General features: G+C 57.5%; 60 protein-coding genes (2 of these 60 running past the window's edge). 40 read left to right on the top strand and 20 right to left on the bottom strand.

Annotated elements, in window-relative coordinates; all coding sequences use genetic code 11:
• The 4 genes in view from CKA81_RS12725 to CKA81_RS12710 are tightly spaced (at most 2 nt apart) and all read right to left on the bottom strand, a layout consistent with a single transcriptional unit that may run on beyond the window.
• Window positions 1-491: the 5' portion of a branched-chain amino acid ABC transporter permease gene (locus CKA81_RS12725; protein ID WP_128355600.1), read on the bottom strand. The gene continues 382 nt to the left of window position 1, outside the view; 491 of the gene's 873 nt are visible here — the first part of the coding sequence; it begins with the start codon at window positions 489-491; the stop codon falls past the left edge of the window.
• Window positions 488-1354, bottom strand: a complete 867-nt coding sequence (locus tag CKA81_RS12720) for a CoA-transferase subunit beta (protein ID WP_128355599.1) — start codon at window positions 1352-1354, stop codon at window positions 488-490. Before CKA81_RS12720 ends, CKA81_RS12725 begins: the two co-directional genes overlap by 4 nt.
• Entirely contained in the window at window positions 1354-2163 is an 810-nt protein-coding gene (locus tag CKA81_RS12715; protein ID WP_128355598.1) for a CoA transferase subunit A, read from the bottom strand. The genes CKA81_RS12720 and CKA81_RS12715 overlap by 1 nt, the downstream gene beginning before the upstream one ends.
• Window positions 2164-2165: 2 nt before the next feature.
• A complete protein-coding gene (locus tag CKA81_RS12710) occupies window positions 2166-3332 on the bottom strand; it encodes an ABC transporter substrate-binding protein (RefSeq protein ID WP_128355597.1) in 1167 nt (388 codons plus the stop codon).
• A gap of 199 nt (window positions 3333-3531) precedes the next feature.
• On the opposite strand from CKA81_RS12710, the gene CKA81_RS12705 reads away from it, so the two are divergent.
• The 13 genes from CKA81_RS12705 to CKA81_RS12640 all read left to right on the top strand — a co-directional run bounded on the left by CKA81_RS12705 (window position 3532) and on the right by CKA81_RS12640 (window position 17051).
• Entirely contained in the window at window positions 3532-4254 is a 723-nt protein-coding gene (locus CKA81_RS12705) for a TetR/AcrR family transcriptional regulator (RefSeq protein ID WP_128355596.1), read from the top strand.
• Window positions 4255-4548: 294 nt separating this feature from the next.
• On the top strand, window positions 4549-5925 hold the full coding sequence (locus CKA81_RS12700; RefSeq protein WP_199287543.1) for an amidase: 1377 nt from the start codon (window positions 4549-4551) through the stop codon (window positions 5923-5925).
• A gap of 31 nt (window positions 5926-5956) precedes the next feature.
• Entirely contained in the window at window positions 5957-6838 is an 882-nt protein-coding gene (locus tag CKA81_RS12695) for a polysaccharide deacetylase family protein (protein ID WP_128355594.1), read from the top strand.
• Between the two features lie 347 nt (window positions 6839-7185).
• Window positions 7186-8244, top strand: coding sequence for a CobW family GTP-binding protein (locus tag CKA81_RS12685; RefSeq protein WP_128355593.1), 1059 nt, complete (start codon window positions 7186-7188; stop codon window positions 8242-8244).
• Between the two features lie 203 nt (window positions 8245-8447).
• A complete protein-coding gene (locus CKA81_RS12680; protein ID WP_128355592.1) occupies window positions 8448-9461 on the top strand; it encodes a TRAP transporter substrate-binding protein in 1014 nt (337 codons plus the stop codon).
• Window positions 9461-9970, top strand: a complete 510-nt coding sequence (locus tag CKA81_RS12675; protein ID WP_128355591.1) for a TRAP transporter small permease — start codon at window positions 9461-9463, stop codon at window positions 9968-9970. Before CKA81_RS12680 ends, CKA81_RS12675 begins: the two co-directional genes overlap by 1 nt.
• Window positions 9967-11247 (top strand): TRAP transporter large permease, encoded by a 1281-nt coding sequence (locus CKA81_RS12670; protein WP_228255715.1) that lies wholly within the window; start codon window positions 9967-9969, stop codon window positions 11245-11247. The genes CKA81_RS12675 and CKA81_RS12670 overlap by 4 nt, the downstream gene beginning before the upstream one ends.
• Before the next feature lie 2 nt (window positions 11248-11249).
• On the top strand, window positions 11250-12008 hold the full coding sequence (locus CKA81_RS12665) for an SDR family NAD(P)-dependent oxidoreductase (RefSeq protein ID WP_228255856.1): 759 nt from the start codon (window positions 11250-11252) through the stop codon (window positions 12006-12008).
• Window positions 12009-12125: 117 nt separating this feature from the next.
• A complete protein-coding gene (locus CKA81_RS12660; RefSeq protein ID WP_237183387.1) occupies window positions 12126-13247 on the top strand; it encodes an aspartate racemase/maleate isomerase family protein in 1122 nt (373 codons plus the stop codon).
• A gap of 63 nt (window positions 13248-13310) precedes the next feature.
• On the top strand, window positions 13311-13817 hold the full coding sequence (locus CKA81_RS12655; RefSeq protein WP_164878395.1) for a TRAP transporter small permease: 507 nt from the start codon (window positions 13311-13313) through the stop codon (window positions 13815-13817).
• The gene (locus CKA81_RS12650) at window positions 13814-15085 is read left to right on the top strand and encodes a TRAP transporter large permease (RefSeq protein ID WP_128355587.1); all 1272 of its coding nucleotides are present in this window, start codon (window positions 13814-13816) and stop codon (window positions 15083-15085) included. The genes CKA81_RS12655 and CKA81_RS12650 overlap by 4 nt, the downstream gene beginning before the upstream one ends.
• Before the next feature lie 19 nt (window positions 15086-15104).
• Window positions 15105-16118 (top strand): DctP family TRAP transporter solute-binding subunit, encoded by a 1014-nt coding sequence (locus CKA81_RS12645; RefSeq protein WP_128355586.1) that lies wholly within the window; start codon window positions 15105-15107, stop codon window positions 16116-16118.
• Between the two features lie 3 nt (window positions 16119-16121).
• A complete protein-coding gene (locus tag CKA81_RS12640) occupies window positions 16122-17051 on the top strand; it encodes an NAD-dependent epimerase/dehydratase family protein (RefSeq protein WP_128355585.1) in 930 nt (309 codons plus the stop codon).
• On the opposite strand, the gene CKA81_RS12635 is transcribed toward CKA81_RS12640, so the two are convergent.
• On the bottom strand, window positions 17048-17941 hold the full coding sequence (locus CKA81_RS12635; RefSeq protein ID WP_128355584.1) for a LysR substrate-binding domain-containing protein: 894 nt from the start codon (window positions 17939-17941) through the stop codon (window positions 17048-17050). The genes CKA81_RS12640 and CKA81_RS12635 overlap by 4 nt on opposite strands.
• Before the next feature lie 98 nt (window positions 17942-18039).
• On the opposite strand from CKA81_RS12635, the gene CKA81_RS12630 reads away from it, so the two are divergent.
• Window positions 18040-19119 (top strand): tartrate dehydrogenase, encoded by a 1080-nt coding sequence (locus CKA81_RS12630; RefSeq protein ID WP_199287542.1) that lies wholly within the window; start codon window positions 18040-18042, stop codon window positions 19117-19119.
• 15 nt (window positions 19120-19134) lie between these two features.
• Here CKA81_RS12630 and lhgO read toward each other — a convergent pair whose 3' ends face one another.
• Genes lhgO through CKA81_RS12615 form a run of 3 tightly spaced genes read right to left on the bottom strand, consistent with a single transcriptional unit; the run spans window position 19135 to window position 21696 of the window.
• Window positions 19135-20319 (bottom strand): L-2-hydroxyglutarate oxidase, encoded by a 1185-nt coding sequence (gene lhgO / locus CKA81_RS12625; RefSeq protein WP_128355582.1) that lies wholly within the window; start codon window positions 20317-20319, stop codon window positions 19135-19137.
• Between the two features lie 28 nt (window positions 20320-20347).
• The gene (locus CKA81_RS12620; protein WP_164878394.1) at window positions 20348-20989 is read right to left on the bottom strand and encodes a GntR family transcriptional regulator; all 642 of its coding nucleotides are present in this window, start codon (window positions 20987-20989) and stop codon (window positions 20348-20350) included.
• Window positions 20990-21003: 14 nt separating this feature from the next.
• Window positions 21004-21696, bottom strand: coding sequence for an MBL fold metallo-hydrolase (locus CKA81_RS12615; RefSeq protein ID WP_128355580.1), 693 nt, complete (start codon window positions 21694-21696; stop codon window positions 21004-21006).
• A 179-nt stretch (window positions 21697-21875) separates the two neighbouring features.
• On the opposite strand from CKA81_RS12615, the gene CKA81_RS12610 reads away from it, so the two are divergent.
• The 3 genes from CKA81_RS12610 (at window position 21876) to CKA81_RS12600 (ending at window position 24758) form a co-directional block, all read left to right on the top strand.
• Window positions 21876-22844: a TRAP transporter substrate-binding protein gene (locus CKA81_RS12610; protein ID WP_128355579.1), complete on the top strand. Its 969-nt coding sequence runs from the start codon at window positions 21876-21878 to the stop codon at window positions 22842-22844.
• A gap of 61 nt (window positions 22845-22905) precedes the next feature.
• A complete protein-coding gene (locus tag CKA81_RS12605; RefSeq protein ID WP_128355578.1) occupies window positions 22906-23457 on the top strand; it encodes a TRAP transporter small permease in 552 nt (183 codons plus the stop codon).
• Window positions 23457-24758, top strand: a complete 1302-nt coding sequence (locus CKA81_RS12600; RefSeq protein ID WP_128355577.1) for a TRAP transporter large permease — start codon at window positions 23457-23459, stop codon at window positions 24756-24758. The genes CKA81_RS12605 and CKA81_RS12600 overlap by 1 nt, the downstream gene beginning before the upstream one ends.
• On the opposite strand, the gene CKA81_RS12595 is transcribed toward CKA81_RS12600, so the two are convergent.
• Entirely contained in the window at window positions 24755-25726 is a 972-nt protein-coding gene (locus CKA81_RS12595; protein WP_128355576.1) for a zinc-binding dehydrogenase, read from the bottom strand. The genes CKA81_RS12600 and CKA81_RS12595 overlap by 4 nt on opposite strands.
• Before the next feature lie 210 nt (window positions 25727-25936).
• On the opposite strand from CKA81_RS12595, the gene CKA81_RS12590 reads away from it, so the two are divergent.
• The 8 genes from CKA81_RS12590 (at window position 25937) to CKA81_RS12555 (ending at window position 34059) form a co-directional block, all read left to right on the top strand.
• A complete protein-coding gene (locus CKA81_RS12590; protein WP_128355575.1) occupies window positions 25937-27127 on the top strand; it encodes an acyl-CoA dehydrogenase family protein in 1191 nt (396 codons plus the stop codon).
• A complete protein-coding gene (locus CKA81_RS12585; RefSeq protein WP_128355574.1) occupies window positions 27124-28632 on the top strand; it encodes a class I adenylate-forming enzyme family protein in 1509 nt (502 codons plus the stop codon). The genes CKA81_RS12590 and CKA81_RS12585 overlap by 4 nt, the downstream gene beginning before the upstream one ends.
• A gap of 27 nt (window positions 28633-28659) precedes the next feature.
• Window positions 28660-29673, top strand: coding sequence for a TRAP transporter substrate-binding protein DctP (gene dctP, locus CKA81_RS12580; protein WP_128355573.1), 1014 nt, complete (start codon window positions 28660-28662; stop codon window positions 29671-29673).
• Window positions 29674-29736: 63 nt separating this feature from the next.
• Window positions 29737-30306, top strand: a complete 570-nt coding sequence (locus tag CKA81_RS12575; RefSeq protein WP_128355572.1) for a TRAP transporter small permease subunit — start codon at window positions 29737-29739, stop codon at window positions 30304-30306.
• Complete coding sequence (locus CKA81_RS12570) at window positions 30303-31616, top strand: TRAP transporter large permease (RefSeq protein ID WP_128355571.1); 1314 nt, start codon at window positions 30303-30305, stop codon at window positions 31614-31616. Before CKA81_RS12575 ends, CKA81_RS12570 begins: the two co-directional genes overlap by 4 nt.
• A gap of 51 nt (window positions 31617-31667) precedes the next feature.
• Window positions 31668-32453, top strand: a complete 786-nt coding sequence (locus tag CKA81_RS12565) for a phytanoyl-CoA dioxygenase family protein (RefSeq protein ID WP_128355570.1) — start codon at window positions 31668-31670, stop codon at window positions 32451-32453.
• A complete protein-coding gene (locus tag CKA81_RS12560) occupies window positions 32450-33550 on the top strand; it encodes a zinc-binding dehydrogenase (RefSeq protein ID WP_128355569.1) in 1101 nt (366 codons plus the stop codon). The genes CKA81_RS12565 and CKA81_RS12560 overlap by 4 nt, the downstream gene beginning before the upstream one ends.
• Before the next feature lie 44 nt (window positions 33551-33594).
• On the top strand, window positions 33595-34059 hold the full coding sequence (locus CKA81_RS12555) for a MaoC family dehydratase (RefSeq protein ID WP_128355568.1): 465 nt from the start codon (window positions 33595-33597) through the stop codon (window positions 34057-34059).
• A gap of 21 nt (window positions 34060-34080) precedes the next feature.
• Here CKA81_RS12555 and CKA81_RS12550 read toward each other — a convergent pair whose 3' ends face one another.
• The 6 genes from CKA81_RS12550 to CKA81_RS12525 form a co-directional block, all read right to left on the bottom strand.
• Complete coding sequence (locus CKA81_RS12550; RefSeq protein ID WP_237183386.1) at window positions 34081-34773, bottom strand: IclR family transcriptional regulator; 693 nt, start codon at window positions 34771-34773, stop codon at window positions 34081-34083.
• Between the two features lie 148 nt (window positions 34774-34921).
• On the bottom strand, window positions 34922-35290 hold the full coding sequence (locus CKA81_RS12545; protein WP_128355567.1) for a 5-carboxymethyl-2-hydroxymuconate Delta-isomerase: 369 nt from the start codon (window positions 35288-35290) through the stop codon (window positions 34922-34924).
• A 12-nt stretch (window positions 35291-35302) separates the two neighbouring features.
• Window positions 35303-36025, bottom strand: coding sequence for an RraA family protein (locus CKA81_RS12540; RefSeq protein ID WP_128355566.1), 723 nt, complete (start codon window positions 36023-36025; stop codon window positions 35303-35305).
• A 27-nt stretch (window positions 36026-36052) separates the two neighbouring features.
• Entirely contained in the window at window positions 36053-37084 is a 1032-nt protein-coding gene (locus CKA81_RS12535) for a Bug family tripartite tricarboxylate transporter substrate binding protein (protein WP_128355565.1), read from the bottom strand.
• Window positions 37059-37439, bottom strand: coding sequence for an NIPSNAP family protein (locus CKA81_RS12530; protein WP_128355564.1), 381 nt, complete (start codon window positions 37437-37439; stop codon window positions 37059-37061). Before CKA81_RS12530 ends, CKA81_RS12535 begins: the two co-directional genes overlap by 26 nt.
• Before the next feature lie 2 nt (window positions 37440-37441).
• Window positions 37442-38401, bottom strand: coding sequence for a dipeptidase (locus CKA81_RS12525; RefSeq protein WP_128355563.1), 960 nt, complete (start codon window positions 38399-38401; stop codon window positions 37442-37444).
• Between the two features lie 152 nt (window positions 38402-38553).
• Between CKA81_RS12525 and CKA81_RS12520 the strand changes: the two genes are divergently transcribed.
• Both CKA81_RS12520 and CKA81_RS12515 read left to right on the top strand, forming a co-directional pair.
• Window positions 38554-39333 carry an IclR family transcriptional regulator gene (locus CKA81_RS12520; protein WP_128355562.1) on the top strand — a complete coding sequence of 260 codons (780 nt, stop codon included), beginning with the start codon at window positions 38554-38556 and terminating at the stop codon, window positions 39331-39333.
• 60 nt (window positions 39334-39393) lie between these two features.
• Window positions 39394-40167, top strand: a complete 774-nt coding sequence (locus CKA81_RS12515; RefSeq protein ID WP_164878393.1) for a glycosyltransferase family 25 protein — start codon at window positions 39394-39396, stop codon at window positions 40165-40167.
• Between the two features lie 48 nt (window positions 40168-40215).
• On the opposite strand, the gene CKA81_RS12510 is transcribed toward CKA81_RS12515, so the two are convergent.
• Window positions 40216-42357, bottom strand: a complete 2142-nt coding sequence (locus tag CKA81_RS12510) for an autotransporter outer membrane beta-barrel domain-containing protein (protein WP_128355560.1) — start codon at window positions 42355-42357, stop codon at window positions 40216-40218.
• A gap of 165 nt (window positions 42358-42522) precedes the next feature.
• Here CKA81_RS12510 and CKA81_RS12505 point away from each other — a divergent pair, with 165 nt between their 5' ends.
• Complete coding sequence (locus CKA81_RS12505; protein ID WP_128355559.1) at window positions 42523-43044, top strand: gamma carbonic anhydrase family protein; 522 nt, start codon at window positions 42523-42525, stop codon at window positions 43042-43044.
• A gap of 8 nt (window positions 43045-43052) precedes the next feature.
• Here the strand turns inward: CKA81_RS12505 and CKA81_RS12500 are convergent, their stop codons facing one another.
• Window positions 43053-43265 carry a hypothetical protein gene (locus tag CKA81_RS12500; protein WP_128355558.1) on the bottom strand — a complete coding sequence of 71 codons (213 nt, stop codon included), beginning with the start codon at window positions 43263-43265 and terminating at the stop codon, window positions 43053-43055.
• 6 nt (window positions 43266-43271) lie between these two features.
• On the opposite strand from CKA81_RS12500, the gene CKA81_RS12495 reads away from it, so the two are divergent.
• The 4 genes from CKA81_RS12495 (at window position 43272) to CKA81_RS12480 (ending at window position 47866) form a co-directional block, all read left to right on the top strand.
• On the top strand, window positions 43272-44222 hold the full coding sequence (locus CKA81_RS12495) for a DMT family transporter (RefSeq protein ID WP_128355557.1): 951 nt from the start codon (window positions 43272-43274) through the stop codon (window positions 44220-44222).
• 7 nt (window positions 44223-44229) lie between these two features.
• Complete coding sequence (gene waaC / locus CKA81_RS12490) at window positions 44230-45219, top strand: lipopolysaccharide heptosyltransferase I (protein WP_128355556.1); 990 nt, start codon at window positions 44230-44232, stop codon at window positions 45217-45219.
• On the top strand, window positions 45216-46538 hold the full coding sequence (locus tag CKA81_RS12485) for a 3-deoxy-D-manno-octulosonic acid transferase (protein WP_128355555.1): 1323 nt from the start codon (window positions 45216-45218) through the stop codon (window positions 46536-46538). Before waaC ends, CKA81_RS12485 begins: the two co-directional genes overlap by 4 nt.
• 119 nt (window positions 46539-46657) lie before the next feature.
• Window positions 46658-47866 (top strand): RNA-guided endonuclease InsQ/TnpB family protein, encoded by a 1209-nt coding sequence (locus CKA81_RS12480; protein ID WP_128355554.1) that lies wholly within the window; start codon window positions 46658-46660, stop codon window positions 47864-47866.
• 67 nt (window positions 47867-47933) lie between these two features.
• Here the strand turns inward: CKA81_RS12480 and galU are convergent, their stop codons facing one another.
• On the bottom strand, window positions 47934-48764 hold the full coding sequence (gene galU, locus CKA81_RS12475) for a UTP--glucose-1-phosphate uridylyltransferase GalU (protein ID WP_128355553.1): 831 nt from the start codon (window positions 48762-48764) through the stop codon (window positions 47934-47936).
• A 149-nt stretch (window positions 48765-48913) separates the two neighbouring features.
• On the opposite strand from galU, the gene CKA81_RS17100 reads away from it, so the two are divergent.
• Window positions 48914-49087 (top strand): hypothetical protein, encoded by a 174-nt coding sequence (locus tag CKA81_RS17100; RefSeq protein ID WP_164878392.1) that lies wholly within the window; start codon window positions 48914-48916, stop codon window positions 49085-49087.
• Between the two features lie 13 nt (window positions 49088-49100).
• On the opposite strand, the gene CKA81_RS12470 is transcribed toward CKA81_RS17100, so the two are convergent.
• The gene (locus CKA81_RS12470) at window positions 49101-49940 is read right to left on the bottom strand and encodes a type III pantothenate kinase (protein ID WP_128355552.1); all 840 of its coding nucleotides are present in this window, start codon (window positions 49938-49940) and stop codon (window positions 49101-49103) included.
• The gene (locus CKA81_RS12465; protein ID WP_128355551.1) at window positions 49937-50812 is read right to left on the bottom strand and encodes a biotin--[acetyl-CoA-carboxylase] ligase; all 876 of its coding nucleotides are present in this window, start codon (window positions 50810-50812) and stop codon (window positions 49937-49939) included. The genes CKA81_RS12470 and CKA81_RS12465 overlap by 4 nt, the downstream gene beginning before the upstream one ends.
• Window positions 50813-50887: 75 nt before the next feature.
• On the opposite strand from CKA81_RS12465, the gene CKA81_RS12460 reads away from it, so the two are divergent.
• From CKA81_RS12460 to lipA, 7 genes are all read left to right on the top strand, one after another.
• The gene (locus CKA81_RS12460; RefSeq protein WP_128355550.1) at window positions 50888-51532 is read left to right on the top strand and encodes an alpha/beta hydrolase; all 645 of its coding nucleotides are present in this window, start codon (window positions 50888-50890) and stop codon (window positions 51530-51532) included.
• A gap of 70 nt (window positions 51533-51602) precedes the next feature.
• A complete protein-coding gene (locus CKA81_RS12455; protein WP_128355549.1) occupies window positions 51603-52859 on the top strand; it encodes a D-alanyl-D-alanine carboxypeptidase family protein in 1257 nt (418 codons plus the stop codon).
• A 37-nt stretch (window positions 52860-52896) separates the two neighbouring features.
• Entirely contained in the window at window positions 52897-53760 is an 864-nt protein-coding gene (locus CKA81_RS12450; protein ID WP_128355548.1) for a D-amino acid aminotransferase, read from the top strand.
• Between the two features lie 15 nt (window positions 53761-53775).
• A complete protein-coding gene (locus CKA81_RS12445) occupies window positions 53776-54051 on the top strand; it encodes a DUF493 family protein (RefSeq protein ID WP_128355547.1) in 276 nt (91 codons plus the stop codon).
• Window positions 54052-54054: 3 nt separating this feature from the next.
• The gene (gene lipB / locus CKA81_RS12440) at window positions 54055-54732 is read left to right on the top strand and encodes a lipoyl(octanoyl) transferase LipB (protein WP_128355546.1); all 678 of its coding nucleotides are present in this window, start codon (window positions 54055-54057) and stop codon (window positions 54730-54732) included.
• A complete protein-coding gene (locus CKA81_RS12435) occupies window positions 54729-55514 on the top strand; it encodes an enoyl-CoA hydratase (protein WP_128355545.1) in 786 nt (261 codons plus the stop codon). Before lipB ends, CKA81_RS12435 begins: the two co-directional genes overlap by 4 nt.
• Window positions 55515-55579: 65 nt before the next feature.
• Window positions 55580-55705, top strand: partial view of a lipoyl synthase gene (gene lipA / locus CKA81_RS12430; protein WP_128355544.1) — the start only. 867 nt of this gene lie beyond the right edge of the window; only the first 126 of its 993 coding nucleotides appear in the window; its start codon is at window positions 55580-55582; its stop codon lies off the right edge, out of view.

Raw genomic sequence — 55705 nt, 5'->3', positions numbered from 1 at the left:
CCGGCCCGCGTATGTCGCAAGATGAGGGTGAAGCAAATGATCATGGCCACCGATACAACGATCGTCAGTGCCGTGTCGGGCGATACGTTCACGCCAAACATTTTCAGCATAGGCAAATCAGACACCGGGCTGGGCATGATGTGGGTCTGATTACCCCAGATCATGCCTGCAACGCTGTGCAATGCCATATTGAGGCCCAGTGTCGCGATAACAGCATTCATCACGGGCTTGCCCAATAGCGGGCGTATGACGGCCTGTTGGACGACGACGCCCTGAGCCGCGGCAAAGGCGATGGTCAGGGGCAATACGAACCACCAACTCATGCCGTAAGTCGTAAGCAGGCTATAGGCCACGAAGGTCGAGAACATCGCCATTTCGCCTTGGGCGAAGTTCGGGATATCTGTGGCTTGCAATACCAGAACGATCGCGATGCCTATCAGTGCATAGAGGCTACCGGAAGCCAGCCCGCCAAGAATCAGTTCTGCAATCATGGTGTATCTCCGGCTTTATGGCGCAGTAGCTGGCGGAGACGATCACGGCGGGCGCCGCTGTTAAGCGCTTCAAGGTACCGCAGGCCGTCTGGGTCGACCAGTTCGTTAAGTAAAGCAAGCTCGTCCTTTGAGGGAGGCGGGTTGGTCTGCAGGCTGGCTGCCCAATCCAGTGCGAAACCCGTGTTGCTTTCGATCTCCTCGCGCGTGACGTCGGGATGCATATGGGTGACTTGAAGTCTTCCACTCGGGCCGCTGGCCATGATGCATAGGTTGGACAGTACGACGACGTGTTCGGGCCGGCCCGCCTTGTCGCCGGGGTGGCCGGCGCCGCTACAAAAGTCGAGCTTTTCAACAAACACCTGTTTTGTATGGCGGGGCGTGTAGTAGTAGAAGCGCTTGGCTGCTGTTGAAGCGTCGGGGATGCCCGCTGCGCCGGGCAGACGCACCACTGGACGCGCGTAGTCGCCGATGCAGACATTGTTCGACGCGCCCATGGGATCGATCTGCGCCGGACGCATGAACTCCGTCCAGCGGGGGGAGCCGCCCAGGAAGATGGTCGGCATGAGCATCAGGTTGATCTGGACATAGTCCAGCCATACAGAAGCGTTCGGTATCGTCGCGAACTCGTCATGGCCGAGAGTCAAGGTGCGCGTGCCTGGCATCAGCGTATTGCCGTTTGGACACAAACTGGTGCACTGGGGCGCATGTGTGTGCTTGGCGAGCATATAAGCAGCGGTCGGCAGGAATGTTCCGATTCCTTCGGCCAGGAAGTCGCCGTCTTGAATCAGGCGAGCCATGGCGATCACCATTTGGTCGATCTGCTGGGCATGCCGCGGGCTGAAGTTAGTTTCGGTCCAGGCCATTATTGATACGCCTCCGTCGCCACTGTTAACCACTGTTGCCAGGCTTCCGGGCTTTTGCATGAGTCGGCGTAGTCGAGAATTCCAGATAAGTCGAGTTTGTTTGTGGGGAAACAAGAGGTTGGCAAACTGCCATCCTTTGCGGGCACAACATGACTTACAAACATCCCCGGGATTTGTATTCCGCCCCTCATTGCCATGAGTTCCTCCGTATCGACTATTTGCTCAGCCGTGACGATAGTAAGTTTGGCGACGGTCGGAAGGTAAGGGTCCAGCGCTAACTGGCCTTGCATATTGCAGTTCCCGGCACTGTCCGCGGCCGTAACATGGATGATCGCCACATCAAGAGCCAGTGATGGAACGGCGATCAAGTCTTCAGCGGTGATCGGGCACTTGAACCGCTTGAGATCCGGCCGTACCTGCAGCATGTCGGTGCGCGCAAGCGATCCGAGCATAGGAAGAAACGGCACCCTCATCGAGGCCGCCTGAAGCGCATAGCTGAGGGTGTACTCCGTTTCTTCGACCAGGGTTATCGAACCGTTATGCGCTGCCTGGGTGTAATGGGGCGCGAAGCCGACAATTTCCAGGCCGGTGTAACAGCTACGCAGCGTGCTTACGCAACCCGCCCCGATCAAGAGGTCGGTTTCGATGCCGCCGGTAAAGGTGACGACCTCCAGATCCCGTTTTGGCCGCGCTGCCAACGCCAAGGCGGCTGCGACGGGGCGTCTATAGAGCGTCATTCCGCCCAGTGCAACACGGTCACCGTCCTGTACCAGGGCGATAGCCGTCTGCATATCGGTTCGCTTATCCATTTTTAGTCAGCCTTGACCCAGTCCGTGACGATTACCCATTTGCCATCCTTGGCTTCCATGAAGGCAACGGATTGGCTTCCGGCATGCTGCTCCGGCGTAAAGGTGATCGGGCCCATCAAGCCTGTGTTCAGGTTGTTGATCTTGTTCAGTTGCTCGACGATCTTGTCGGACGTAACCTCGCCCTCGATATTCTTGAGTGCTTCGGCAAAGACCCGACCGGCGTTATAACCGTGCATGCTGTACGTGGTCGGTGTGGTCCGGGACATGTACTGTTTCTGATGAGCGAGAAACTCGGCTACCTCGGGCTTTTGAGAGTCCAGCGGCTCCATCACAGCAACCGCAATCGCGCCTTCAACCAGGTTCTTGCCGGCCAGCGCAAAGGTCTGGGGATCGCCCAATGCGCTATGGCCACTGAATTGCGGCGCCCAGCCCATCTTTTTTGCTTCCTTCATGATCAGCGCGGCGTCGCGGGGAATGCCCAGGAAGACGACATCTTCGGCACCCGACTGTTTTGCTTGAGCCACCACGCCACTGAAATTGGTGGTGCCTCTGTCAAAAGGCAGTTTGGTCAGAGGGACATTGCTTTGCTGCAGCCTGGCTTCCAGCCCCGCCACTGCATCCTGGCCGAAATCGTCGTTCTGATAGATAGTGGCGATTTTTTTATGCTTTAGCTCGTCCACAAGGTACTTGCCCAGCACATTGGCCTGCACCCTGACTTCAGGCAGGGTCGTGAATACATGTGACTTCGTGGGAGTGGTAAGCGTGTGACTGAACGCATAAGGCGCCAGAATGGGTAGCTTGCGCTCTTGCGCATAACTGATCATTGCGGCAACGTTGGGCGTACCGACTGGTGTAACCATGGCAACGACGTTGTTCTGCTCAGCCAGTTTCTTCACGGCCGCAAGGGTGCGCATGGGCTCGTAGCCGTCGTCCTCAGCAATCAGTTCCAGCTTGTGGCCGTTTACGCCACCCTGATCATTGATGTACTTAACGTAAGTTTCCAGCCCGTCGCGCACACCCTGTCCGAGCAGTGATAGCGATCCGGAAAGTGGCCCCGTGAAGCCGATTTTTACCGTGTCGGCCGCAAACGACGCGGGCGTGCCCAACGCAAGGGTGCAGGTAAGGGCAGCAAGTACTGCTTTCGTGGGCGAAAGTCCAAAATGTTTCATGTCTACTCCTGGTTTTTGTGGCCTAGCGAAGGTGTTATTAAGGCGGAGTCTACGCGCAGACAGACCATTCCGTCAACACACTAACCGGTCAGTAACTTCACTAACCGGAACAATTTGAGACACACTTTGTGACTATAATGGTCGTCGAGTTGGACGCTCTGCGCAGTTCTAGCGCACGAGAGAAACTGGAGACCCGTTCATGGCAACATGGAAAAACGCTGTTCCCGAAGCTAGCGCGCAATTTGATCGCAAGCGCGAGGTATTGATACGCGAGGCCGCAGCTTCGTTCAACCGCCGTGGATACTACGGGACATCCCTTACGGAAATAGCCAAAAAACTAGGAGTCACGAAAGCAGCGCTGTACACCTACGTACCCAGTAAGGAAGAGCTCCTTTACTACTGCCACGACTCGGCCATGGACACTGCCGTCGAGATCGTGGAGGCGGCACAGCAAGGAGGCGGGACCGGGCTGCAAAAGTTAACCCGTGCCCTGCGCAGCTACCTGGAGATGATGCTGGGCGAAGACGGCAGCTATGTGGTCTTGCTCGAAGAGCATGCAATGAAACCCGCGCACATGAAGGCAATCATTAAACGGCGGGATCAGTTCGAGGCGGCGCTACGAAGCTTTGTGACAGACGGGATTGCCGACGGCAGTATCGTGCCATGCAACCCTAAGTTGGCCATTTTTATGGTTACCGGCGCATTGAACTGGAGCCGTAAGTGGTACCGGCCCGATGGAAACTGGTCGGGGCCACAGATTGCCTATGCCTTAACGCAGATGCTGGAAAGGTCGCTGTCCAGTTCGCCTTCCGATCAAATGTTGGACGATCCAGGGCTGTTCGATCCGGATATGGACGAGGAAACCTTGATGGCTGCTGTGGTCGAGCCCAGAACAGCGGAAGGACGGCGCAGACCAGCGTAAGTTGGTCTACACCTTCCAATAAAGCCCTGCCCCGGCTCGGCTTGCAGTGTCTGGCCGCTCTCCGATTCCGTAATACATATCCTCTTCCCGCCCGGGCGCAATGCCGCCCCACGCTTCGCTGCCGTCAGGGGCAATTGCTACGTTTTCCTCGGATACTTGGCATATTATGTAGCAAATTCGAAGCTATAGGCTAGGTAGTCGCTATATAATCTTCAAATCGAACATAATTGCCGCCCGAATCTGCGGGCCATCAGTATGCGGCAACAACCGCGGATTTCGACTAAGGAGACGGGTGTGCAGCCCTCAAAGCAACCATCAGACTACTCCGCCACAGAGCTCGGCCAAATGTTGGCTCGTGGCGAGATTAACGCGGTAGATCTTACCGAGCATTTTATTTCCCGCATTCAAGCGCATGGTGATTCCGCGGTTTTTATTACGACCACGTTTGAGCGCGCTCGCGAAGAGGCTGCAGCCAGCGCTGCAAGGTATCAGCGGGGTTGTCCGCTGGGCGCTTTGGACGGTGTGCCGATCGCATGGAAAGATGCCGTAGATATCAAGGGCACCCCAACGACTGCGGGTTCCGCCATCTACCGGGATGCGCCGGCGGCTGCAGAGGATGCTCCTGTGGTCGCCCGCTTGGCTGCCGCCGGCATGGTCACCCTGGGCAAGACCAACCTTAGCGAATTCGCATATTCTGCCTTGGGCCTGAATCCCCACTATGGCACCCCGCTGAATCCGCATGCCCGCGATGTGAGGCGCGCTCCTGGCGGGTCGTCGTCTGGTTCCGGCGTTGCGGTGGGAGCCAGGCTGGCGCCTGTAGCTATTGGTACAGACACGGGCGGTTCGGTTCGCGTGCCGGCTGCATTTAATGGTGTCGTCGGGTACAAGACTTCCGAAACGCGGTATGACCGCCGTGGCGTATTTCCGTTATCTCAAACGCTTGATACTGTCGGCGTGCTTGCGCACACGGTATCGGACTGCTTCTTAGTGGATCAGGCGCTGCGGGGCGGCAGAGCTGACGTGCCAGCGACGGCGAGCGGCCAGAGCTTGCAAGCGCTCACGCTGGTTGTCCCCGAGAATGTGGTTCTGGACGATTTAGAGCCCGAAGTCCACGCCAATTTTTCCGCGTCGCTTGACCGCTTGTCTGCAGCTGGGGTTAAGGTCCTACGGCGCCATGTTCCCGAACTTGATGAACTGAAAGCGCTAAGCGCGTCCCACGGTTTTCTTGCTTCCGCGGAAGCTTATTGTTGGCATCACGACCTGCTCGAGAGTTCCCGCAGCTCTGAGGTGGATCCCTTTGTCTACAAGCGCATCATGGCGGGCAAAAGTATGTCTGCCTATGATTTACTGCGTTTGCAGCAGGGCAGAGCGAAGCTAGGTGCGTCGCTTCGGGCTTCTATGGGTGAAGCAATGTTGGTGATGCCTACCGTTGCCCATGTGGCGCCTCCGTTGGCGGCTTTAGAGGACGACATGGACCACTTCGTGGCGGTCAACAGCAAGACTATCCGGAACACCATGTGGGGCAATATGCTGAACATCTGTGCCTTGGCATTACCGAATGGCTTGGGTGCTGCGGGAATGCCGACAAGCATCGTATTTGCCGCCAGCGCAGAGCGCGAAGACTTTTTGTTGGATTGTGGCCTCTCGCTTGCCAACGTAATCCAACTGTAACTTGAACATCGCTAACCAGGAGATAGAGCGCATGGCTAAAGAAATATTGTGTGGTTTCGGCGTAGACGTAGACGCCGTCGCGGGGTGGTTGGGATCGTATGGCGGAGAAGATTCCCCGGACGATATTTCCCGCGGCCTCTTTGCCGGAGAGGTCGGTGTGCCGCGCCTGGTCAAGCTGTTTGACCGCTTTGGCATTAAGACGACATGGTTTGTACCCGGGCACTCCATTGAAACTTTCCCGGATCAGATCAAGGCCGTGGTGGACGCCGGCCATGAGATCGGGATGCATGGTTATTCGCACGAGAATCCCATTGCCATGACGGCAAAGCAGGAAGAAGATGTGATGGACCGCAGTATTGAATTAATCACCCAGCTATGCGGGAAAGCGCCTACGGGCTATGTGGCGCCATGGTGGGAGTTCAGCAACATCACGAACGAGCTGTTGCTGAAAAAGGGCATCAAGTACGATCACAGCCTGATGCATCATGACTTCCAACCATACCGCGTACGCGTGGGCGACCAGTGGACGAAGATTGATTTCACCAAAGAGGCCAACGAATGGATGAAGCCTTTGGTGCGCGGCAAAGAGACGTCGCTGATCGAGATTCCAGCCAGCTGGTATTTGGATGATCTTCCGCCCATGATGTTCATAAAGAAGTCGCCCAATAGCCATGGGTTCGTTAACCCGCGGGACATCGAGCAGATGTGGCGTGATCAGTTCGACTGGGTTTACCGCGAGTACGACTATGCGATTTTCCCGATCACGATCCACCCCGATGTCTCGGGCCGTCCGCAAGTGCTGCTGATGCTCGAGAGGTTATTTGAATACATCCGAGGCCACGAGGGCGTAAAGTTTGTCACTATGGATCAAATGGCTGACGACTTCGACAGACGCTTTCCCTGGAAAGCGTGAAAGCCGTGGCCTGGTAAATAGGCAAAGGACTGCAATGTGTGGCTTGTGCGGCATATTAGGAAGCGAGGATCATTGGGCAGATCTTCTGCCTTTAGCGGATGAGACCGAGCTTTCCAGAGTGCGGCGCAACGAGCGCCAAAGGCGCGTCCGGTATCTTAATGGAGTGCTGGGCGCGTTTTCCTGTTCGGTGACAGACTGGCAAGGTAGCAAGTATCTGCTCAGTACCTTCACTGGCAAGACAGAACTTGTGGATGACCTTGGCCAGCTTTGGGCCGCAGTAGAACGATTAGCCGGACACGCTGCTGATCCTTTGTCGCCTGTGGTTCATGAGCGGATCAGCAGACTTTATGGATAACCTGAAAAACAACGATGCACGATACACGGTCAATGTGTTGACCGGCTTCTTGGGTAGTGGCAAGACAACGCTGTTGCGCCGCTTGCTCGCCAGTGAAGCGTTCTCTAATTGTGCAGTGTTGATTAACGAGCTCGGCGAAATCGGGCTGGATCACGAGCTTCTAGACCAGGTCGATCAAGAAACCATCGTATTGCGCAACGGATGCATTTGTTGTGGCATACGTTCGGACCTCGCCGGAGCGCTTCTTAGCCTTAATGAACGGCGCGACCGAGGTATATTGCCGCCATTTGACCGGGTGGTTATCGAAACCACAGGCCTTGCGGACCCGGTCCCCGTTATCAATACCGTAATAAGCGATCCCGCCTTGCACCACCACTACCGGATCGGAACGGTGGTAACTACTGTAGATGCGGTGTATGGGCTGGCGCAATTGGGTGAGCGGGCCGAATCGGTGAAACAGGCGGCGATCGCCGACCGAATAGTCATCACCAAGGCCGACTTGGTCGGCCCAGACAAGCTAGAAGCGTTGCAAATGGCGCTTACGCAAGTGAATCCCTCATGTTCAATCATCACGTCGCGCAACGACGCCTCCGAATCGGAAGTGCTGATGTCCCGGGATATCGGTGATGGTGCCCGTCGGGATGAGGCGGCGCAGTGGTTTGCAGGAAGCAGCGCGAGCGCAACGATGGGCAAGCAATCGCCGTCCTTGTTTCAGGATGGAGGCAAGCGCTTGGGGCGGGTTCATGGCAGCGGCATAGAAACGGTGTCGCTGACTATGGATGAGCCCTTGGACTGGACCGCCTTCGGTGTTTGGTTCAGCATGTTGCTGCATCGGTATGGCAGCGTCATTCTGCGCGTTAAAGGAATACTGAATCTTCGCGGCGTGAACGTTCCTACAGTCATACACGGGGTACAGCACCTTATTCATCCACCCACACATCTGGATTCGTGGCCTAGCCCCGATCGCAGGTCCCGAGTGGTGCTCATTGGCTACCTGCCTGATGCAGCAATGCTGCAGCGTTCACTCGAAATCTTCTCAAGAACTAAGTAACGCGAACGGCGTGGGCAATGCTAGGGTTTTCCCTAGCAATAGTTCACGTCCCGTGCATTATCGGTTTACTCCTGATCAATTATTCCGGAAACGAATTGCCTTACTATGTTTTGACAGTACAAAAGCCTAGGAAAGTAGCTCGTTTTTTGCGTCACATGCAATACGCGTGTTTATCGCGACGCTCGATTATTCAGGAGTAGCCAATGACTTACCCAGCCTTCAATAAATGGATCGCCTTGTGCGCAAGCGCTCTGGTTCTAACTAGCGCATCCGCCTATTCTGCCGATGACGTGCGTTGGCGTGCTAGTGGCTCTTACCCCGAGGGGCACTCCACCACCCACGGTGCGAAAGTGTTCAAGGCCGAGGCAGCCAAGTTGACCGACAACGCGCTACGCGTGGATTTATTTCCCAACAATACGCTGGGCGGCGCCCTGGAGCAGGTGGACCAGGTTCGCACCGGTCAGATCCAGTTGGCCTGGGGCTCTATCGGATTCTACGACAAGCTGGTTCCCGAGCTGGGGGCCGCAATTCTGCCGTTTGCCGCAACATCGCCCCAGCAGGCTATCTGCCAGATGGAAAGTGGCCTCGGCAAGTTTCTTGAAGACAAGATGGCAGAGAAAGGCGTGTTGGTGCTGGGATGGGCCCAAGTTGGCGCACGACATGTCACTAATAACAAGCGTCCTATAAAGTCGGTTGCCGACATGGACGGCTTGAAAATCCGTACGCTTCCCGGTGAGGCATGGCTGCTGACGTTCCGCGCGCTCGGTGCGAACCCCACGCCTATCGACATTAAGGAACTCTACCAAGCCATGCAACAGGGCGTTGTCGATGGGCAAGAGAACCCGTACGACAACATGGTGGTGCGTAAATTCCCAGAGGTACAGAAATACCTGTCGAACTCGGGTCATTTCTATGACTGGGCCGCTTACATGGTCAATAAAGCGTCGTTTGAGAAGCTGACGCCTGAGCAGCAGGAAGCCGTACGACAGGCAGCTAAAACTGCGACCGAAGAACAGCGCGCCATGTCGATGCGCGAGAACGAGGTCGCACGTGGGCAGCTTATTAAAGCCGGCATGGAATATCACGAGCTGTCGCCAGCTGATCTGGCCAAGTTCCGCGAAGCCACCCATTCGGTTTACGTGGAAATGCGCAAGAAGTTGGGTGACGAAGCGATGGACCTCGTCGAACAAGGCATTGAGAAGTGCGCTAATACCTGATGACTAGAACTGCCTTGCTTAGTCGCTACGATGCGGTCTTGGATGTCCTTGACCGTATCGCTTCCCTCATCGTGAAAGTGACGATGGCCGTTTTGACATCGGTACTGCTGCTGCAGGTCTTTTTCCGCTATGTCATGAACGATTCGCTGACTTGGGGCTGGGATGTGCCGCGCGTCTGTTTCATATGGGCGATTATGTTCTCCATTCCGCTGGGCATACGATATAACGCCCACGTCGGAATAGACCTCGTAGTGGAGCGATTCAGCGCAAGGGTCAGACGCCTTACGCTTTCATTAAATGCCGTGTTGATCATGATTCTGTCCGGAATAATCGCCTATTACTCTGTGCTTTTAATGGGCGAGACCTGGGACCAGAACATGCCCGGTATTCCGCTTAGCGTTGGCGTATTCTATGCCAGCCTGGCGCTCGGTCTCATTCATACCTGCCTGCATATTGGCCGCATATTGATCACCGGCGAACTCCGGAACGAGCACTGGAGCGAAACATGATCTCTTTGACCATGCTGGCTGTTTTTACGGTGCTGGCAGTTATAGGTATGCCGCTGGCCTTTGCTTTGGGCTGGGCAGGCCTGGCTGGGGTGGTGCTGGGCGGGTTTCCGATGGAGCAGTTGGCGGGCAAGATGGTCTATGCCCTGGACTCGTTTCCGCTGATGGCAATACCGCTGTTCATGCTGGCCGGCCAGTTGATGGTACGCGGCGGCATCATGGAAAGATTGATTGAGCTTGCCGATGCGGTGGTTGGTCGGGTTACCGGCGGCCTCGGTTTGGTCACTGTCGGCTCGGCCATGGGCTTGTCCTCCGTGTCAGGAAGCTCTGTTGCCGATGCGACCGCTTTGGGCGCCACCTTGGGTCCAAGTCTAGGTAAGTCGTATAGCAAGGCGTTTGGTGCTGCGCTGGTCGCCTCGGCATCCAATCTGGGCCCGATCATACCGCCAAGTATTGGGATGATCGTTTATGCCGTGGTGGCCGGGGATGTTTCGGTAGGCGCGCTGTTCATGGCCGGTGTCGTACCCGGTGTGTTGCTCGGCGTTGGCACTATGGTTCTGTGTTCGCTAATTGCCCGGCGGCGTGGCTACCCGATAAGTGGCCATGCATTCACTTGGGCACGGGTGGGGAAAGAACTGCGCCGGTCCTTTATTGTGTTTCTGATGCCGGTGCTGGTCGTCGGCGGCATTGTCGGAGGCGTGTTCACTGCTACAGAGGGTGCGGCGATTGCGGTGGCCTATGCCTTGGTTATCGGCTTCTTCATCACCAAAAAGCTGCGCGTGTCCGACTTGGGACCAGCACTGCTGAACGCCGGCATTATCACTGCAGTGGTGGGCGCGCTTATCGCCTTTTCGTCTCAGGTCACCTACCTTTTGACCGCCGAGATGGTCGCGCCGCAAGTGGCTGAATGGCTGACTACGTTGACCGAGAATCCATTGGTGTTCACCTTCTTGGTGATGTTGGCCTTGGTATTGATTGGTATGGTCATGGAGGCCAACGCCGCCTATCTGATGCTGGTACCTATTATCGCTCCCGTCGCTGCGACTTACGGGATTGATCCCGTGTACTTCGGCTTCCTCGTGGTAATGAACATCACCATCGGCGGTATAACCCCCCCGGTTGGCATCCTTTTGATCGTAACGTCTGGCATATGGCGCATCAAAGTAACTGACATCATCAAAGAAATTACTCCGTTCATCCTTCTTCAGTACGGTTTGCTATTTCTATTCATGTTGTTTCCAGAAATTATCCTGTTCCTGCCGCGCTTAGTGGGCTATTGATTATGCATTTACCTGCTGTCTTTTCAAATATGTTTGACTTTTCCGGCCGCCAAGTTTGTGTCACGGGAGCCGCCAGCGGTATCGGGCGCGCGACCGCTGTTCTTTTTGCCGATCTTGGAGCGCAGGTGTTTGTTGCTGACCGGGATGAGCAAGCGCTGCAAGAACTGGTAAGCGAACGTCCTTCGTCGTTCCGCGCCGTGGTATATGACCAGGCTCATACGTCGTCCATCGAGGAGCTCGCAGCAGCAATAGGCGACGTGGACGTGCTGATCAACAATGCTGGCATTTTGCTTTACGAACCTCTGCTGCAATTGAAGTTCTCTGATCTAGCCAAGGTTGTTTCCGTGAACCTGACCGGCGCGATCACGCTAAGCCGATTAGTTGGCGAGCGAATGGTGGCGCGCGGTCAAGGCACGATTATCCACACAGGGTCGCAACTGGCATACAACGGCGCCGAATTCCGCTCGGTTTATGCAGCTACCAAAGCGGGTATTTCGCAGTTTGTAAAGACAGCGGCGCTCGAGTGGGGGCCGCATGGCATAAGGGTTAACTGCGTGGCGCCGGGCCGCACGCTTACGCCTATCAATCAGCATCTGCTTCAGCAGCCCGAACAATACAGCGAGGCCATCAAGCGGATTCCGCTCGGGCGCTTCGGGCAACCCCAAGACATGGCCAATGCCTTTGCGTTCTTGGCCAGCGACGCGTCAGCATACGTGACCGGACACACTTTGGTTGTCGATGGCGGATGGATTCTGCCATGAACAAACGTTATATATAAGGAATTCATCGTGAGCATACGCTTAAAGAAAATTGATAGCTTGCACTCCCTGAAAAAGATCGGTTTCATCACGCCATCGTCCAACACGGCATTGGAGCCCTTGACCAACCTGATGCTGCACCAGATCAGTGATAGGGCTTCAGTGCATTACAGCCGCGTTGGTGTAAAGACACTGTCGTTGGATGAGAAGGATGTAAACCAATTCCAGACCGCCAAGATGGCGGAGGCGGCGCGCCTTTTGGCCGATGCCGGCGTGGATTCCATACTTTGGAATGGCACCTCGGGCGCGTGGTCCGGCAAAGGCTTCGAGGCCGACCAGGAAATCTGTAAGGACATTACCAAGCAGACTGGCTTGCCTGCCTCCACGTCGTCCCTCGCGCAACTCGAGGTGCTTGCCTATTACGGAATTGAAAAGTTTGGTTTGGCGACTCCCTACACGGAAGAGCCGCATCGGCAAATGGCGGCGACCTACGGCAGCGCTGGTTTTGAAGTTGTCAGTGGCGCGCGACTCGATATCGCCACCAACCAGCTCATAGGGGGCACCTCGTTCGAGACGATCAAGCAGCTATTACGCGATGCCGACTCACCAGAGGCGGAGTGCCTGGTGGTGGGATGCACGAATTTGGCGGCGGCGGTAGTGCTGGATGAGATGGAGCACGAGCTGGGTAAACCAATTTTTGACAGCGTAGCGGTCACATTGTGGCAAGCGCTGAGGATGGCCGAAATCAACAACCCATTGCACGGCTGGGGTAAGTTACTAAGAGATCACGAAGTGGTTGAGGCCTTGGATGCGATATTGGCCGACTTGTTGGATAAGACCCAAGCCAGCCGGACTACGATCAGACTTGATGTTCCACAACTTAATATTGGCGTGGATGATGTTTATGCCGAAGCTACCGCGCCGGGCGTGGCCAGCCTGAAGCTGGATTCGTCTTTAAATCAACGCAGCCTGGCGACAGTTCAGTGGCTGGACAAAAACAGGAAGATGCTGATCCAGGAAGACTGCATTAATACCGAGGTGCCGGCGCCTAAAGCGCTGGTTGGCGTGTACGGCGTGAAAGCGCAAGTGTTGGGGCCTCTGGTGTCGCAAGGACAGCTTTCCGGTTGGATATCAGTACATCACATCCCGGGCACGCGTCCATGGACGGAAAATGATATTGCCGCCATGCAGCATGCGATGAACGAGGCCAAAGCAGTCCTGGACAAAGCGGGCTGGGTGTAACTGATGCAAGCACATACTCCTACGTCGTCGGGTAGTGCGCGACCGGGCTCGTGGTGGGCCCGCTTGCTGGCGGATAACGCAGAGGAACTGCTTGCCTTGGTGTTCCTTGGCATCATTGGCTTTAGCATGGCTGCGCAGGTTCTATTGCGCACCGTTTTTCACGCACCGCTTAGCTGGCCAGAAGAGCTATCCCAGTTCCTGTTTGTTTGGGCCTCAGCCTTCGGCGCTATCGGTGCGGCCAAGCGTCTTGGACTAGTGAAGCTTGGTGTGGTTGCCGATAATTTGCCCGCGTCATTGCGGAAAATCTTCGATGTGTTGGTGCTGATTGCTATCTTGGCCCTTCTGGCCGTATTGGGCTGGAAAGGATGGCAACTTACTTTACGCACTTCATTTTCGGCAGCGACCTTGCCAATTACATGGGCGTGGGCTTACGCAGCGGCTCCTGCCGTCTCCATTTTGATGGCCCTTCGCCTGGTGCAACTGCAGTTGTTCAATTATCGGTTCATCTTTATTGAGACTGCCTTCGGACACAAGCCTGCGGTAACTGAGGTACTGGAGGCTGACAAATGATTATATCTACCATCGTCCTGCTAGTCGCCATGCTTATCGGCGTACCCATTGCATTTGCGATTGCGCTCTCCGCATTGGGTTATTTCATAACGGCAAATGCGAACCTCCTGGTGTTCCCCCAGCAGTTTATCGGTCAGCTAAGCAATATGCCGTTGATCGCGATCCCATTTTTCATTCTGGCTGGCGAGCTAATGAACTGCGGGGGTGTTACCCGGCGCATTTTCGCATTCGCGCTGGCTTGCGTGGGCCGGATTCCTGGCGGGCTGGGTCACACCAACGTGGTGGCAGGGATGATATTCGCCGGGATGTCCGGCTCTGCAGTGGCTGATCTGGCCAGCGTGGGCAAGATCGGAATGAAAGCTATGCGAGATAGCGATTATCCGGATGACCTAAGCATTGGTGTGATAACCACGACATCAACCATAGGACCGATCATCCCGCCCAGCATCAATATGGTGATTTTTGGCAGTATTGCCAACGTCCCCGTCGGTTTGTTGTTTCTCGGTGGAGTGATTCCCGGGGTTTTGACCGGCTTGATGATTATGGCCACGTTTGCGTTTCTGTTCTGGAGACGAAAGGTAAAGGTCAAGCCGGCTCCGCAGATCCCATTCTGGCGAACCTTCCGCGATGGCTTTTGGTCTTTGCTGACCCCTGTCGTGCTGCTGGGCGCCATGTTCAGTGGGCTGGCTACACCCACTGAAGCAGCCATACTGGCTACCGTCTATACATTACTCGTCGCCGGCCTTATCTACCGTGAACTGACTTGGGCCAATGTATTGGAAGCGATGGTCAGCACCGCCACGCTGTCGGGTGCCATCATGCTGATCATCGGGTTCGCGGCTCCGCTGGGCTACGTGATCTCGCGTGCTCAAGTCACCGACGGGCTTAGCGCGTTATTGATAGGTTCGTTTCAAGACCCCACGATGGTGATGTTCGCTGTAGCCGCCTTGCTGCTGGTTGTGGGGTGCTTCATGGAGGTGGCAGCAGCAATCATTCTGTTGACGCCAGTATTAGGCGTCGCCTTGATGGCGATAGGCATCGACCCCGTCTATATCGGCGTGATGATGGTCTATACGCTGGGTATCGGTCTCGTGACGCCACCGGTTGGGCTGTGCCTGTACGTGGGCAGTCAGGTTTCGGGTATTAAGCTCGAAAAGGTGATCGTTGCTGTTTGGCCGTTTCTCATTCCCCTTGTTATCACCATGTTGCTCATCATTGCGTTTCCGCAGTTGATTACATGGTTGCCGAACATGGCTTATTCAAACTAAATCGTATCAGGAGCAGACAATGAAAAACTTATATTCACGTTTCTCGCGTAGCCTCAAGGTTGGGACGCTTGCGCTGGCAATTGGGGCCGCGTCGTTAGGCGCCAACAGCGTAGCGGTAGCTCAAGAGGCATTGACTATACGTATTGGGCAAAACATCGCGGTCGGTACGCCCTTGGATCTTGGCGTCAAGCGCTTTGCACAATTAGTGGAAGAGCGGTCAGGCGGAAAAATCAAAGTGCGCGATTACCCCGCTGGCCAGCTTGGTAACGAGCAGCAAATGATCGAAGGCATGCAGATTGGCACGCTCGATATGGCCGCGATTACTGGTTCTACCTACGGTAACGTGCTGCCAGAAGCCAATGTCCTAGGAATGCTCTATGCATTCCGCGACCCGGAGCACATGCGAAAAGCGCTTGACGGCCCCGTGGGCGACCACTTGGCGGCAGCGCTACTGAAAAAGACAGACATTCACATAATGAGCTCGGCGTGGTACTACGGTACCCGTCAGTTGACCTCAAACAAGCCCATCAAGACGCCTGCGGATCTGGAGGGCGTTAAGTTGCGGGTGGTGCCGGTTCCGATTTTTGAAGCATATTGGCGCGCCATGGGTGCCACGCCAACGCCGGTCGACTTCAAGGATCTCTTTACCGCCCTGCAAACGCACGTTGTGGACGCACAAGAGAACCCCTTAGCCACCGCCAAGGGTGCTGGCGTTCAGTTGGTCAATAAATATCTCTCGCTGACCGATCATCTGGTTTCCAACGTGGTCGTTGGAATGAGTGATGATCTTCATCGACGCTTGAGCCCAGAGCAGTTGGACTTGATCAAGACTGCAGTGCGTGACGCTGGGGTTTACCAAGACCAGTTGGTGATCGAAAGCGAGAAAGCGCTTCTGGAAGAATTCAAGGCCGGTGGCGTGACGGTCATCAATCCCGACAAGGAAGCCTTCCGCGAGAAAGTAAAGGACGTACCAAACACCTTTGAAGGCGGCCTTCTTGCAGATATATACAAGCAAATCCAAGAAGTGAAGTAAAGCATGACATCACAGACTGACAAAGCCGGAGCGATACTCGTCACTGGCATTACGGGCTTAATTGGCGCCGAAGTAGCAAACCGGCTTGTCAGCCAAGGCTACGAAGTGGTGGGCATGGACCGGATCATTCCGCCGGGCCTGCCTTACCCGGTCATTACGCACGAATTGCCGGATGGACACCGCTGGCACGAAGTTATTGTGCGTTTTGGCATTAGCAGTATTGTTCACGCCGGCGGCGTATCGGGCCCGATGCTGCTCCGGGATGCGCCGGCACGCTTATGCGACATCAATCTGGTATCCCTGGTTGATCTGCTCGAGGCCGCGCGTATACATGGCGTGGGACGGCTGGTATGGTTTTCGTCGGTGATGGCCTACGGTAAGCGGGCCGACACACGCCCCGTCGACGAAGATGTTCCTCTTATCCCTACGACCGTTTATGGTGCGACCAAAGCGGCTGGCGAGGCGTTGATCAACGCCTATTTTGCCGAGCACGGCGTGGATGCAGTCGCATTGCGTGTGGCTTCTTGCTATGGCCCGGGCAGAACAACATCTTGTCTGATTCGAACTCTAGTGCAAGACGCCCTGGCGAACCGCGTCACCAAGATCCGGCAAGAGTCGGGTACCACCCGACAGCATATCTATGTTGACGATGTCGTGGACGGCATTTGTGCGGCATTGTTCTCGTCTTCATTAACCCAGCGCGCCTATAACATTGGGCCGGGCGTTGCACAAAGTCTGGACGAAATTGTCGGGGCGGTAAAAACCGCCGTGCCGTCCGCATCGATAGAGGTGGATCCTGACGGCATGGCATGGAATACGTTTCCGTTAGGTCCCCTGACGATTGACGCCGCCCGCCGCGACTTCGGTTTCAATCCTACTGTGTCTCTTGCAGATGGCGCCGCGCGCGTGCGCGATTCACTGCAACGTGGTTAATTCTTTAACCACTGCTCCAGAAACTGAACACATACGCGGACTTTCGCCGAGCTGCTAAGGCGCGAGGTGTACACCGCCCATACGTTGGCTTCCTGAGCATGATCGGGAAGCACACGTAGCAGTCGCCCGCTGTCCATGCTGGCTTGTACGTCCCAGATTGAGCGAAGCAAAATGCCATGGCCCTCTATCGCCCACTGGTGAGCGATCTCCCCGTTGTTGGTCGATAACGGTCCAGCGACGCGAACCGTTACCGGTCCATTAGGGCCGGTAACGCGCCACACACTGGATGTTTGATCGCGCTCGCGAATGACGATGCATTGATGGTTGGCCAGATCCGCGAGAGAGGTCGGGCTGCCATGCCTTTCGATATACTGCGGCGACGCCGTCAAGATCCGGTAGTTTGTGGCGATATGTTTGGCTATCAGGCTTGATTCGTTTACCGTCCCTACCCGAATATCCAAGTCAAATCCTTCACCGATCAAGTCAACCGGACGATCCAGCAGTTCCAGTTGTATCTCCATTGAGGGATATAGCGTTGCCAGCCGAGAAAGCGCAGGCCCGACCCGGTTGCGGCCAAAACCGGAACTCGTGCATATACGCAACAGACCGCGCGGAGTTGTCTTGGTGGTGAGAACCATCTCGGTCATCTGGTCCACGTCTTCCAATATCCGCTGCGACCACTCATAAATAGTAGTGCCGTCGTCAGTAACCGCCACTTTACGAGTGGTGCGATGCAACAGCTTGGTATTAAGTGACGACTCGAGAATGGCGATCCGTTTGCTTACATAAGCTGGCGATACTCCCAATTCCGTGGCGGTGGCTACGAAGCTGCGATTTTTGACCACAACGCAGAATAGGCGTAAGTCTTCCAATAGAGGCTGATTATTCATGCTGTGTGTCTTGTGATTTAACCAAACAGTGAATTGTATTTCATCTTGGGGATAGTAAGATCATCCCGTAGATCCAACAACCTGTTAAGAAGGTGAAAATGCGCAAGATTGCAGTGATATCCGGTGATGGTATCGGTAAAGAAGTAATGCCCGAAGGGCTCCGTATTGTGAAGGCGGCGGCCAAGAAATTTAATCTCGAACTGAGTTTCGAAGAGTTCCAATGGGCTGATTGCGACTACTACGCCAAGCATGGGCAGATGATGCCGGCGGATTGGTTCGAGCAATTGAAGGGCTTTGACGCCATTTACTTTGGGGCAGTGGGTTGGCCCGAGACGGTGCCTGACCATATCTCGCTATGGGGCTCACTGATTCAGTTCCGCAGAGGCTTTGACGAGTACGTGAACCTTCGCCCTGTACGCTTGATGGAAGGCGTGCCATGTCCGTTGGCCGGTCGCAAGCCTGGCGACATCGACTTCTATGTCGTGCGCGAGAACTCCGAAGGGGAGTACTCGGCAGTGGGCGGTATGGTGTTTGAAGGCACGGAAAACGAACTAGCATTGCAAGAGTCAGTCTTTTCACGGAAAGGGGTGGACCGCATCTTGAAGTATGCGTTCGAGTTGGCTCAAAGCCGGCCGAAGAAGCACCTGACATCCGCCACCAAATCCAACGGTATTTCGATAAGCATGCCGTATTGGGACAAACGCGTGGAGGCGATGGCGCCTGGCTTCCCCGACGTACGTTGGGATAAGTACCATATCGATATTCTGGCTGCACAGTTTGTATTGAACCCGCAACGCTTTGATGTTGTGGTGGCGTCCAATCTGTTTGGCGACATCTTGTCTGACTTGGGGCCGGCGTGCACCGGAACTATCGGCATCGCTCCGTCGGCCAACCTGAATCCTGAACGCAAATTTCCCTCGTTGTTCGAGCCCGTGCACGGTTCGGCGCCTGATATTTACGGCAAGAACATCGCCAACCCGATCGCGATGATTTGGTCGGGTGCAATGATGTTGGATTTCATAGGCAACGGAGATGCGTCATACTCGGCAGCGCATGACGAGATCGTCGCAGCGATTGAAACTGTGTTACGTGAACAGCGGGTGGTGACGCCGGATTTGGGTGGCTCTGCGAATACCACGGAAGTCGGCAAGGCTGTTGAAGCGGTATTGATGCGCTGACGGATTGGCGGCCCTTTACAAAACATCATCCGCAATCTTCGCTGCAATCGGCATGGCGCCGGTCGCCGCGGGCGAGGGCGCATTCAGTATGACTGTAATGCCGCCCATGCTCTTGACCAGGAAGTCGTCCACCAAGGTGCCATCGGGCCGCACGGCCTGTGCCCGGTTGGCGCTACGGTAGACGCCTAGGTCCTCAATGCGCAACGATGGGCAGTACTTGCGCACGGCGGCAAGATACACCGTTTTCGAAAGCGAACCCTTTAATTCATTCCAGGTGGGGCCTGGGTGCTTGGCAAGCATCTTCCATAAGCCAGGGTAGGTCAGCGCCGACATGGCATCGGTAGCATCCACGCTGAACCGATTGTATTTTTCGCGAGCCAGCGCTAGAACGGCGTTGGGTCCCACGGTAATCGATCCGTCGATCATGGGTGTCAGGTGCACGCCGAGAAAGGGCAGGGCGGGGTCTGGCACGGGATAGATGAGGTGATGCACGATGGTGTTCAAGCGGGAAGGCAAGACGAAGTATTCGCCCCGGAATGGCAAGATGCGTATGCCTGGGTCTATGCCCAGCATTCTTGCCACGCGGTCGGATGCCAGGCCAGAGCACGCAATAATGCGTCCGACAGACAGCGTCTCGGACCCAACAATGGCTTGGTAAGAGTCGCCAAGCTGCCTTACTGCTCGTACCTCCGCGTTGAACCGTACCACCCCACCTGCATTTTCCACATCCGCCAGCAGGGCGTTGGTGATGCCGGTGTAGTCGGTGATTGCTGTGGAGGGGATGCGCAAGGCGGCTTGTCCAGTGATGGCCGGCTCGAGCGCGCGCAACTCGGCCATGCTTAGCCGCTGCGTTGCTACCTCATTCTCTTGCCCGCGGACCTCCAGATTTGCCAAGCGGGCTTCTTCCTGATCGTTGGTTGCGACCAGCAGTTTGCCTCGCTCTTCATAACCTATGCCGCGCGCGGCGCAGAACGCCTTTGTTTGCGCCAGGCCTTCGCGGCAGTAGCGGGTTTTCAGGCTGCCGGGCGTGTAGTACACGCCAGAGTGGACCACACCGCTGTTGCGGCCTGTCTGATGCAGGGCAGCCCGCGCTTCTTTCTCGGCCACCAGCACGCGTGCTTGGGGTTTGCGCTTGATGATTTCCGCGGCCAGCGCGGCACCGACGATGCCTGCGCCGATTACAAGGTAGTCGTACTTCATTGTTTCCTTTACTGCGATAGCGTGATCTTCAGGCGCCCGCGCGGACGGCCTGCCAGCGCTTAAGCGATGGGTGCATGTGGTCGACGACCAGCTCTGCCAGCGCCTGCCTGTCTTGGCGTTCGATAGCGCCTATCATGGCGGCATGCTCGGAGATTGCGCGATTCAGCCATTGCTTGTCGGTGATGCCGTATGAGCGGATGGGGTTGCTTGCCTCGGTGTAAAACGCAATGGCCTTGGACAGCGTCTGGTTTCGACAGAGTTCGAAGATGGCTGAGTGGAACTCGTCATTCAGCTTATGGATAAGGCGCTGATCCGCCCCAACCGACGCCGCTGCCACGTACCGTACGTGTACTTCTTTCAGCTTGTTAAGTGCTGCGGGCTCGGCGGGTAGGGGCATGGTATTGACGGCTTCGCGTTGAAGCAGCGCCCGCATGCGGTACAACTCGTCCACTTCCGTTTCTGTAAAATCCTTCACGCGCGCCGACTTGGATCGTGGCTTGACCACAATGCTACGGGCGATAAGCTCTTGGATGGCCGCGCGTACAGCGTGACGCTTGGCGCCGAAGCGCGCCATCAGTGCGTCTTCGACGAGTTCTTGATGCGGTCGAAGACGGCCGAAGATGATGTCGGCTTCGAGTTCCTCTACCAACTTCTCGGTGGTAGGTGCCATGATGCTTTCCTGGTTCATCGGACGATGAGCTCCAATCTGGACGGTTCATCCCAGACCCACCCGCCGGGGCTGCGATAAAGCTCTGGAAAGTGGCCGGGCACAACAATATCGGCGTTGTCTGCAATCCACTGTAGGGTTTCGGTCGAGCGTTGCAGTGGGTCGAACTCGTTGGCGACTTTAAGGGTGGCCATCTCGCGGTAGGTCTTGCACGCGTCGCCGGCCAGCACGACGCGCTCGCCAGTACTCTTGGTGTAGTGCAACAAGTAGCCGCCCGGCGTGTGGCCCGGCGCAGCGCGATAATGCAGGCCGGGAAAGAGTTCGCCTTGCGTATCGTCCAGCAGCCGCAGATCTTGCTGGGCAAGATAGTGGTTCATGCCGACGCTGCAAAACACATCGCCCTCAGAGGGATTATGCGCGTAAGCCCACTCTGCAGCACTGACATAGATGGCGGCACCGGGGAACAGATCGACATTATTGACGTGGTCGAAATGCAGGTGAGAAAGGAAAACTGTTTTTATGTCGGATGGGGCCAGGCCGCGCTTCGCAAGGGCTTCGAGCAATAGCGAGCGGGTGGAGTGGTGCCCGGTATCGAACAAGATTGGCCCTTGATCTTCCACGACGACCAGCACGATGGCAGAGAACCCAAAGAACCCGCCTTTGAAGCTCAGACAATTCCCTTCCACCAAGGTGTCGTGTCGGATAGTCATTGTGGTTTTCCCCGTGAAAATATTATTGATAATAATATCAATAGATAACTTCTTGCGCTACTATAGCGGACCAGTTCGTCGCTATCCATTGTAAGTGTTTACTGCTTGTTGCGACCTACTATCGATAGTATTATTGATAATATATATTTGTTGCCAAACTACCGTATCCAGGAGGAAACATGAATTTTTACAAGACGATGGTGGCGGGTGCTGCGCTGGCGCTTTCCACGACAGCGGCACATGCCGCCTGGCAGATGGCCACGCCGTATCCCGAGTCAAACTTCCATACGCAAAACATTCAGCAGTTCGCCAAAGAGGTCGATGCAGCCACAGATGGCAAGGTACAAATTAATGTGCACGCTGCGGGCTCTTTGATCAAGCACCAAGAGATCAAGAATGCGGTACGGTCAAAGCAGATCGAAATTGGCGAGTTCATCATATCGAACCTGGCCAACGAGAACCCCATCTTTGCGTTGGACTCGGTCCCTTTCGTTGCCGTGTCGTTTGACGACTCCTGGAAAATGTACCAGGCATCCAAGCCAGCGCTTGAAGAAGAGCTGGGGCGCCAGAATCTAAAGGTGCTGTTCTCGGTGCCATGGCCCCCTCAGGGTCTGTACACTGACCGGGCGATTGAAAAGATCGAAGACTTGAAGGGCATCAAGATGCGGGCATACAGCCCGCAAACCGAGCGCCTGGCTCAGCTTGCCGGCACCGTTCCCACGCAAGTGGAAGTTCCTGACCTTGCGCAGGCGTTCACTACGGGCCGTGTAAACGCCATGATCACGTCCACCTCCACTGGCGTTAACACGACGGCATGGGACTACCTTAGCCACTTCTATGATGTGAAGGCGTTTCTGCCCAAGAACATCGTGGTGGTGAACCAGGGCGTGTTCGATGCGTTGGATGAGTCCACACAGAAGGCCTTGCTGGACGCTGCCGCCACGGCCGAGAAGCGCGGTTGGGAAATGGCCGAAGCCGATCACTCTGCGCAACGCAAGGTGCTGCAAGAGAAAGGCATTAAAGTCGGTGATGGCTCCGAGGCGCTTAACGCCGCTTTGCATGACATCGGCAAGACGATGGCCGCCGAGTGGGCTAAAGAATCCGGCGACCGGGGGCAAGCCGTCCTTAAGGCTTACCAGGCTCAGTAAGAAGCAACAAACTCCGGCGCGACTTTCGCGCCGGGTTCTTATTTAGCGGACGATCATGCGCATGCGTAAAGTTCTAGATGGTTTGTACCGATTTAGCGGCGGAATGGCCGCTTTGTCGCTTGTTGGAATAGTCGTGATCGTTTTTGGTCAGGTCGTGCTCAATGTTGTCGATTTCGTCGCACTGAGTCTGTTCAACAAAAGCTTCGGCTTGTTGATCCCTTCCTATGCGTCACTGTCTGGCTATGCGCTGGGCTTTGCCACTTTTCTATCGCTGGGTTTGGGCTTCCGGCAGACAACCCATATACGGGTCACGCTGCTCGAGTCAAAGCTTGCCGCGCCAGTCCGCCGCTCGACGCTGACGATCATCGCGCTTATAGGTGTCGTCATGGGGGCGTTATTTACGTATGGCTTAGGACAGCTTGCCTATCAGTCGCTGATGTGGGGAGACCGCGCGTCCGGCCTGCTTCGGGTGCCATTATGGATCCCCCAGGCCGTGCTCTGTGTGGGGGCCGGCGTTTTCCTTATTGCTGCAATCGATACCTTGGTCGACATGCTGCGCCAGGGTCGCAGTGAAGCGCTACGCATAGAAAGTGCAGCCGAGGAGGCGCTGTAATGTCAGACGCCGTAATGTCTTTTATTTTTGTCGCCGTACTGATCGGTAGCCTGGCACTGGGCCTTTGGGTTTCGATTGCGCTGTTTGTCACCGGCCTGGTTGGCATCGTGCTGTTTTCCAATGCGCCGCTGCTTAGCGTGCTGGCAACCAATATGTGGAGCACTTCGGCGGAATGGTCTTTGGCCGCCTTGCCCTTGTTTATCTGGATGGGCGAAATCCTGTTTCGCTCGCGCATGTCCAAAGACCTGTTCTCGGGCTTGGCGCCCTGGATGCGCTCCTTGCCAGGCGGCCTTGGGCATGTCGGCGTCCTGGCATCGGGGCTATTCGCCGCTGTCAGCGGCTCGTCGGCTGCGACCTGCGCGACGGTAGCCAAAGTCGCCGTACCCGAGCTCAAGGCGCGCGGCTACGACGAGAAGCTTATCCTTGGTACGGTTGCTGGTTCGGCCACCTTGGGACTGCTTATCCCACCGTCCATCATTCTGATTGTGTATGGCGTGGCGGCCGAACTCTCCATCGCCCGGCTGTTTATTGCCGGCGTATTGCCGGGCGTTATGGTTATCGGCCTGTTCATGGGCTATGTGGCCATCTGGTCTGCCAAGAACCGCGACAAAGTGCCGCCGAAAGATCCGCCCGTCAGTTTTGTTCAGAAGCTCAAAGCGACTCGAACGCTGCTGCCTGTTGCCTTGTTGATAATCGGCGTGGTGGGGTCCATCTACCTGGGCTTGGCAAGCCCCACAGATTCTGCGGCTGTGGGCGTGGTGATTGCGCTCTTGCTTAGCTGGCTGTTTGGGGATCTTAATTGGAAGACCTTTAAAGAGGGCCTGATTTCCGCCACGCTATCGTCGTCCATGATTGCCTTCATCCTGGCTGGTTCGGCCTTCCTGACGATTGCCATGGGCTATGCCAATTTGCCGGCGAACATTGCGCGCTGGATAAGCGACATGGGCATAAGCACATACGGCCTGCTGGCCGTCCTTACCGTGTTTTTCATCGTGATGGGGTGTTTCCTGGATGGCATCTCCATCGTCGTGTTGACCACGGCGGTCTTGCTACCGGCCGTTCAGGCTGCCGGCATAGATCCAATCTGGTTCGGTATTTATCTGGTGTTGGTTGTCGAAATGGGGCAACTAACGCCGCCTGTGGGCCTTAACCTGTTCGTGCTGCAAGGCATGACGGGGCGCGATATTGTCTTTATTTCCAAGGCGGCATTTCCCTTCTTTGCGCTGCTGATCGTGGCGGTGGTCCTGGTGGTGCTTTTTCCCAAGATTGTGCTGGTGCTACCAGAGATGATGTACGGTTAACCGAGCACAATCTTGCCCAGATGGCGGTCGGATTCCATATGGGCGATGGCGGCGGGCAACTCCTGGAAGGGGTAAGTGCGGTCGATAACGGGTCGCAACTGCCCGCTGGCGAACAGCGGCAGGATATCGGCGGTAAAGCGCTGAACCAGTGCGGCGCGCTCTGCCGCGCTGCGCAGCTTGTTCGATACACCAAAAAGCACCAGTCGTTTGGCGTGCAGCAGGCCGATGTCTATGTTGCTACTTAGTTGGCCGTCCAAGTAGCCGACCGTGGCGAATCGGCCCTCGTAGGCCATGGACCGCATGCACTCGGCGAATACCGAGCCGCCCACATTGTTAACGACCAGGTTGGCGCCTTTATCTTGCGTGGCTTGCATGACGGCGTCGCAAAAGTCAGGGCTGCGCGTCTGTATGCCGACATCCAGGCCGAGTGCTTTCAGGCGCGCCAGCTTTTCCGCGGAGCTCGATGTGCCGGCCACGCGTGCCTTCAAGGCCTTGGCCAGTTGCAGGCAAGCAACGCCAACGCCCGACGAAGCGCCCGTGATCAATAGCCATTCGTCGGCCTGCAGTTTTCCTTGTACTACCAGCATGTCGTAAGCCACCAGATAGGCAAGGGGAATCGCTGCGGCTTCCTGCCAGGAAAGGCCGTCAGGAATCAGCATGGCTTCCGCGGCATCCATCAAGGCGTATTCGGCAAAGGCACCGTAGCATCTGCCCATGACGCGGTCGCCCACTTTTACGTTGCTGACGTCGGCGGCGAGCTCAATGACTTCGCCTGCGCCCTCGCCACCTAGCGGTTTGGGGCGCGACGCGGCCCCGGTGGACGCATGGGCTGCGATCAGTTCGCCGCGATTCAGGCCTGCGGCATGCAGGCGCAGCAAGACCTGGCCGGAGCCGGGGACCGGCCGCCCGATGTCCTGCAGGTGAAGTTTGGCTTGCCCATTTGCTGACTCGATCGAATATGACTGCATGGAAGTCCTTGTGATTGTCCAAGAATATTAAATGATTCTCCCCGAGAGGAACGCGGAAAGGCGGGTTCGTGGTTCTGCAGCGCGGAACTATAGTCCCGCCTGGCGGAACTCTTCTGGCCCCGCAAAGCTTTAGGGATCTTCTGTCTTATAGACTCCGCTCCTATCGTGGCTTTCAAGAAGACCGCGAAGCTATGGAGCAGGAGACAAGCAATGAGTAATCCCGATGTATTGCCCCACGCGTGGAGCAGAACGCTTTGGCGAGACCTCGTCGATGGTGACTTCCTTGACGGGCTGCGTGATGCCGTCGCGCAGGACGTTCTGCCTTTCGCCGATGAGATCGACCGCCAGGATATCTATCCGGTCGAGTCCATCAAGCGTCTTGCTCGTAAGGGTTATACAGCACTGACGCTTGCCGAAAAATGGGGCGGTCAGGACGCCAGCTTCTTGCGGTGCGCGGCCGTGTTCGAAGAGGCTTCATACGCGAGCGCGGCTGTGGGCATCAGCCTGATTACCATTCTTCAGGCGCAGACTCTAATCAAGCTTTTTGGCACCGCCTCGCTCCAGGAAAAAGTCTTGCCGCAATTCGGTGAAGGCCTTATTACCTCCTACGCATTGACCGAAGCGAATCACGGGAGCGACATTCGTTCGCTGGATACCAAAGCCCTCAAAACTCCAACTGGTTGGCGCCTGAATGGGCGCAAGTCTTTCATTACATCGGGCTCTGCCGCAGAAGCGTACATTGTTCTGGCCGAGACCAGTGCAGGGGTGTCGACCTTCTTTGTCCGCCACGACATGCCCGGGATCTCAAACGAAACGGGGCCCAACGCCAGTACTTTTGGCCTACGTAACGGCCCTCATGTGGACCTGATATTGGATGACGTCGAACTGCCGGACGATCACCTGATAGGGATAGAGGGTAAAGGTGTTCGCAACGCTGTCACGACACTGGATTTCTCGCGGACAGTCGCAGGTGCCATCAGTATAGGAATAGCACGAGCCGCGTTTGACCGGGCCCTGGCGTTTGCTTCGAATCGCTTGGCATTCGACAAGCATGTTATCGATTTCCAGGGGATTCAGTGGTACTTCGCTGACATGATGGCGGAGATAGACGCCGCCCGCTTACTTGTCTATGAGGCATGTGGAGCGTTGGACCGCCATGAGGAAATCGCCCGCTACTCCAGCGAGGCCAAGCTGTTGGCAAGCAGGGTGGCAACCCGGACAGCCGAGCAGGCCATTCAGATATGTGGCGCCTATGGTGTAACGGAAAGCGCGCCATTTGGCCGCTATTTGCGGGATGCGAAGGCCTACGAAATTGCCGGTGGTTCATCTGAAATTCTAAAAAATACGATTGGTCGCCATCTTTCCAAGTTCGGCGAGAGTTTACGGATTGCTCAGAAGTGATTACAGATCGCCTTTACTTACATGCTGAGCGGCAAGCGGAAAAGACCTTCGTCGTCTACGGCACTACTGCAATCTCCTACGGAGACATGGCTTTACTAGTCTCCGAGTTTGCGGAGAAACTGCATGCCAGAGGTGTCGCGCCAGGCAGCCATGTCGCGCTGCTATGCGGCAACCGGCCGGAGTTCCTGGTGGCGTGGTTTGCCATTAACGAGCTTGGTGCAGTGGCAGTACCGCTGAACGTGAGTCTCGTGGGCGAAGGCTTGCGCTATACCCTAAGCCAAAGCGCAGCGAGCGTCCTTTTAGTGGACCCCGAGCTATACGCGGAGAAACGTGACACTATCGACGCCCTTGAAACGCCTATCCCGAAAATCATGATTGAGCCGGGCATGTTGGAGCTTCCATCCACACAGAGGTCCAGATGGAAGCAAGCTGGCGAAGTTGATCCGCTGATGGCCAGCGCCATACTTTACACGTCGGGGACCACAGGACTGCCCAAAGGTGTGGTCCTTCCCCATAGGGCTTATGATGCGGCCGGAATCGACATGGCAGAAGCACTGGGTGTAACGGCCGACGACCGCATCATGGTGTTTTTGCCTCTGTTCCATGCGAACCCGCAGATGTACGCAGTTATGTCGGCCCTGCAAGCGGGTGCCACGCTAATTCTCATCCCGCAGTTTTCGGCAAGCCGCTTCTTTGAGGACGCACGCCTTTACAAAGCTACGGGTTTCACCTTTGTGGGGACCGTGCTCTCTATCCTGGTAAAGCGGCACGCCGGAGCGCAGCACGAACATGGCCTGAAGTGGTGCGTAGGCGGGGGCGCGCCAGAGCGGGTCTGGCGGGACGTGCAAAGCCGATTTGGCGTTCGCGTACATGAGCTATATGGCATGACCGAGACGGGCGGTTGGGTCACTATGAATACCAATGAAGGCACGCGGATCGGATCGGTAGGGCCGCCGCGTAACGGCGTGAAAATCTCGATTCGCTCCGAGACGGGACAGCCGTTGACGGTTAGAGAAAAGGGCGAGATCACGGCCCAGGCTGCGCAGGAAGGCATCTTTTTCTCTAAGTACTGGAACAATCCCGAAGCCACTTCGGCGGTATTGAAGGATGGCTGGCTATACACCGGTGACCGCGGTTGGCTGGATGAAGACGGCTACTTGTACTTTGATGGCAGAGTGAAAGAGCTGATTCGTCGCGGAGGTGAAATGATCGCCCCGACGGAAATCGAGCAACAGCTACTCAAACATGAAGGTGTGAAAGACTGCGCAGTCGTTGGCGTTCCCGACGACATCATGGGAGAAGAGGTGAAAGTCTTTGTGGTGACCGATCGCGAGATCGATCCCCAGGCCTTGAAATCCTTCCTGACTGACCGGATCCCCGCTTATATGATTCCGCGTTTCTTTTCTTTTGTAGAAGGTATTCCCAAGACCGAGACGCAAAAGATCAAAAGGCACGATCTGCATTTCCTTACATCGCACACGATAGATACGATATCCAACGCATAAGTATTTTCACAACCAGGAGACGATGATATGTACAAGAAACTGACAGCCCTGCTCATAGCAACGAGCTTCTGCGCCTCGGTGGCTATGGCCGCCGATACACAGAAGTTAACTATCCAAACGATCTATCAAACCGGAGACGTCAACCATCGGGCGATAGAGCGCTTCGCTGCAAATGTAAAAAGCGCTTCGGCCGGAAGGCTGGAAATCGATCTTCGCACCATCGGCAGCGTTGTCGGCTACACAGAGACGGTTGATGCGGTGGCAGCAGGGGTTCTTGATGGGCACATTGCCTTCCCAGGCTATTTTTCGGGAACTGAACCCGGGTTAGGCGCTATCGCCGATCTTCCCAGCGGCTACGACAATCCATACCAAGCCCAGATGATGATGGAATACGGCGGTGGCCTGGAATTACTGCGCGAGATGTACGCCACTCTTGGTATGTATACGGTGGGGGCGTTGTGGTCGGGCGTAGAGTCCATGCCAGTCGCCAAGGAAGTCATGAAAGTGGACGACTTGAAGGGTGTAAAGATACGGGCGCCTCAGGGCATGGCATCTATTCTGTTCGAGAAGGTTGGCGCCAGCGTGGTCAACCTCCCGGGCAGCGAGGTCTATGGCGCGTTTGAGAAGGGAGTTATTGATGCGACTGATTGGGGCACACTGGCAATGAACGAAGATGCGGGGTTACACGGTGTCGCTACCGGCTTTATTCACCCTGGCATTCACTCCATGCCTTTGATTGACTTCTCTATCTCGTTGGATCGCTGGAAGAAACTATCGCCAGACTTGCAGACCATCCTGACGATGGCCACGCGCGATCTGTCTCGCGACATGATACAGAGCAACGCAGTGCGCGATGCGAAGACATTGCAGTCGTTGGCTGCCAAATCTGTGCCTCAGTATGACTGGCCGGTTGAAGAGCGCCAGGCGTTCCGAAAGACTGCCAGCGAGGTGTGGGCTTCATATGCTGAGAAAAGCGACTACGCCAAGAAGGCGATCGACTTGCAGATCTCGTTCCTGAAGGAACAGGGCTATATGCAGTAAGCGTGGCGGCACGGCTCTGCTCATAGAAGTCCGTGCCGAATTACCTTATACGCGGGGAAATAAATGCAACCACAAGAACCGTCTTCTCAGCCGCATGCCGTCATGCCACAGAGCGAGGCGCACCCACCAGAGGGACCGATTGAGCGTGCAGTCGGCAAGCTGAACGAGGTTATAGGTGAAGGCTCCGGCTATCTCTATTTCCTGGTCTTTGCCATTTGCCTGATGGAGATCCTTCTCCGGTTCTTCTTCAATTCACCGACGACGTGGGCCTTTGAAGTGACCATAGCCTTGTGTGGAATTCAGTATTGTCTGGCTGGCGGCAACGCCCATCGGCTTGGTCGTCATATCAGAATCGACGCTATTTACCTGGCGTTCCCGTTGCGATTGCGCAAGGTATTCGACGTTGTTGGCGAGGTGATCATCTCGCTAGTGGTTAGCAGCATTGTCTACGGCAGCGGTGTGCAGGCCCTGCGGGCGCTGTCGGCATGGCAGACGACCGGTAGTGCCTTCGATTCGCCGGCTCCAACGTTCATGAAGCTTGCGATACCTATCGGCGCATTCCTGATTTTGCTCCAATCACTTGTCAATTTAAGAAGGGCGTTCATCGCTCTGCGTCGAGGCAACGAAAAATGAGTGTGGAACTTGTCTCCATCGCAATTCCGATCTTACTGATCTTGCTGCTTGCGATCGGGGTTCCCATCGCATTCGCGACGGCATCAACCGGCTTATTGATTGGCTACGCGTTATTCGGGGGCAGCACGTTTTTCTTCGTGCCGTTCCGAATGTACGACTTGATGAACAACTATGTGTTGATAGCAGTGCCCCTATTCTTGTTCATGGGCTACATGCTGGAGCACGGTGGGGTTGCGCACAAGATGTTTCGCGTCATCCACATTTGGTCCGGACATATCCGTGGTGGACTGGCCGTTGGAACGATTCTCGCCGGTGCAATTTTGGCCGCCATGGTCGGCGTCATCGGTGCGGAAATCGTGGCTTTGGGCTTGGTCGCACTGCCGCAAATGCTTAAGCGGGGCTACGATCGAAAACTCAGTTTCGGCGTTGTCTGCGCCGGTGGCTCGCTTGGTCAGATGATCCCACCCAGTGTGATTCTTATCATCTACGCACTGATGGCGAACGTACCCGTGCGCGACTTATTTTTGGCTGCCCTGCTGCCAAGTGGTGTACTAGTCGCTCTGTATATCGCCTATGTGCTTATACGCGCAAGGCTTAATCCCGATATGGCGCCGGCAGCGCCAGTTGAAGAGCTCAATATGCCATTCCGCCAGAAGCTGGCGCTTGGAAAAGACCTGGTACTGCCGTTCGGAATAATTCTTTCCGTCCTCGGAACGCTGTACGGGGGGATTGCGACGCCAACCGAGGCGGCCAGTATTGGAGTCTTTGGGGCGATTGTGGCCGCCTTCATTAATAAGAGACTGACGCTTTCCAGTATTGGCGAGGCGCTGAAGCAAACGTCCGTCACTATCGGCATGCTGATGTGGACCTTCTTCGGCGCTAACGCGATGATCAGCGTTTACTCGAGGGCAGGGGGTGTTTCTTACCTGTCCGGAATCATCAATGGACTTGGCCTCGAGCCCTTTCAGCTTTTGCTGATGATCATGTTGATATTAGTCCTATTGGGAATGCTGATTGATGTCATCGGGATACTGATCCTGACCATGCCCATATTCCTGCCGATCCTGTCCGACGCGGGAATTAACCTGATCTGGTTCGGCATTCTCTTCTCGATCAATATGCAGATCTCGTATCTGACACCGCCATTCGGCCCCGCAGTGTTCTACCTGAAAGCGGTGGCCCCTCCGGACACCTCCTTATCGGAACTGTACCGGTCCGTCTGGCCATTCGTGGGCTTGCAGTTGTTGGCGTTGTTTATCGTCTTGATTTTCCCGCAGCTGGCGCTTTGGTTGCCATCTGTAAGCCAATAGCGGCTCAGGCCCAACACTTCATCTAAACATTCTCATCTACGGAGGAGCATCATGCATCTTACCAATGCCCAAATCAAGGAATACAACGAGAACGGATTCGTCGTTCTTCACGGACTCTTCTCGCAGAAAGAGGTCGAAGCCGCCAAGGCCGACATCAGCCGCATGGCGGAGGTCGAAACCGACCATATCGTGCGGGAAAAGAACGGAACGGTACGCACGATATTTCGGTCTCACGACGCCAACAGCCCGACACATTCCGTTCCCTTCCATGACATGGCAAGAGTGCCCCGGATTATCGAGCCGATACAGGACATCCTGGGCAGTGACGACCTGTATGTGTATCACTCGAAGCTGAACCTGAAGGACGCTATCGATGGTGCCATATGGCAGTGGCACCAAGACTACGGATACTGGAAGGTCGATGGCGTGCCTTCAGCAGACGGCATGACAACCGCGCTTGTGATGCTCAATGAAGCAAGCGAGTTGAGTGGTTGCCTGTACTTTGTGCCGGGCTCGCACAAGCTGGGCCGGTTGGATGCCGAACTGGACGAAAAGACGACCTCGTACAAGCTATGGACCGTACCCAAGCAGAAAATGATAGACCTGATGGAAGAGTACGGAGACCCCATCCCGATTATCGGAGAGCCCGGTACGGTGGTGATCTTTCATCCGAATATCGTTCACGGCTCAGGCCATAACATGTCGCCCCGCGCTCGCTGGCAGATGTACTTTGTGTACAACCGCCGGGACAATCGTCCAGCCGAAGTCGAGAACCCGCGGCCGGAATATGTGTGTTCGCGGCTGTTCGAACCCGTCGTGGCGAGTGATTCCGTATGAAGTTCAATGCTGCTATTCACGTTGCTTCGCGCGAACCCTTGGTGATCGACGAAGTAAAGTTGGTTCGACTCGGCCCCAATGACGTGTTGGTGCGAGTGCAGGCTGCCGGTCTATGCCACACAGATTGGGAAGCACAACAGGGCAACTTCGCTACCGCTACGCCGATAATACTTGGACACGAGTGCGCCGGCGTAGTGGAAGAAGTGGGAAGCCAGGTGAAGGCTGTCAAGGCGGGGCAGAAAGTTGCCTGCAGTGTGTACCCGGCCTGCGGGCATTGCTATTACTGCCGTCGTCAGCAGCCTATGCTTTGCGAGCCGGTGCTGGCCAGCCATAAGAAGGGCCGCCTGCTGGATGGCCTGCCACGTATCGAGTGGAATGGCCAACCCCTGCAGCAGTTCATGAATGTGGCTGCATTTGCCGAGTACGTGATTATTCCCGAGTATGGCGCTGTACCGATACCTGAAGAAATCCCTGCTGATAGAGCGTGCATTCTTGGCTGCGCGGTAATCACTGGCATTGGCGCAGTCACCAGAGTGGCCAAGGTGGAGTACGGAGCCAGCGTTGCCATCATAGGCTGCGGGCCGGTGGGCTTGAATGTTGTGCAAGGTGCCAAGCGTGTGGGTGCCAGCGTGGTGTGCGCGGTGGATACTTCGGCAGAGCGGCTGGAGCAAGCAAGGGCGATGGGTGCGACACATTGTGTAAACGCCAGCAGCGAGAATCTTTCCGAAATACTCGCCGATCTGACCAATGGTCGCAATGCGGATTACGTATTTGAAGCGGCCGGCTCGGAACAGGCGTTCCAGGAAGCCCTTGATGCGACTCGCGTAGGCGGCACTTTGGTTTTGCTCGGAAAAGTCGACCCTACCAGCAAAGTATCACTTCGCTTTGGATCGATGATGGGCGACAAGCGCATCATCCGGTCCAGCTTGGGAGGCAGTTGCGCTCACGATGACTTCTCTCAGTATGCCCACGATTACCTGCACGGAACCCTAGAGCTGGACAGCATGATCACCGAAAGAATGCCTCTGGCGGAAATAAACACGGGTCTGGAGAAACTGGCACGCGGCGAGCTTATTCGCGGCGTTCTCGTATTCTAGGCATTCCAGAACCGGCTCAGTTTCATCAACTAACCAGGGTAAAAATGACTACACCAGAAGCAACACAGATCGGACAGGGATGTTATTGGCAAGACATTGCCGCCGGCCAGATCTTCAAGACCTTCAAGCGAACCATCACGGAAACGGACCTGGTCAACTTTATCAGTGTGACCGGTATGTTGGAAACCATCTTCATCGATACCACATTCGAACGTGGGGCGATGCGGGGCAGGCCAGTGCCAGGAGCCCTCACCTATACTTTGATCGAGGGTTTCATCCTCCAAGGTATGGTTCAGGGAACCGGGCTTGCACTACTTGAGGTACACAAGAAGATGCTGGCTCCGGTTTTTGTGGGCGACACAATTTGGGCGGAAGTTGAAATCACTTCGGTTCGCCCGACTTCTACAAACAACCGGGCTGTGGTGGCATCGCGGATCGACGTCAAAAATCAACGCAACGAGGATGTCATGACATACACCGCCACGCGGATGCTTGCGGGCCGAGAGTAAATGTCGAGCCAAAAGTAGTCGTCATGGTTGTTTCTTCGAACCCAGGTCGCGTGTAATACGGTCGGCTTCTGCTTTAAGCAGACCCACCACGTGGGTGCGCCGGGTTAGATCCATCCGGCCATAGTTTGCAGCGACACTTAGGGCGGCGATGGCCTGCTTCCCCAGATGGATGGAGACGCCGACGCCATACATGCCTTTAAGCAGATGCCCGGGGTTAAACGCGTAACCCCTCTCGCGGGTGTCGGCAATTGCCCGCCGCAGGGAGTCGTCCGTGACGTTGGGGTAGTCCTTCAGCCTGCTGGCGTTGCGCCGCAGGATGTTATCGACTTCATCATCGGGTGCCGCCGCCAGCAGAGCCAGACTGCCGGAGCCTATGCCTAAAGGTCGTCGCGTTCCGACATTCTGAGTGAGAACGCGGATGGGAAACGATCCTTCCGCCCTGTCTATGCAAACAGCGTCCATGCCGCTACGTATCGTTAGCATGACGGTGTCGCCGGTGGCTTGGGCAAGCCGATCCAGAGAAGGTTGAGTCATCGCGCGGATATCGAGCCGGTTGGCCGCGCGGGCTCCCATCGAAAGAAACTCGAGTCCTAAATAATAGACTCGGCTTCCTACTGCCTGCTCGACGAAGCCTTCATTCAAGAGCGATTTGAGCAAGCGATGCAAGGTTCCTTTGCTAAGGCCGCTTTGCGCCTGTAGGTCTGAAAATCGCATGCCGGAAGACGACGCATTAAACGAAAGGATATGGAGTATTTCTAACGCGCGCTTTACGCTTTGGACGGTGTCCGCGCTGTGCTTAGCACCACTCTCTGTCATTTGCTTCATATCGGGACCGTTAAGTAAACGGAAGCAGTAACGCCTCTCAGTTGAACAGTCTACTACCCAGACGCAAGGCCGGCAGCTCGTCTATTTCCACATTCAACATTAACGGGGCGGCGTAGTTGGCCGTCCGCAAGTACCCTTCTGTGGAATCCACCAGCGCACGCAGCAGTGACTCTAGCGTTTCGGTCGTCCGGCCTGGCCGGATACGAGCCGTGATATGAATAAAGCCGGCGGTGGGATCGGTGTTTTGACCGACCAGGTATAGCGAGCGCGGCGCTGCCCGGGTACGCACAGCGCTCGGCTCGAAGATGCCTGAATCAAGCGCCGCCTGATGGACAGATTGCAATAGATCCGCCGCACAGCATGTCGGTTCGATATTGCTTGAGTACTCGACAATGATGTGCGGCATGGCTGGTGTCTCTTAGGCGTTGGTCGGAAGATCGGCCACCGATGTGCCGCTATCCAGCGCGGCGCATTTAATGACTTCAAGCTCGTGCTTGCGTTCTGCCAGCGCCAGCACTTCTTCTGCGCGCGCTCTGGGTATGAAACAGACGCCAGTGTCGTCGGCAACAACGATGTCGCCAGCCGAAATCCGGACCCCGGCGATTTCGATGTCGCCATTGATTTCAACGGTTTCGATGCGCGACTTGCCTGTCACCGGCGTTATCTCGCTGGCCCAGACCGGGTAGTTCACACTGCGCGAATGAGCCACGTCGCGTATTCCCCCCGACACGATTGCGCCGGCTTCGCCTTGGCGCTTGCCGGTCTGAGACGAGATGCCGCCCATGTTGGAGACGCCGGCCACGCCCTGGATCACGACGATGTCGCCTTCTTGCGCCAGGTTGTGGGCTTCGAATTCCGCCATCTTATTGACTTTGGCCTTGGCCGTTTCGTAAGGATGCTCGCGCTGCACGGTGTTGCGCACGGTCAGCGCGGGGCCGACTATGCAGGTGCCGGCAATGGTCGGCTTAAGCAGACTTGCGCCGACGATGCCCGTGATGCCCAGGCTATCCATGACGTCCGAGACTATGCCGGTGGCATCGCCCAGTGCCTGGAAGCGCTCGACCAACCCCCGCGGGGGCCGAGGCGTTTCCATCAGGCGGATGCGATCGGGGGCGATTTTTCCAGTTAACTTTTTTTCCATTACGTTATTCCGTTTCTAAAATTAAGGTCAGTTGCTAAGTTCGATGTTGGACGATTCGACAATGTCGCTGTACATCTGCAACTGCTTTTTCCAGAACACGTCCAGCTCTTCGGGGGTCGAGCCGACGCCGACCGCGCCTACAGCTTTAAGGCGCTCTATCGATTTAGGATCGTGCATGGCAAAGTTGACAGCCTTGGACAGCTTGTCGACGATAGGCTTGGGCGTCCCGGCCGGCGCGTAGATGGCAACCCAGAACGGGATGTCGTAGCCTTCCAGCCCCGATTCGATCATGGTAGGCACGTCCGGCAGCACTTCCGACCGGGTGGTTGTGGTCACGGCCAGCGCACGCACTTGTCCGGACTTTATGTTTGCCACTTGTGGCGGTACACCGTCGATCAACATGGCAACCCGTCCGGCCAGCACATCGGTCAGCGCAGACGATGTGCCTTTGTAGGGGATGTGCTGAATGTCGACGCCGGCAAGCTTGCGGAACAGCTCGCCTGCCAAATGAATGCCGCTGCCTATCCCCGACGAGCCATAGCTGTAGGTGTCAGGGTTTTTCTTCAGCAGCTCAATGAATTCCGGTACGGTCTTGGCGGGGACGTCCGGGTTGACGATCATCACTAAGGGAAACTGCGACACAAGCGACACCGGGACGAAGTCTTTGACCGGATCGTATCCGAGGTCTTTACGTACGGTGGCATTGACCACTGCCGATGACACCGAATGGAAAATCAAGGTGTAACCATCGGGTGCGGCTTGGACGACGCTACGCGATGCGACGACACCGCCTCCACCGCCTTGGTTCTGGACTACAACGTTTTGTCCCAAGGCTTCGCTCATTTTTTCTGCAGCGATGCGGGCCATCATGTCGATACCGCCGCCTGCAGAGAAAGGCACCACCAGTTTTATGGGCTGCCTGGGAAAGCTGTCGACGTCTTCGGCGGCTAAGCCAACTGAGGGTATCAACAGGGCGACACCGGCCGCGGCGGCGAGCTGCTTCGCAAGGCGCGAGAACGCCGGCATCGCTGCCTTAAGGCTGAGGTATTGAGGTTTCATTGTCTTCTCCAGGAAGTAAATCGGTCTTCAGTAAGTTGGCCAGGGTTTGTTCGAAAAAAGGCGCCGCCTTAAGAATGCGGCACTCTTGCTGTGTCATAAGTGGCCGCACTTCGTGCAGAAACGCCGTCCATCGCGGGTCGGCAAACAAGGCTGCCCGCCATTGCTCGCGGGCCGAAAATGACGGATACCCCCAAAGCGCGGTTATCTGGTTCAAGGGGCCCACTTCGGACACGTAGTAGCCCAGCAAATGGGGCAAGTACTGCCGCTGTACAGCCATGCCTTGCTCGGCATAGCGCTGCAGAAAGACCTGCAATTTGCCTGGCTGGAAGCTGTAGCGGCGCTCTTCGACGATCATGATCAGGCAAGCACTGCGCGGAACAGCCGCATGAAGTTATCTTGCGCAATCCCGCGGATCTGCGCTTCGGTCAGGCCGGTATCGCTTAAGGAAGCGAGCATATCCTGTTGCTGCTGCAGGTCATTGATGGGGTATAGCCATGGCCAGGTTCCATAGACTTCCGGCTTGCGCATGAACTCTTGATAACGCTCTGCTGGCTGGTCGGTGATGAAGTCCGAACCCAGCCCAACGTGCTCGGCGCCTATGCGTTTGACGGCGTAGTCGATATGAGCGACTACGTCGGCGACTTCGGCTTTCCGTTCGCCCGGCAATAGCACCAGAGGCGGCAAGTAGGTAATGCCCAGTACGCCGCCGTTGGCTTTCAGGCGATCCAGGACGGCATCGCTTTTATTGCGTGCGTTCTTGCATAGTGTGTAGCAGTTGGCATGGGTGATGGATACCGGCTTGCGCGAGAGGTCCAGCACGTCCAGGGCGCTTTGGTCGCCTACATGCGACAAGTCGATAACGATGCCCAGTTCATCCAGCACTGAGACCATTTCACGCCCCAGGCTTGAAAGCCCCGCGTTAGCTGGTTCGGCGCAGCCGTCGCCGTACAAGTTGCGGATGTTGTGAGCAATCTGCACGACCCGAACGCCCAGACCATGAAACAGCTCCATCAGGCCCAGGTCGCGTTCAACACCGGGCACGTTCTGATAACCCAGCACGACAGCCAGCTTTCCGTCTGCTTTGGCGCGTGCGAAATCATCATAGGTCTCCACGACATGCGTGAGCTCCGCCAAGGAACCCAAATGCTTGCGATAGGCGGCCAACTCCTTAAGGGAATGGCGCAGGTCCGGCACAGGGTTGATGCCACGATAGTTGTTGAGCGTGATGTGGACTGCTTCCACGCCGTGTTTCAGCGAAGACTCTGCATACTGCGCCGTCATCCGGGCGCCATTAAGTAAATCGAAAACCGCGTACATAAAGGGCTGTTCCTGCCTGAGGTTGATGCGAATTGGACCCCGGTTGTGGGTCCACCATACGAGATGCTGTTAGGATTGAATGCTAGCTATCCGCCTAAAGCGTTGTCAATGAATGCTATATTTGGTCCATCTAATGGACCACGGAGAGGTCAATGTCACAATCCATCGGGCGCGCTGTCGAGATCCTGCGTCTTGTTGCTTCGAGCACCGACGGCAAGCGCCTCGTCGATTTACAGCGGGAAACGGGTTTGACCAAACCGACGGTGCACCGCATTCTTAACGCCCTGCGGGGCCATGGCTTTATCGACCAGCACGAAGATTCCAAGCGCTACACGCTGGGCCAGGAGATATCGATGTTGGGATGGTCTGCCGGTCATCAGGCCTACGATCTTCGAGATATCTGCGCCGACAACATGGTGGAAGTTGCCCAGCGCACGGGCGACACCAGTTTCCTAAGCGTGCGCTCGGGCTACGACGTGGTCTGCCTGGACAGGCAATCGGGGTCTTATCCAGTCAAGGCGTTTACTATCGACGTGGGCAACCGGCGGCCCATAGGCGTGGGAGCAGGGGGCGTGGTATTGCTGGCGTCACTTTCAGAAGAGGAAAGGAAGGATGCCTACGTAGCAGTCAAGGGTCGTTTGGATCAGTTTCCGGCAATAGACCTCAAGGCCATACGCCATGCCGTCGACAGGGCTTTGGATTGTGGCTATGCGCTAAGTAATGGTTTTGTGTTGGCCGAGGTGCGCGGCATCGGCGTGCCCATCCGCAATATCGAGGGACGTACCGTCGCCGCCCTTAGTCTGGCTGCAATCAAGGATCGCATCACGCCGGAACGCCTACCCGAGCTGCTTACTGTACTGAAGGCCGGGGCATCGCAGATCGAGCAGCGGTTGGCGTCGGCGATGCAGAGCAAGGCGCGGGGAACTGCGTAGATGTAGCTGACTAGACCTCACTGCCGTATGATGGCTCGGTTTGGTGTTCATTTATTTCCCATGCCATCACCCCCCATCTTCGTCATCAGTTTGCCCACGGCAGCCGAGCGACGCGCGTTCATGCACAGGCAGCTTCAATCGCTGAATCTGCCCTATGAGATCGTGGACGCGGTGCATGGCGCCAAATCGCCAGATCACGCGCTGTTCGGCAGATACAACGACGGAAAGCGCGCGCGGCGGCGGGGTCCGGATGCCTCCTTGCGATTGTCGCAACTGGGCTGCTTTGCCAGCCATTATCTGCTGTGGGAGCGATGCGTCGAGCTTGAAGAACCCATCATTGTGCTGGAGGACGATGCCATCGTGCTTCCCGAGTTCATGGCGTTTTATCAGCATGCCGAGCGTTTTGCCGATGGCTACGGCCTCGTATGGTTGCAGCCCAGCCGGAAGGCGCGCCGGCAGGCCGGGCAGGTGCTCGAGCATATCGGGCCGTTTGCCATCAAGAAGTTTGCCAAGGGCTTTTCGGGCACCACGGGCTACTTGCTGACTCCCCGTGCTGCGCGGCTTTTGCTGGACTATTCAGTCGAGTGGCTTTACCCCGTAGACAACACCATGGACCGCTTTTTCGAGCATAAGGTAGAAGCCATCGGCCTGGATCCGGTCTGCATTACCCAGGACGACGACTTTGAGTCCTCTATCAATATTCCCGACGCAGGTTCCAGGCGCTGTCTGGCCGACAGCTTGCGGCGCGAGGCATACAGCTTGAAGGACGCCGCAGCTCGCAACTGGCACAACCTGTCATTCGCGGTCAGATCACGCCTGGGCCTGCGGCGTTAGCGGGTCGGGCCTTGCAATCGCGCATGCTTGATTGCAAGGCCGGCATCTTTAAAAGCCCCAGTTCAAGGTAAGTCGTGCGCCGTGATCTTGACGACCGGTGGCGTATTGGCCGGCATAGCCGACGATGAGTCGCCGGTGTTTATGCCAGGTGGCATCCAGGCCCAGCTGCAGCGACCAGGCCTGGCGTGCCACGGGATGACCATAAGAAATGAACTCTCGTCGCGTGATGCCATCTCGGAAGGCCTGGCGTGAGACCGTGTCGGTGCCACCGCCCGCATGCCGCCATGCCAGCTCGGCCTTGATGGTGGCTTCGCCGCCTGGCATGTGTACGGGATGGCTGGCCTGTAAGCCCACTTTTGAAAAAATCACACTACTGCGCGCAGTGCGCATGGCCAGAGCTGCCGATCCACCGTCCTCAGTGTGCTCGCCCAACTGGCTATGCACCCAGGCCACACGAGCGAACGGTGCCAGCGTGGGCTCAACCAGCAATCGCTGTGGTTCGGCGCTTAGCGATTGCAAGGCTGATGCCATCCAGCGCACGGGCGCCACGAGTTCAGCAAACCCCTGCATGGTCCGCCCGCGGTAGCCGCTGGACAGGGCATCGCGCAGGCCGGCCACGGCAAGATTGCGATGGCTTTGAATGCGGTGCCAGCTATGGGCCGCGCCGACCGCCCACGCAGCGCCGGCCCAGTTACCGCCCAAGGCCGCACCGGCATGTAGCGTGGACACCCGTGCCGTGGCCATGGCCCGGTCCCGCCGCATCTGGCTGTCTTGCATGCCGATGTAGGCGTTGGCATGCAAGCTGTCGCTAATGGGGTGCGAGACCCCCAGCACCAGGCCATTAAGCTTGCGCTTGTCCGTCGGTGCGCCTTTGTCGTCTTGACGATGGCCATCGGAATGGAAAGCCTGGCCCCAGGACCGTCGACCTGATGGCCCGTGGTCGACCAACCCCCGGGGCGTATTAAACAACGCGGCCTGGCGTACGAAGCGACTGTCTTCCACTATGCCGGACAACACCGAGGCGTGCCAACTGCCCGAAAGCTGCCGGTAGGCTTCTTTTGCCTGGTCCTTGTCCATGACGATGACCTTGTCATAGACATCCGGATTGTCTTCGGTGTCGATGGCATCGGCCACCTCTTTTTCAGTCGGCGTATCGGCAACCTCATCCAGCGGCGTGTCGTTGCGGTCCAGCCGCAAATAGACGTGCTGGGCGTCGTACGAGAGGCTGGGGGTCAGGAAGCTCATATTGCTGCTGACTGAGGTAAAGCGGGTGTCATCCAGGCCGCCCGCCGCATGCAGCAAGGTGTAGTCGGTGTGGGGCTGCCACGGCCCGGCCTGGGCCATTGCGCGCACCTGCCCGTTCAATCTTGCAATCCCCAGCACCTGAACCAGGTCGGCCCGGCCGTGTGCATCGACATCCGCTTCCAGAACGGCGCCGCTATGCAGGTTCAAGTCGCCGATGACCATTAACGTGCCGATGTCGCCGGGCGCCATGCCAGGGGCCAGCGTGCCGCCCGGTTGTACGGTTATCTGCTGGATGATGCCTGGGCCGGCCAGGCGGGCACCGGCATTGACCTGTACCGGCCCCGCCATGAAGTTGCCCACGGCCAGGGTTCCTTGCGCCACGGTGGTCAGGGCGGTGTTAAAGCCGAAACCCATCAGGTATAGGGTGCCCGCCCCTTGCTTGATGACCGGTACGCTGCCGTTGGCAGTGCCGGCCTGGGTGGCGGCGCCCGACGCCACCAGCCAATGAATGCTGTCGGATGGTGGCGTTGATGTGGGGTCGGGATGCGGGCGTAACTGCATGGGGTTGTATAGCGTAGCGCCCGCTGCATAGCTCAAACTTGTGCCCTGGAAAATATCCAGCGTGTGATTGCCCAAGGCGCTGTTGCCCGCAACTTGCAAGGTGCCTTCATATAGCAGCGTATTGCCGCCATAGGTGTTATTGCCGGACAGCACCAGGGTGCCCAGGCCGTACTTGGCCAACCCCAAGCCTGTAGTGTCTGCATTCGATATGGTGCCCGCAAGGTGCAGTGTGGTCCCGTCGGGAGTGAGAATCTGCATCTGTGCGGTCGTGGTCTCTGCCCAGATTAAACACGCCAGGCCAGCAAGCAATATTGCCCAGCCAAGGCGCTTGTGCTGCATACAACATACTTCCAGCGGCCGTGGCGATACATGATGGATCGTCATAGGGATCTCCGATAGATAGATATGTCACGCAGGTGACCGCCGCATTATGATACATTTTGAATGTTTTTGATATATCCATTTAAACTTTGAGGCTCAGTCATGGGCTGCGGCGCTGCAGCCCTGTGCTACGATTCCTGCACCTTGTCCCCCTGTGTGCCTGCACCAATGACCTGTTATCAGTTGGGCCAGTTTGCCCCCCAAATCCACGAGTCTGCTTTCATCGCGGCCGAAGCCACGCTGATCGGCCAGGTCGAACTGCAAGCCCAGACCAGCGTATGGCCGGGCGCCGTCATACGCGGCGACAACGAGCCCATCGTGATCGGCAAGGGAAGCAATATCCAGGAAGGTGCCGTGTTGCATACCGACCCGGGGTGCCCACTAAATTTGGGGCAGGGGGTTACGGTGGGCCATCAGGCCATGCTGCATGGCTGCACTGTGGGCGACGGCTCGTTAATTGGCATTCAGGCCGTGGTAATGAATAATGCGGTCATCGGCAAAGACTGCCTGGTCGGCGCCGGAGCCATCGTCACGGAAGGCAAGGTGTTTGCGGACAGATCATTAGTGCTGGGCGCGCCTGCCAAGGTCGTACGTACCCTTAGCGACGACGAAGTCGCCAACCTGAGGCGCAATGCTCAAAGCTATGTAACGCGCGCCGCGCAATACAAGTCTGATCTTGTTGCCCTGTAGCCGCTGGGTCAGCGCAGGTTGTCCTGCACCCACTTTTCGCAGTCCAGCGACAGAGCCATCATGTGCTTGATAATCAGTGCTTCCGAGTGTCCCTGCGCGCGTAGTGCCTCGGCAAACGCTTCCATACTGTCTTCGGTCGGAAACCAGTCTTTTTCAGGCTGCAGTTCCAGGCCGTTAACATGCTTAATATTGCCGTTGGGCAGGATGTACCATTTACTCATAGCGTCATGATAAAGCAAGCAGCGGTATCCAGTTCCAAATCTTCATCGGCCGTCAAGACGGCGCCTGCCTACGGCGTAACGCGACCGATACTGGGCATCAGCCTGGTAGTGTTGGCGGCCTGGGCCCTGTCCGGTCTGGACGCCAGCGGCAAATGGATAATGGGCGCCGGCGTATCGTTGTTGATGCTGTGCTGGGTGCGTTATGTTGTGCACCTGCTGCTGGTGCTGGCGCTGGTGATGCCCTCGCGTGGGCTGGGCGTATTTCGTTGCCTGCGCCCGGGGGCGCAGTTGGCCCGCGGTTCCATCATGCTGCTGGCCACGCTGTCGTTCTTCACCACGCTGCGCTACCTGCCACAGGCCGAGGCCACCGCCATCAATTTTCTGGCGCCCTTGATCATGCTGGCTGTCGCGCCCTGGGTCCTTAAAGAACCGGCGCGGCTGTCGCGCTGGGTGGCCGCCGGCGTCGGGTTTTTGGGTGTGCTGATTATCGTCAGGCCCAGTGCCGGGCTCGACCCCATAGGCACTGCATTTGGTTTGCTTACCGCCTGCATGATGGCGGCGCAGTATATTGCCACGCGGCGTGTGGCCGTGGACGATCCGTTTACGACCCTGGTCTGGAGCGGTGCCGTTGGCAGCGTGGTGCTGACTATCGCCCTGCCTTTCATCCTGCCCGATGCTTTGCCTTTTCTGGCGACCTTGAACGGCTGGCACTGGTTTGTGCTGATCTCGACGGGGTTCTGGGGTGCGGCAGGGCATTTGCTGCAGATACAAGCCTACCGGTTTGCGCCGGCCTCGATGCTGGCGCCTTTTGTCTATTTGCAGATTATCAGCGCTGCGGCGCTGGGTTGGCTGATCTGGGGCCAGTTTCCCGATGCCTTGTCGTGGTTGGGCGTAGCAGTCATTTGCGCCAGCGGCATCACCATCGGCATGGTGGAATGGAGAGGTCGTAAATTATAATCGCGCCATGACAAAAAAGATCCTGATTGTCCGCACGTCTTCGCTGGGCGACCTGGTGCACATGTTGCCGGCCATATCGGACATTGCCTTGCATGTGCCGGGCGCCCAGATCGACTGGATCGTCGAAGAGGGCTTTGCCGAGATCCCCGCCTGGCATCCTGCCGTCAACGAAGTGATACCCGTGGCACACCGCCGCTGGCGCAAGCATTGGTGGTCGGCAGAAACCCGCGCAGCCCGGACCGCATTGCGCAACAACCTGGGTGCCCGGCAATATGACATCGTGCTGGACATGCAGGCGCTGATGAAGTCGGTGTGGCTGGTTCGACAAACGCAGGGGGTACGCCACGGGCTGGACAGGCAATCGGCCCGTGAGCCGCTGGCCTCCTTGTTCTACCATGTAAAGCATACTGTCAATTTTTGGCAGCCGGCGGTCACGCGACAGCGCGAATTGGCTGCCGCCGCGTTGGGTTACACCTATACCGGCAAGCCGGACTTTGGCCTGGAGGCGATTACGGACGGGGTCGAAATCCAGCCCTATGCGGTGATCATGCCTTCGGCCAGTCGTGATGACAAGCTGTGGCCGGAGGATGATTGGCAGCGGGTATTCGAACGCTTGCACGAGCATGATCTGGACCTGAAACTGTTGTCGGGCAGCCCTGAGGAAACCAAACGCGCGCAAAGCCTGGTGGCGGGCAACAGCAGGGCGCAGGTTTTGCCCCGCATGAGCCTGACGGAAGTGGCTGGCGTGCTGGCCGGCGCCCGCATCATGGTCGGCCTCGATAGCGGCCTGACGCATTTGTGCGCTGGGCTGGGTCGTCCTACTATAGGTATCTACAAGGCCTCCACGCCGGTGCGCACACCGCTGGAAGGGCCTGCTTATACCGCCAGCCTGGGCGAGCGCGGCAGTGCGCCGTCCGCAGAAACAGTCCTCAGTGCAGTAGAGCAGGCGCTGGCGTTCGACGAATCGACCCATCGATCCATTGGCAATCATTCTTGAACCGTTTCATTTACACCGCGCTTATCCGATTGTTGTCGCCCGGCCTGTTGGGCTGGATGGCATTGCGTGCGCGTCGTTCCGGAGGGCAGTGGGATGTATGCGGCGGCGCGCGCTTCGGGCACTATCGACAGCCCAGTCCGCTGCGCTCGCCGGTGTGGGTGCACGCCGTAAGCCTGGGCGAGATGCGCGCGGCACAGCCGCTGGTGCAGGCTTTGCTGGATGGCGGCGACAGCGTTCTGCTGACGCACATGACGGTCACGGGTAAAGATGAGGGCGCGCGCGCCTTCGCGTCGGCCATCGCCGAGGGCAGGTTGATTCAGCAGTGGCTGCCTTACGACTTTCCGGGCAGCACGCGGCGTTTCATGGCGCATTACCGGCCGCGCGCCGGGGTGTTGGTTGAACGCGAGGTCTGGCCCAACCTGATTGCGTCGGCAAAGCAGTGCAAGGTACCGATGATGCTGGCCAGCGCCCGGTTTTCGGATAATGCCTTGCGCAGCAGCTTGCGCGCCGGCAGCATCATGCAAGAGGCCTATGGCAGTTTCTCCGCCATCTTTGCGCAGACCCTGCAAGATGCTCAGCGGCTGGAGCAGGCCGGCGCCAGCGCGGTACGAGTCTCGGGCAACTTCAAGTTCGATGTTTCCTTGCCGGCTGACAAGGTCAAGCGCGGACAGCAGTTCGCCGCCAGCCTGTCTCGCAAGGTCATCGTCATTGCCAGCACCCGTGAGGGCGAGGACGATCTGTTTATCCGTGCCATCAGCCGGCAATTGAAGCGTGCACGCACCCAAGGCACAGACTTGTCCGAGCGGGTTTTATTCTGCATTATTCCGCGACACCCGCAGCGCTTCGACGAGGCGGCCGACAAGCTGCGCGAGGCAGGCTTGCCATTTACGCGTCGCTCAGCACTGATCGAGGCGGGCGATTGCAGTTCGACGGCCTTGCACACCTGCGGAGACGCAGCCGTGCTGCTGGGAGATACCTTGGGCGAAATGGCCTGGTACTACGGCTTGTGCCAGGTGGCCATCGTGGCCGGCAGTTTCGAGCCCTTGGGCGGCCAAAACCTGATCGAAGCCTGCGCGGTCGGTCGGCCGGTCATCGTCGGACCGCATACCCGCAATTTTGAACAGGCTGTGGCCGATGCCTTGCATGAGGGCGCTGCGCTGCGCGTGGCTGATGCGCCAGCCGCCGTTCAGGCGGCCTTGCAACTGATAGACGATGCGCAACGCATGAGCCGCATGAGCGACGCGGCCACGCACTGGGTGCAAAAACATACGGGTGCGGTGGCCCGCGTTGTTGCCGGCCTGAACGAAATCGGGAAATAAAAAGTCGCGTTGCCTTTTACCTGGTTGCGTGGAAAGCCCTGTCGTTCACGTCAGGGATGAATAGCGCGGACGGCGCAGCCGTCCTATAATTATGCTGTATATATAACCAGCCCGTAAAGATGCAACGCCTCCAAGCCTTCAAATATGAACTGATGCCCAACGGTCGGCAACAACGGCAAATGCGTCGTTTTGTCGGTTCGTGTCGGTTTGTCTTCAACAGGGCGCTGGCATTGCAGAAGCAACGCCACGAGCAAGGCGAAAAAAAGCTTGGCTATGCGCGGTTGTGCAAGGAACTGACCGCCTGGAAAAGGCAGGCTGAAACCGCTTGGTTGTCAGACACGCCCAGTCAATCCTTGCAGCAGGCGCTGAAAGATCTGGAACGTGCTTACGTCAACTTCTTCGAGAAACGTGCCGACTTTCCGCGATTCAAGAAAAAGGGACAATCCGACCGCTTCCGTTATCCGCAGGGTATCAAACTCGACCAAGCCAATAGTCAGATTTTCCTACCCAAACTTGGCTGGCTGCGTTATCGCAACAGCCGGACAGTGCTGGGCACGGTGAAGAACGTCACCGTGAGCCTGTCGGGCGGTAAGTGGTTCGTGTCGATCCAGACTGAGCGCGAGGTCGAGCAGCCCTTGCCGCAGTCCACCACGGCAGTGGGCATCGACATGGGCATTGCTCGTTTCGCCACCTTGAGCGACGGCAGCCATTTCGAACCGCTCAACAGTTTCAAGCGGCATGAAACGGCGCTGCGCAAAGCGCAGCAGGCCATGAGCCGCAAAACCAAGTTCAGCAACAACTGGAAGAAAGCCAAAACCCGCGTCCAGAAAATCCATTCCCGCGTCAAGAACGCCCGCCGCGACTACCTGCACAAAGCCACGACCACGATCAGCCAAAACCACGCGATGGTGTGTATCGAGGATTTGCAGGTGCGCAACATGAGCCAGTCGGCGGCAGGCAACACCGATGCGCCGGGAAAGAACGTGCGGGCCAAGTCCGGCCTGAACAAAGCCATCCTCGACCAGGGCTGGTTCGAGTTCCGCCGCCAGCTGGACTACAAGCTGGCGTGGAACGGCGGTTATCTCATCGCAGTGCCGCCTCAGAACACCAGTCGAACCTGTCCAGCTTGTGGGCATGGGTCGAAGGACAATCGCCAGACGCAAGCGCAGTTCGCTTGCATGGGGTGCGGCTTCGAGGAAAACGCCGATCTGGTCGGCGCGATCAATGTTCTAAGGGCGGGACACGCCCGGTTCGCCTGTGAAGTGAGTGGTGCAGTCAGGCCGCCAGCAGCAGGAACCCGTCGAGGTGAGTCAGCCCCGGTGGGCTGAACACGGTAGGAATCCCCTTCCTTTTCGCCTTCAGGCGACAAGCGTCAGCGAGAGGGAGGGGAGGATGTCAAAGCCCGTGGTATTTGCGGCCCAGCTCTAGCGTGGCCTGGAAGAAGCCCTCTTTGCTACCGCAGTCGTAACGCACGCCCTCATACTGCAGTCCGAACACCGCTCGCGCTTGCAGCAGGCTGGCAATGCCGTCCGTCAGTTGAATTTCGCCGCCAACGCCGGCCTGGGTTTGACGCAGATGCTCGAAGATCTCCGGTTCGAGCACGTAGCGCCCGACCACAGCCAGCGTCGTCGGCGCGTCGGCCGGGGCCGGCTTCTCGACGATGCCGGTCATGCGCATGGTCTTGTCGTTGACGGCGTCGCCGGAAATAACGCCGTAGCGGTCAGTGTGCTCGCGTTCGACGTCCTGGATGGCGATGACACTGCCGTTCTGGCAATGCGCCGCCTCGACCAGTTGCTGGGTGACCGATGTTTTGGCGTCGATCAAGTCGTCAGCAAGCAGGACCACAAAAGGCTCATTGCCCACGATGGGGGCCGCGCACAGCACCGCATGGCCTAGCCCCAATGGCGCAGGTTGGCGCGTATAGATGCAATTCACATTACTGGGGATGACATTGCGGACGATCTCCAGCAAGTCGTGTTTGCCCTTGGCCTCCAGTTGCGCTTCCAGTTCGGGCACGCTATCGAAATGGTCTTCGATAGCCCGCTTGTTGCGTCCGGTGATGAAGATAAGATCGGTGATGCCGGCAGCGATGGCTTCCTCGACGGCATACTGAATCAGCGGCTTGTCGACGATGGGAAGCATTTCTTTGGGCATGGCCTTGGTGGCCGGAAGAAATCGGGTGCCCAGGCCCGCAACGGGGAAAACAGCTTTGCGAATTGGCTTCATGTTGTATGTTTATTGCAATCGGAGGAGGGGATGATACGTCAATAGCGCCGCGCGACGGCGGGCCGGCGGCAGGTCACTAGCAAACTTCGTACCCATCCGCGCTGCGGCGGCTGCATTACACTATTGATATCCCCTTCGAAGCGATGCTCATGCGTGCCCTGTTTTTATTGATTCTGCTGGCAAACCTTGCCTTGTTGGTCTTTGGCCAGGGGCTGTTCGGCCCCCTGCCCAGCGAAGCCGGCCGCGAGCCGCGCGCCCTGAACGAACGCAATCAACAAGCGATCACATTGGGTGCGCCCCAATCGGACATCGTGCGGCGCTAAGGCAGGGCTGGGGTCAGGTCTTGCAATCGCGCATGAGGCTGGCATCGCTGGCCAGCCGCGCCAGCCCATCCAGTACCGGTGAAGCGATGAAGCCCGCATTCTCAGGCGGCATGCCCAGATCGCTGCGTGCCCGGGACAACAGGCGCTGCACTTCTTCCTGAACCATCGGCCAGCCGCCGCCCGACACATAGACCTGTGGCGCCTGGCCATAATGCGACAAGCCTACACGCCACTGACGCAACAAGGCCCCCGCCTGCGCGGCCGCGATGCCGGTGCTGATCGCCTGATGGGTGTCCGTCGGATAAGGCGCGACGGCGCCGTCTGCCGCAGGCAAATTGGCGGTGCCGGCCGCCAGCGATGAACGCATCAAGGCGGGGCCGGGAAAGATCAGACCGCCCCTGAAGGTTGGCATGGTGTCGTGCTGCCTGTTGTCCAGCCCAAGCGTGTCGATGGTGGTGGCGGTGCCAAAGGTGGCAAGCAGGACGGGCCGCGCAAGGGCGCGCTGCGCCATACCTATCATGGCAACCCAGCGGTCTGCGCCCAATTGCTGGGGCTGGGTATAGGCGTTGAGGATCCCGCCGGCCGATGCGCTGCTGCACACCCAGCGTATGGGTATGCCCAGTTCTTCAGCCAGCATCTCGTCCAGCGCATGCGCCAATGCCGATCCGGCTACATTGACGCCCAGCGCGGCTGTGGCGGCGGTTGGCCCGGCGGCGATTTCGCGTAGCCAGGTCCGCAGTTGTTTCAGGTCGGCATGGGCGAATGCCAGCGCCCGATCTTCGCGCTGCCCCGATTGGGATACGATCCATCCGGCCTTGATGCGCGTGTTGCCCAGGTCCAAAAGCAGTTTCATGGCAGCGCCGTCTGTGGTCGGACCGAGATCTCGCCGATGGAGATCGGTATTTCTTCGGACGGCGTGCGCAACATCAGTTGCCCAAACGTGTTCACGCCGCAGGCAATGCCAGCCTGCAGGATGCGGCCATCGTCGAGCACATTGATGTGTTGGCCGGCCAAGGCATCCACATGGGCATAGCGCTCGGGGATGGCATCAAAGCCGTGGGCCGTGACCTGGTTCAGGCTGTCATACCAGGCCATGGCGATGCGCGATACAAGGTCAACGGGGGTGGCAGTTGCCGCGCCGGGGTCGTCGCGCGCAACCTCGGCCCAATCGGCAATTTGCCGGTTGAGGGACTGGCTGAGGGCCCGTGCGTCGTCCAGGTTTACGCCCATGCCGATAATGGCCACATAGTGGTCGTTGGACAGGCGCGAGGTGCCGGCCCGAGTCAGCTCTACAAGAATGCCCGCCAGCTTGGCGCGTTTCCATTGCACGTCGTTAGGCCATTTCATGGCCATGTGCAGCCGCTGCTCCGGCGTAATCAGTTCGCGCAGCGCTTCGCAGGCAGCCAAGCCAGCCAGCGGCGATAGCGCTGGCAGCTGTCGTGGCGACAGGAATACATCGAACGCGCAAGAGAACATCAAATTGGCGCCTGGCCGGTTTTGCCAGCGGCGACCGGCCCGCCCGCGTCCACGCTCTTGCAAATGCGCGCCCAGCAGCCACGGCCGTGCCTGCGGGCCCCGGTCGGCGCGCGCCATGGCAAGCAAATCGCCATTGGTCGAGTCGGTGGTCTGTACCCATTGCACCTGTTTGAACGCCGGTAGCGCAGCGGCAAGGTCGGCCGCCAAGTGACTGGGATCGGGCAGGGGCTGTGGCGGTGTGGCGATCATGGTTGCGGCGCAATCGGTGGAAAAACCAGTGTGGCGTAAAATGGGCGGGCCTTTGTTTATAACTCAATCTAACTCATGCTTGCTCGTACCGAGAAAATAACCTTCCAGGGCGATGCGGGCGCCATTGATTGTGCGCTCGACCTGCCGATGGACCCGCCGCTGGGCTGGGCACTGGTGTTGCACCCACACCCGCTGCACGGCGGGGCGCGCAACAACAAAATCGTCACGACCATTGCCCGGGCCTGTGTTGAACGTGGCCTGATGGCCCTGCGACCCGATTTCCGGGGGGTAGGAAGCTCGGAAGGCGAGTTCGATGCCGCCAAGGGCGAGACCACCGATATGCAGCAGCTGGTTGCCCAGTTTGCGCAGCAGTATCCCGAGGCTGCCGCGGGCAAGTTCGTGCTGGCCGGCTTTTCGTTCGGTACGTCGGTAGCCGCCCAGCTTTATTCTGCACTGAAAGCCGAATCGCAAAAGCTGCCTGATGCCTTGATGCTGGTGGGCTCGGCGGTAGATCGCTTCAAGTTTCGCGATATTGACGTCCCTGACCACACTTTCCTGGTGCACGGCGAGGTAGACGAGGTCGTGCCTTTGTCAGAGGCCATGGATTTTGCGCGCTCGCGCGAGTTGCCGATGGTGGTGATTCCGGACGCCAGCCACTTTTTCCATGGAAAACTTGTTACCTTGAAGGCCTTGGTGCAGCAGCGGCTGGCATCCATTTAAGCCAGCAGTTAGTATAGAAACCTTCGCCCATGCGGCTCGAACCCGCAGCACCCTTACTCCTCTATTGCCAATGCCACTAAATAAACTGCGTCTTCCCATACATCGCCATTATCTTTCTCCCCTGGTGGTCGCCATGGCGCTGGCCATGGCGCCAACCCTGTCGTTTGCGCAGGACGCCGCCGCCCCCGCCGCCCCCGCCGCGCCTGCTGCCGCCATGGTTACGCCCGCTTCGGGGCCGGTAACTGCAGTGGGCGAGCTGGCCGCCGTGCCTGCGCCCAACCTGACCGCCACGGCGTGGCTGACGCTGGATGTGAACAGCGGGCAGATTATCGCCACGCAAAATCCGAATCAATCAGTCGAGCCGGCCTCCCTGACCAAGCTGATGGCCGCTTATGTGATATTTCAGGCGCTGGAAGGCAATCGCCTCGCGCTGGATCAAAAGGTACATGTTTCTGAAAATGCCTGGCGGACCGAAGGCTCACGCATGTTCATCAAGCCCAACTCGCAGGTGACGGTGGATGAACTCTTGCAAGGCATTATTGTGCAGTCGGGCAACGACGCGTCGGTGGCGCTGGCCGAGGCGGTTGCCGGCAGCGAAGCCGCCTTCGCGGCGCTGATGAACGAAGAAGCCGCTCGCCAAGGCCTCGAAGGCACGCACTTCGTGAACTCCACCGGCCTGCCTGACCCTACCCATCTGACGACGGTGCGCGACCTGGCCATCATCGCCAAGAATCTGGTCACTGATTTCCCCCAGTATCTGCACTATTACAGTCAGAAGGAATACACCTACAACAACATCAAGCAGAACAACCGCAATCGGCTGCTCTGGACCGACCCCACTGTAGATGGATTGAAAACCGGTCATACGCAGTCGGCAGGGTATTGCCTGGTCACTACGGCGCTGCGCGATGGCCGCCGTGTGGTCTCGGTAATTGTCGGCGCTGCCAGCGATGCGGCCCGCACGGAAAACAGCCTGAAGCTGCTGAACTGGAGCTTCCAGAACTTCGACACCATCAAGCTTTACGATAACGACAAGCCGGCTGTCAGCGCCCGTGTCTGGGAGGGCGAGGCCGATACCGTCGGGCTGGGCTCTGAACAAGCCACGTGGGTGACCGTGCCTCGCGGGAAGGGTCCCGAGGTCAAGCCCGTTGCGCAATATACGCAGCCGCTGATCGCGCCCTTGAAGAAAGGCACCAAGGTCGGCACGGTGTCCTTGTCGCTGGACGGCAAGGTATTGCGCCAGGATCCCCTCTATGTCATGGAGGATGTACCTGAAGACGGCTTCTTTGGACGCATCGTCGACAAAGTACGCTTGATGTTCGAATAGGCCTGCTGCCCAATCTGCTCCAACGAAGGTTCAACCAATGATTGCTGATGTCGACAACGACAGTGTTGTATACCTGAACGGCGACTACGTTCGCCTGGGTGATGCCAAGATATCCGTGCTGGATCGCGGCTTCATTTTTGGCGATGGCATTTACGATGTCGTGCCCGCCTACAACGGCAAGCCGTTTCGTATGGACGGGCATCTGGCCCGCCTGGAGCGCAGCCTGGCCGCCATCGGCATCCAGACCGGCCGGTCGCGCAGCGACTGGGAAGCGCTGGTATTGGACATGATCACGCGCTCCGGCTTGGGCGACTGCATGGTCTACATACAGGTTACCCGTGGGGTAGCCAAGCGCGACCACGCTTTCCCGAACAAGGTCGTACCTACCGTGTTTTGCATGGTGTCGCCCTTCAAGCGTCCTACGGCTGAATTGCGAGAGCAGGGGCTTTCGGCAGTTGGCATGACGGACATCCGTTGGTTGCGCTGCGAGATCAAGTCGGTGTCCTTGCTGGGCAACGTGCTTGCCAAGCAGTATGCCGTGGATGCCGGCGTGGACGATGTGCTGCAGTTTCGCGATGGCTACCTCAGCGAAGGCTCGGCGGCCAATATTTGGGTGGCCAAGGACGGCGTGCTTTTAGCGCCGCCGCGCAGCAATCTGATACTGGAAGGTATACGCTATGGTTTGTTGGAAGAGCTCGCGGAACAGGCGGGTATTACTTTCAACGCCCGCCCCATTTCGCAGCAGGAAGTCGACGAGGCCGACGAGCTGATGTTGTCGTCAGCAACGAAAGAGCTTTTGCCAATTACCTCGTACAACGGCAAGCCGGTAGGCACCGGCAAGGCCGGCCCCGTATACACCGCCTTGCGTGCTGGTTACGACAAGGCAATAGCGGCCTTGTGAACCACGGAGTACACCATGCAAGAGATTCCGCCAGAGCAGTCGCTTATCGAGTATCCCAGCGACTTTCCCATCAAGGTCATGGGCCGCGCGCGGCCTGACTTTGCCCAGACATTGACCGATATCGTGATGGAGTTCGACCCGACATTTGATCCGGCAACGGTCGAAATGCGGCCGAGCAAGAGCGGCAACTATATTGGCCTGACGTTCACGGTGCGTGCCACGTCGCGCGAACAGCTTGATGCCCTATACAAGGCCCTGCATGGTCACGATATGGTGTCCATTGTTCTGTAGGCCATGATCACTTGCCGCTGGATCAGCCAGCCCAGCTCGTATCTGGAAGTGTGGCAGGCCATGCGCGACTTCACCGAGATGCGTAGCGAGGCCACCCCCGACCAGATCTGGTTTGTCGAGCATGCACCGGTCTATACCTTGGGCCAGGCCGGCAAGCCCGAACACATTCTGAATGCCGGCGATATCCCCGTTGTGAGGTGTGACCGGGGCGGGCAGGTTACCTACCACGGGCCTGGCCAGCTTACCGCCTATTGCCTGATAGACCTGCGCCGCCGCCATTTATTCGTCAAAGAGTACGTCGCGCTGCTGGAAGACGTCCTGATCGCTTTGCTGGACGAGCTCGGAGTAAAAGGCAGTTGCCGCAAGCCCGGTGCGCCGGGCGTCTACGTGCCGATGGCGTTGGCGAACGAGCCGGCAAGCCTGGCCAAGATCGCCGCGCTGGGAATCAAGGTGCGCCAGGGCTGTGCCTACCATGGGTTGGCCTTGAATGTGGATATGGACCTGTCGCCCTTTTTGGGGATTAACCCCTGCGGATACGAAGGCCTGCGGACCGTCGATTTGCGGACCTGTGGCATACGGGCTAACGTTTACGATGTTGGCCAGTTGCTGGGCGCGCGATTGATCGCCGCTTTTGAGGCGGCCGTGGCCCATCAAGAACAACATCACAAGGAAATCGCATGAGCACAGTAGCCAACCCCTTGCTGGTCGAGAATATCGACGGCGTCGTCACGCTGACGCTTAACCGTCCCGACCAATTCAATGCCTTATCCGAAGCCCTGCTCGACGAGCTGCAGCGCGCGCTGGCGGCAATAGCCGAGGACGACTCGGTACGTTGCGTCGTATTGGCAGGCAATGGGCGGGCGTTTTGCGCCGGCCACGACCTGAAGCAAATGCGCGCCAACCCCGACCAGCGCTATTACGAGCAGTTATTTGCCAATTGCGGCCGCGTCATGCAAAGCATTGTGAACCTGCCGGTGCCCGTTATTGCCAAGGTGCATGGCACCGCCACGGCCGCCGGCTGCCAACTGGTAGCCAGTTGTGACCTGGCCATCTCGGCCGACACTGCCAAGTTCGCGGTGTCAGGCATCAACGTGGGGCTTTTCTGCTCGACGCCGGCAGTGGCGCTGATGCGCAATGTGCCCGCCAAGAAAGCGTTCGAAATGCTTATTACCGGCCAGTTCATCAGCGCGCAAGACGCCGTGGACAACGGCTTGATCAATCGCGCGGTGGCGCCGGATCAACTGGACGCCGAAGTCGACGCCCTGGTACAGACGATTTGCGGCAAGAGCCCAGTTGCGGTCCGCACGGGCAAGGCCATGTATAAACGCCAGTTGGGTATGGGCCTGGGCGACGCCTACGACTACGCAGGTAAGGTCATGGCCGAAAACATGATGGCCGAAGACGTGGCCGAAGGCATAGACGCCTTCATGCAGAAGCGCCATCCGGTCTGGAAAGGCAAGTAAGAAGCAGGGTCATTGGCGGGGCCGGACACCGGCGCGCTAAAATGGCCACTGACATAGGAAACCTAATGACTACAGCTGAACAGCCATCCGTGCGCAAGCCCACGGTCCGCCCAGCCCCTTACGACGCCACGCAAAAGCAGAAGGCGGCCGACAAGACATCGCGTATTCCCATCAAGGTGGTGCAGGCCGAA

Source organism: Pollutimonas thiosulfatoxidans (assembly GCF_004022565.1).
GTDB classification, from domain to species: Bacteria; Pseudomonadota; Gammaproteobacteria; order Burkholderiales; family Burkholderiaceae_B; genus Pusillimonas_D; species Pusillimonas_D thiosulfatoxidans.
The sequence above is the reverse complement of the archived record's forward strand: the minus strand, read 5'-3'. Positions and strand labels throughout refer to the sequence as shown.

Coding starts and splice junctions, on each gene's coding strand:
- CKA81_RS12720 (WP_128355599.1), bottom strand. CDS start 1,354: ATGGCCTGGACCGAAACTAACTTCAGCCCGCGGCATGCCCAGCAGATC.
- CKA81_RS12715 (WP_128355598.1), bottom strand. CDS start 2,163: ATGGATAAGCGAACCGATATGCAGACGGCTATCGCCCTGGTACAGGAC.
- CKA81_RS12710 (WP_128355597.1), bottom strand. CDS start 3,332: ATGAAACATTTTGGACTTTCGCCCACGAAAGCAGTACTTGCTGCCCTT.
- CKA81_RS12705 (WP_128355596.1), top strand. CDS start 3,532: ATGGCAACATGGAAAAACGCTGTTCCCGAAGCTAGCGCGCAATTTGAT.
- CKA81_RS12695 (WP_128355594.1), top strand. CDS start 5,957: ATGGCTAAAGAAATATTGTGTGGTTTCGGCGTAGACGTAGACGCCGTC.
- CKA81_RS12685 (WP_128355593.1), top strand. CDS start 7,186: ATGGATAACCTGAAAAACAACGATGCACGATACACGGTCAATGTGTTG.
- CKA81_RS12680 (WP_128355592.1), top strand. CDS start 8,448: ATGACTTACCCAGCCTTCAATAAATGGATCGCCTTGTGCGCAAGCGCT.
- CKA81_RS12675 (WP_128355591.1), top strand. CDS start 9,461: ATGACTAGAACTGCCTTGCTTAGTCGCTACGATGCGGTCTTGGATGTC.
- CKA81_RS12670 (WP_228255715.1), top strand. CDS start 9,967: ATGATCTCTTTGACCATGCTGGCTGTTTTTACGGTGCTGGCAGTTATA.
- CKA81_RS12665 (WP_228255856.1), top strand. CDS start 11,250: ATGCATTTACCTGCTGTCTTTTCAAATATGTTTGACTTTTCCGGCCGC.
- CKA81_RS12650 (WP_128355587.1), top strand. CDS start 13,814: ATGATTATATCTACCATCGTCCTGCTAGTCGCCATGCTTATCGGCGTA.
- CKA81_RS12645 (WP_128355586.1), top strand. CDS start 15,105: ATGAAAAACTTATATTCACGTTTCTCGCGTAGCCTCAAGGTTGGGACG.
- CKA81_RS12640 (WP_128355585.1), top strand. CDS start 16,122: ATGACATCACAGACTGACAAAGCCGGAGCGATACTCGTCACTGGCATT.
- CKA81_RS12635 (WP_128355584.1), bottom strand. CDS start 17,941: ATGAATAATCAGCCTCTATTGGAAGACTTACGCCTATTCTGCGTTGTG.
- CKA81_RS12630 (WP_199287542.1), top strand. CDS start 18,040: ATGCGCAAGATTGCAGTGATATCCGGTGATGGTATCGGTAAAGAAGTA.
- lhgO (WP_128355582.1), bottom strand. CDS start 20,319: ATGAAGTACGACTACCTTGTAATCGGCGCAGGCATCGTCGGTGCCGCG.
- CKA81_RS12620 (WP_164878394.1), bottom strand. CDS start 20,989: ATGGCACCTACCACCGAGAAGTTGGTAGAGGAACTCGAAGCCGACATC.
- CKA81_RS12615 (WP_128355580.1), bottom strand. CDS start 21,696: ATGACTATCCGACACGACACCTTGGTGGAAGGGAATTGTCTGAGCTTC.
- CKA81_RS12610 (WP_128355579.1), top strand. CDS start 21,876: ATGAATTTTTACAAGACGATGGTGGCGGGTGCTGCGCTGGCGCTTTCC.
- CKA81_RS12605 (WP_128355578.1), top strand. CDS start 22,906: ATGCGTAAAGTTCTAGATGGTTTGTACCGATTTAGCGGCGGAATGGCC.
- CKA81_RS12600 (WP_128355577.1), top strand. CDS start 23,457: ATGTCAGACGCCGTAATGTCTTTTATTTTTGTCGCCGTACTGATCGGT.
- CKA81_RS12595 (WP_128355576.1), bottom strand. CDS start 25,726: ATGCAGTCATATTCGATCGAGTCAGCAAATGGGCAAGCCAAACTTCAC.
- CKA81_RS12590 (WP_128355575.1), top strand. CDS start 25,937: ATGAGTAATCCCGATGTATTGCCCCACGCGTGGAGCAGAACGCTTTGG.
- dctP (WP_128355573.1), top strand. CDS start 28,660: ATGTACAAGAAACTGACAGCCCTGCTCATAGCAACGAGCTTCTGCGCC.
- CKA81_RS12575 (WP_128355572.1), top strand. CDS start 29,737: ATGCAACCACAAGAACCGTCTTCTCAGCCGCATGCCGTCATGCCACAG.
- CKA81_RS12570 (WP_128355571.1), top strand. CDS start 30,303: ATGAGTGTGGAACTTGTCTCCATCGCAATTCCGATCTTACTGATCTTG.
- CKA81_RS12565 (WP_128355570.1), top strand. CDS start 31,668: ATGCATCTTACCAATGCCCAAATCAAGGAATACAACGAGAACGGATTC.
- CKA81_RS12560 (WP_128355569.1), top strand. CDS start 32,450: ATGAAGTTCAATGCTGCTATTCACGTTGCTTCGCGCGAACCCTTGGTG.
- CKA81_RS12555 (WP_128355568.1), top strand. CDS start 33,595: ATGACTACACCAGAAGCAACACAGATCGGACAGGGATGTTATTGGCAA.
- CKA81_RS12550 (WP_237183386.1), bottom strand. CDS start 34,773: ATGCGATTTTCAGACCTACAGGCGCAAAGCGGCCTTAGCAAAGGAACC.
- CKA81_RS12545 (WP_128355567.1), bottom strand. CDS start 35,290: ATGCCGCACATCATTGTCGAGTACTCAAGCAATATCGAACCGACATGC.
- CKA81_RS12540 (WP_128355566.1), bottom strand. CDS start 36,025: ATGGAAAAAAAGTTAACTGGAAAAATCGCCCCCGATCGCATCCGCCTG.
- CKA81_RS12535 (WP_128355565.1), bottom strand. CDS start 37,084: ATGAAACCTCAATACCTCAGCCTTAAGGCAGCGATGCCGGCGTTCTCG.
- CKA81_RS12530 (WP_128355564.1), bottom strand. CDS start 37,439: ATGATCGTCGAAGAGCGCCGCTACAGCTTCCAGCCAGGCAAATTGCAG.
- CKA81_RS12525 (WP_128355563.1), bottom strand. CDS start 38,401: ATGTACGCGGTTTTCGATTTACTTAATGGCGCCCGGATGACGGCGCAG.
- CKA81_RS12520 (WP_128355562.1), top strand. CDS start 38,554: ATGTCACAATCCATCGGGCGCGCTGTCGAGATCCTGCGTCTTGTTGCT.
- CKA81_RS12515 (WP_164878393.1), top strand. CDS start 39,394: ATGCCATCACCCCCCATCTTCGTCATCAGTTTGCCCACGGCAGCCGAG.
- CKA81_RS12510 (WP_128355560.1), bottom strand. CDS start 42,357: ATGACGATCCATCATGTATCGCCACGGCCGCTGGAAGTATGTTGTATG.
- CKA81_RS12505 (WP_128355559.1), top strand. CDS start 42,523: ATGACCTGTTATCAGTTGGGCCAGTTTGCCCCCCAAATCCACGAGTCT.
- CKA81_RS12500 (WP_128355558.1), bottom strand. CDS start 43,265: ATGAGTAAATGGTACATCCTGCCCAACGGCAATATTAAGCATGTTAAC.
- CKA81_RS12495 (WP_128355557.1), top strand. CDS start 43,272: ATGATAAAGCAAGCAGCGGTATCCAGTTCCAAATCTTCATCGGCCGTC.
- waaC (WP_128355556.1), top strand. CDS start 44,230: ATGACAAAAAAGATCCTGATTGTCCGCACGTCTTCGCTGGGCGACCTG.
- CKA81_RS12480 (WP_128355554.1), top strand. CDS start 46,658: ATGCAACGCCTCCAAGCCTTCAAATATGAACTGATGCCCAACGGTCGG.
- galU (WP_128355553.1), bottom strand. CDS start 48,764: ATGAAGCCAATTCGCAAAGCTGTTTTCCCCGTTGCGGGCCTGGGCACC.
- CKA81_RS17100 (WP_164878392.1), top strand. CDS start 48,914: ATGCGTGCCCTGTTTTTATTGATTCTGCTGGCAAACCTTGCCTTGTTG.
- CKA81_RS12470 (WP_128355552.1), bottom strand. CDS start 49,940: ATGAAACTGCTTTTGGACCTGGGCAACACGCGCATCAAGGCCGGATGG.
- CKA81_RS12465 (WP_128355551.1), bottom strand. CDS start 50,812: ATGATCGCCACACCGCCACAGCCCCTGCCCGATCCCAGTCACTTGGCG.
- CKA81_RS12460 (WP_128355550.1), top strand. CDS start 50,888: ATGCTTGCTCGTACCGAGAAAATAACCTTCCAGGGCGATGCGGGCGCC.
- CKA81_RS12455 (WP_128355549.1), top strand. CDS start 51,603: ATGCCACTAAATAAACTGCGTCTTCCCATACATCGCCATTATCTTTCT.
- CKA81_RS12450 (WP_128355548.1), top strand. CDS start 52,897: ATGATTGCTGATGTCGACAACGACAGTGTTGTATACCTGAACGGCGAC.
- CKA81_RS12445 (WP_128355547.1), top strand. CDS start 53,776: ATGCAAGAGATTCCGCCAGAGCAGTCGCTTATCGAGTATCCCAGCGAC.
- lipB (WP_128355546.1), top strand. CDS start 54,055: ATGATCACTTGCCGCTGGATCAGCCAGCCCAGCTCGTATCTGGAAGTG.
- CKA81_RS12435 (WP_128355545.1), top strand. CDS start 54,729: ATGAGCACAGTAGCCAACCCCTTGCTGGTCGAGAATATCGACGGCGTC.